General features: G+C 36.2%; 45 protein-coding genes, 4 tRNA genes and 2 pseudogenes. 29 read left to right on the top strand and 22 right to left on the bottom strand.

What is annotated here, in order from left to right; all coding sequences use genetic code 11:
- From D1003_RS09655 to lpdA, 4 genes are all read left to right on the top strand, one after another.
- A tRNA-Asp gene (locus D1003_RS09655) sits at window positions 1–74 on the top strand.
- A 148-nt stretch (window positions 75–222) separates the two neighbouring features.
- On the top strand, window positions 223–1,077 hold the full coding sequence (ppk2, locus tag D1003_RS09650) for a polyphosphate kinase 2 (protein WP_014938445.1): 855 nt from the start codon (window positions 223–225) through the stop codon (window positions 1,075–1,077).
- 18 nt (window positions 1,078–1,095) lie between these two features.
- Window positions 1,096–1,902 carry a polyphosphate kinase 2 gene (gene ppk2 / locus D1003_RS09645; protein ID WP_153936770.1) on the top strand — a complete coding sequence of 269 codons (807 nt, stop codon included), beginning with the start codon at window positions 1,096–1,098 and terminating at the stop codon, window positions 1,900–1,902.
- Between the two features lie 127 nt (window positions 1,903–2,029).
- A complete protein-coding gene (lpdA, locus tag D1003_RS09640) occupies window positions 2,030–3,433 on the top strand; it encodes a dihydrolipoyl dehydrogenase (RefSeq protein WP_153936768.1) in 1,404 nt (467 codons plus the stop codon).
- A 39-nt stretch (window positions 3,434–3,472) separates the two neighbouring features.
- On the opposite strand, the gene recG is transcribed toward lpdA, so the two are convergent.
- Window positions 3,473–5,563 (bottom strand): ATP-dependent DNA helicase RecG, encoded by a 2,091-nt coding sequence (recG, locus tag D1003_RS09635; RefSeq protein WP_153936766.1) that lies wholly within the window; start codon window positions 5,561–5,563, stop codon window positions 3,473–3,475.
- 117 nt (window positions 5,564–5,680) lie between these two features.
- Here recG and D1003_RS09630 point away from each other — a divergent pair, with 117 nt between their 5' ends.
- Window positions 5,681–6,622, top strand: coding sequence for a sulfate/molybdate ABC transporter ATP-binding protein (locus tag D1003_RS09630; protein WP_153936764.1), 942 nt, complete (start codon window positions 5,681–5,683; stop codon window positions 6,620–6,622).
- Window positions 6,623–6,665: 43 nt separating this feature from the next.
- On the opposite strand, the gene D1003_RS09625 is transcribed toward D1003_RS09630, so the two are convergent.
- The 7 genes from D1003_RS09625 to D1003_RS09605 all read right to left on the bottom strand — a co-directional run bounded on the left by D1003_RS09625 (window position 6,666) and on the right by D1003_RS09605 (window position 12,016).
- Window positions 6,666–7,007: a zinc ribbon domain-containing protein YjdM gene (locus D1003_RS09625; RefSeq protein ID WP_052910487.1), complete on the bottom strand. Its 342-nt coding sequence runs from the start codon at window positions 7,005–7,007 to the stop codon at window positions 6,666–6,668.
- A gap of 129 nt (window positions 7,008–7,136) precedes the next feature.
- Window positions 7,137–8,408, bottom strand: a complete 1,272-nt coding sequence (locus D1003_RS09620; protein ID WP_014938427.1) for an aminotransferase class I/II-fold pyridoxal phosphate-dependent enzyme — start codon at window positions 8,406–8,408, stop codon at window positions 7,137–7,139.
- Window positions 8,409–8,550: 142 nt separating this feature from the next.
- Window positions 8,551–8,796 (bottom strand): hypothetical protein, encoded by a 246-nt coding sequence (locus D1003_RS11315; RefSeq protein WP_260393392.1) that lies wholly within the window; start codon window positions 8,794–8,796, stop codon window positions 8,551–8,553.
- Between the two features lie 124 nt (window positions 8,797–8,920).
- Window positions 8,921–9,673, bottom strand: a complete 753-nt coding sequence (locus tag D1003_RS11310) for a hypothetical protein (RefSeq protein WP_260393391.1) — start codon at window positions 9,671–9,673, stop codon at window positions 8,921–8,923.
- Window positions 9,674–9,737: 64 nt separating this feature from the next.
- Window positions 9,738–10,049: a hypothetical protein gene (locus D1003_RS11305; RefSeq protein WP_260393390.1), complete on the bottom strand. Its 312-nt coding sequence runs from the start codon at window positions 10,047–10,049 to the stop codon at window positions 9,738–9,740.
- 67 nt (window positions 10,050–10,116) lie between these two features.
- Window positions 10,117–11,094, bottom strand: coding sequence for a polyprenyl synthetase family protein (locus tag D1003_RS09610; protein ID WP_264314348.1), 978 nt, complete (start codon window positions 11,092–11,094; stop codon window positions 10,117–10,119).
- 40 nt (window positions 11,095–11,134) lie between these two features.
- On the bottom strand, window positions 11,135–12,016 hold the full coding sequence (locus D1003_RS09605; RefSeq protein WP_153936762.1) for a hypothetical protein: 882 nt from the start codon (window positions 12,014–12,016) through the stop codon (window positions 11,135–11,137).
- A 47-nt stretch (window positions 12,017–12,063) separates the two neighbouring features.
- Between D1003_RS09605 and D1003_RS09600 the strand changes: the two genes are divergently transcribed.
- The 3 genes from D1003_RS09600 (at window position 12,064) to D1003_RS09590 (ending at window position 15,213) form a co-directional block, all read left to right on the top strand.
- Window positions 12,064–12,489: an NUDIX hydrolase gene (locus tag D1003_RS09600; RefSeq protein WP_153936760.1), complete on the top strand. Its 426-nt coding sequence runs from the start codon at window positions 12,064–12,066 to the stop codon at window positions 12,487–12,489.
- A gap of 62 nt (window positions 12,490–12,551) precedes the next feature.
- Window positions 12,552–12,929 (top strand): BlaI/MecI/CopY family transcriptional regulator, encoded by a 378-nt coding sequence (locus tag D1003_RS09595; protein ID WP_153936758.1) that lies wholly within the window; start codon window positions 12,552–12,554, stop codon window positions 12,927–12,929.
- A gap of 22 nt (window positions 12,930–12,951) precedes the next feature.
- Window positions 12,952–15,213, top strand: a complete 2,262-nt coding sequence (locus D1003_RS09590) for an FUSC family membrane protein (protein ID WP_153936756.1) — start codon at window positions 12,952–12,954, stop codon at window positions 15,211–15,213.
- On the opposite strand, the gene D1003_RS09585 is transcribed toward D1003_RS09590, so the two are convergent.
- Together D1003_RS09585 and D1003_RS09580 are read right to left on the bottom strand one after the other, a co-directional pair.
- Window positions 15,186–15,797: a 4'-phosphopantetheinyl transferase family protein gene (locus D1003_RS09585; RefSeq protein ID WP_153936755.1), complete on the bottom strand. Its 612-nt coding sequence runs from the start codon at window positions 15,795–15,797 to the stop codon at window positions 15,186–15,188. The genes D1003_RS09590 and D1003_RS09585 overlap by 28 nt on opposite strands.
- A 19-nt stretch (window positions 15,798–15,816) precedes the next feature.
- Entirely contained in the window at window positions 15,817–16,536 is a 720-nt protein-coding gene (locus D1003_RS09580; RefSeq protein ID WP_153936753.1) for a hypothetical protein, read from the bottom strand.
- A 79-nt stretch (window positions 16,537–16,615) separates the two neighbouring features.
- On the opposite strand from D1003_RS09580, the gene D1003_RS09575 reads away from it, so the two are divergent.
- Entirely contained in the window at window positions 16,616–17,050 is a 435-nt protein-coding gene (locus D1003_RS09575) for an RNA-binding S4 domain-containing protein (RefSeq protein ID WP_153936751.1), read from the top strand.
- On the opposite strand, the gene D1003_RS09570 is transcribed toward D1003_RS09575, so the two are convergent.
- A complete protein-coding gene (locus D1003_RS09570; protein WP_153936749.1) occupies window positions 17,031–17,549 on the bottom strand; it encodes a shikimate kinase in 519 nt (172 codons plus the stop codon). The genes D1003_RS09575 and D1003_RS09570 overlap by 20 nt on opposite strands.
- Window positions 17,550–17,646: 97 nt before the next feature.
- On the opposite strand from D1003_RS09570, the gene D1003_RS09565 reads away from it, so the two are divergent.
- The 6 genes from D1003_RS09565 (at window position 17,647) to D1003_RS09540 (ending at window position 21,442) form a co-directional block, all read left to right on the top strand.
- Window positions 17,647–17,719, top strand: a tRNA-Lys gene (locus tag D1003_RS09565).
- A 27-nt stretch (window positions 17,720–17,746) separates the two neighbouring features.
- Window positions 17,747–17,830, top strand: a tRNA-Leu gene (locus tag D1003_RS09560).
- A 17-nt stretch (window positions 17,831–17,847) separates the two neighbouring features.
- A tRNA-Lys gene (locus tag D1003_RS09555) sits at window positions 17,848–17,920 on the top strand.
- Window positions 17,921–18,084: 164 nt separating this feature from the next.
- Window positions 18,085–19,236, top strand: coding sequence for a class I SAM-dependent methyltransferase (locus tag D1003_RS09550; RefSeq protein ID WP_153936747.1), 1,152 nt, complete (start codon window positions 18,085–18,087; stop codon window positions 19,234–19,236).
- 66 nt (window positions 19,237–19,302) lie between these two features.
- Window positions 19,303–19,947 (top strand): OmpA family protein, encoded by a 645-nt coding sequence (locus tag D1003_RS09545; RefSeq protein WP_153936745.1) that lies wholly within the window; start codon window positions 19,303–19,305, stop codon window positions 19,945–19,947.
- Window positions 19,948–20,047: 100 nt separating this feature from the next.
- Window positions 20,048–21,442, top strand: coding sequence for a dipeptidase (locus D1003_RS09540; RefSeq protein ID WP_153936743.1), 1,395 nt, complete (start codon window positions 20,048–20,050; stop codon window positions 21,440–21,442).
- A gap of 80 nt (window positions 21,443–21,522) precedes the next feature.
- Here the strand turns inward: D1003_RS09540 and D1003_RS09535 are convergent, their stop codons facing one another.
- Window positions 21,523–22,287 carry a GIN domain-containing protein gene (locus D1003_RS09535; RefSeq protein WP_153936741.1) on the bottom strand — a complete coding sequence of 255 codons (765 nt, stop codon included), beginning with the start codon at window positions 22,285–22,287 and terminating at the stop codon, window positions 21,523–21,525.
- Window positions 22,288–22,997: 710 nt separating this feature from the next.
- On the opposite strand from D1003_RS09535, the gene D1003_RS09530 reads away from it, so the two are divergent.
- From D1003_RS09530 to metE, 3 genes are all read left to right on the top strand, one after another.
- Complete coding sequence (locus D1003_RS09530; protein WP_153936739.1) at window positions 22,998–24,887, top strand: FISUMP domain-containing protein; 1,890 nt, start codon at window positions 22,998–23,000, stop codon at window positions 24,885–24,887.
- 59 nt (window positions 24,888–24,946) lie between these two features.
- A complete protein-coding gene (locus D1003_RS09525; RefSeq protein ID WP_153936737.1) occupies window positions 24,947–25,666 on the top strand; it encodes a DNA-binding domain-containing protein in 720 nt (239 codons plus the stop codon).
- A 340-nt stretch (window positions 25,667–26,006) separates the two neighbouring features.
- Window positions 26,007–28,319 (top strand): 5-methyltetrahydropteroyltriglutamate--homocysteine S-methyltransferase, encoded by a 2,313-nt coding sequence (gene metE, locus D1003_RS09520; RefSeq protein WP_153936735.1) that lies wholly within the window; start codon window positions 26,007–26,009, stop codon window positions 28,317–28,319.
- Between the two features lie 101 nt (window positions 28,320–28,420).
- Here metE and D1003_RS09515 read toward each other — a convergent pair whose 3' ends face one another.
- Entirely contained in the window at window positions 28,421–28,954 is a 534-nt protein-coding gene (locus D1003_RS09515) for a hypothetical protein (RefSeq protein WP_153936733.1), read from the bottom strand.
- Window positions 28,955–29,246: 292 nt separating this feature from the next.
- On the opposite strand from D1003_RS09515, the gene D1003_RS09510 reads away from it, so the two are divergent.
- The 4 genes from D1003_RS09510 to D1003_RS09495 all read left to right on the top strand — a co-directional run bounded on the left by D1003_RS09510 (window position 29,247) and on the right by D1003_RS09495 (window position 32,528).
- A complete protein-coding gene (locus D1003_RS09510; protein WP_052910473.1) occupies window positions 29,247–29,885 on the top strand; it encodes a DUF47 domain-containing protein in 639 nt (212 codons plus the stop codon).
- A gap of 34 nt (window positions 29,886–29,919) precedes the next feature.
- On the top strand, window positions 29,920–31,062 hold the full coding sequence (locus tag D1003_RS09505) for an inorganic phosphate transporter (protein ID WP_064969941.1): 1,143 nt from the start codon (window positions 29,920–29,922) through the stop codon (window positions 31,060–31,062).
- A gap of 10 nt (window positions 31,063–31,072) precedes the next feature.
- Window positions 31,073–31,759, top strand: a complete 687-nt coding sequence (locus D1003_RS09500; protein ID WP_153936731.1) for a 5'-methylthioadenosine/adenosylhomocysteine nucleosidase — start codon at window positions 31,073–31,075, stop codon at window positions 31,757–31,759.
- A gap of 154 nt (window positions 31,760–31,913) precedes the next feature.
- Window positions 31,914–32,528, top strand: a complete 615-nt coding sequence (locus D1003_RS09495) for a YigZ family protein (RefSeq protein WP_153936729.1) — start codon at window positions 31,914–31,916, stop codon at window positions 32,526–32,528.
- A 1-nt stretch (window position 32,529) separates the two neighbouring features.
- Here the strand turns inward: D1003_RS09495 and D1003_RS09490 are convergent, their stop codons facing one another.
- The 6 genes from D1003_RS09490 to D1003_RS09465 all read right to left on the bottom strand — a co-directional run bounded on the left by D1003_RS09490 (window position 32,530) and on the right by D1003_RS09465 (window position 41,328).
- Window positions 32,530–33,507: an FAD:protein FMN transferase gene (locus D1003_RS09490; protein ID WP_153936727.1), complete on the bottom strand. Its 978-nt coding sequence runs from the start codon at window positions 33,505–33,507 to the stop codon at window positions 32,530–32,532.
- Window positions 33,497–35,680 carry a PepSY domain-containing protein gene (locus D1003_RS09485; protein WP_153936725.1) on the bottom strand — a complete coding sequence of 728 codons (2,184 nt, stop codon included), beginning with the start codon at window positions 35,678–35,680 and terminating at the stop codon, window positions 33,497–33,499. Before D1003_RS09485 ends, D1003_RS09490 begins: the two co-directional genes overlap by 11 nt.
- Window positions 35,681–35,685: 5 nt before the next feature.
- Window positions 35,686–36,165 carry a DUF2271 domain-containing protein gene (locus D1003_RS09480; protein WP_153936723.1) on the bottom strand — a complete coding sequence of 160 codons (480 nt, stop codon included), beginning with the start codon at window positions 36,163–36,165 and terminating at the stop codon, window positions 35,686–35,688.
- Window positions 36,166–36,173: 8 nt separating this feature from the next.
- Entirely contained in the window at window positions 36,174–37,664 is a 1,491-nt protein-coding gene (locus D1003_RS09475; protein ID WP_153936721.1) for an ankyrin repeat domain-containing protein, read from the bottom strand.
- A gap of 90 nt (window positions 37,665–37,754) precedes the next feature.
- Window positions 37,755–39,098 (bottom strand): hypothetical protein, encoded by a 1,344-nt coding sequence (locus tag D1003_RS09470; protein ID WP_153936719.1) that lies wholly within the window; start codon window positions 39,096–39,098, stop codon window positions 37,755–37,757.
- Window positions 39,099–39,108: 10 nt separating this feature from the next.
- On the bottom strand, window positions 39,109–41,328 hold the full coding sequence (locus D1003_RS09465) for a TonB-dependent receptor (protein WP_153936717.1): 2,220 nt from the start codon (window positions 41,326–41,328) through the stop codon (window positions 39,109–39,111).
- Window positions 41,329–41,532: 204 nt separating this feature from the next.
- Between D1003_RS09465 and D1003_RS09460 the strand changes: the two genes are divergently transcribed.
- The 7 genes from D1003_RS09460 to D1003_RS09430 all read left to right on the top strand — a co-directional run bounded on the left by D1003_RS09460 (window position 41,533) and on the right by D1003_RS09430 (window position 48,046).
- Complete coding sequence (locus tag D1003_RS09460) at window positions 41,533–42,174, top strand: alpha/beta hydrolase (protein WP_014937253.1); 642 nt, start codon at window positions 41,533–41,535, stop codon at window positions 42,172–42,174.
- 47 nt (window positions 42,175–42,221) lie between these two features.
- The gene (locus D1003_RS09455; RefSeq protein WP_153936715.1) at window positions 42,222–43,643 is read left to right on the top strand and encodes an L-serine ammonia-lyase; all 1,422 of its coding nucleotides are present in this window, start codon (window positions 42,222–42,224) and stop codon (window positions 43,641–43,643) included.
- A gap of 166 nt (window positions 43,644–43,809) precedes the next feature.
- Window positions 43,810–44,139 (top strand): PadR family transcriptional regulator, encoded by a 330-nt coding sequence (locus tag D1003_RS09450; RefSeq protein WP_014937251.1) that lies wholly within the window; start codon window positions 43,810–43,812, stop codon window positions 44,137–44,139.
- Window positions 44,140–44,157: 18 nt separating this feature from the next.
- Entirely contained in the window at window positions 44,158–45,831 is a 1,674-nt protein-coding gene (locus tag D1003_RS09445; protein WP_153936713.1) for a PspC domain-containing protein, read from the top strand.
- Window positions 45,832–46,043: 212 nt separating this feature from the next.
- Window positions 46,044–46,616: a 1-acyl-sn-glycerol-3-phosphate acyltransferase gene (locus D1003_RS09440; protein ID WP_014937249.1), complete on the top strand. Its 573-nt coding sequence runs from the start codon at window positions 46,044–46,046 to the stop codon at window positions 46,614–46,616.
- Between the two features lie 14 nt (window positions 46,617–46,630).
- Window positions 46,631–47,053: a PaaI family thioesterase gene (locus tag D1003_RS09435; RefSeq protein WP_041321238.1), complete on the top strand. Its 423-nt coding sequence runs from the start codon at window positions 46,631–46,633 to the stop codon at window positions 47,051–47,053.
- The gene (locus tag D1003_RS09430) at window positions 47,054–48,046 is read left to right on the top strand and encodes a chorismate-binding protein (protein ID WP_153936711.1); all 993 of its coding nucleotides are present in this window, start codon (window positions 47,054–47,056) and stop codon (window positions 48,044–48,046) included.
- A gap of 198 nt (window positions 48,047–48,244) precedes the next feature.
- Here the strand turns inward: D1003_RS09430 and D1003_RS09425 are convergent.
- From D1003_RS09425 to D1003_RS11115, 3 genes and pseudogenes are all read right to left on the bottom strand, one after another.
- Window positions 48,245–48,340 (bottom strand): annotated as a pseudogene (locus D1003_RS09425) (hypothetical protein); the annotation flags it as partial.
- Window positions 48,341–48,375: 35 nt separating this feature from the next.
- Entirely contained in the window at window positions 48,376–49,839 is a 1,464-nt protein-coding gene (locus D1003_RS09420) for an FISUMP domain-containing protein (protein ID WP_153936709.1), read from the bottom strand.
- Window positions 49,840–49,871: 32 nt separating this feature from the next.
- A pseudogene (locus D1003_RS11115) lies at window positions 49,872–50,140 on the bottom strand (hypothetical protein); the annotation flags it as partial.

Here is a 50,140-nt window from a genome sequence, read left to right as displayed (position 1 = left end):
GATCCGGTAGTTCAGCTGGTTAGAATACCTGCCTGTCACGCAGGTGGTCGCGGGTTCGAGCCCCGTCCGGATCGCAGTATTTATGGTTAGAACCTCTAGTAGTAACTAGAGGTTTTTTTTGTTTTTAATCCTTTTCTTACTGTTAAAAATCATCTTATAAACTTTTTATGTTTAACCAAATAATCTTAACTTTATAGAGAAAAATAAAAGTAGGATTATTATATGATACCAAAGACCGATTTAGAGAAAATGAAGACCAAAGGGGATTTGATGAAATACCTCTACAAGCATCAAGATGAAGATTCCAAATATGCTGCCCTTATAGAAAAAATAGAATATGAAGATGAATTAAAATTGTTACAAGCAGAACTTGTAAATCTTCAGAATTGGATTAAAAATACGGGTAAAAAAGTCGCTATTATTTTTGAGGGTAGAGATGCTTCTGGTAAAGGAGGAACTATTAAGCGTTTTGCGGAACATCTTAACCCTCGTGCTATGCGTATTGTAGCTCTTAATAAACCTACAGATGTGGAGCGAGGACAATGGTATTTCCGTAGATATATTAAAGAACTTCCTAATTCTGGTGAGATTGTTTTCTTTGATAGAAGTTGGTATAATAGAGCGGTGGTAGAGCCTGTGATGGGATTCTGTACACCAGAGCAATATGAGGAATATATGGTGCAGGTGCCAGAGTTTGAGCATATGCTTTACGAATCGGGGACACATATTATCAAATTTTGGTTTTCTGTAAGCAAAGATGAACAGTTATTCCGTTTTAATAGTAGGCTTCAAAATCCGCTGAAAAAATGGAAATACAGCCCCGTAGATGAAAAAGGGCAGGAATTATGGGACGAGTTTACGAAATATAAAAATCAGATGTTTTCTAGAACTCACAATGCTTTTTCGCCTTGGGTAGTGGTGAAGTCTGATAATAAAAAGAGGGCAAGACTAGAGGCGATAAGATATGTGCTTAGTCAGTTTAATTACGAAGGGAAAGGAGAGAATGAGGTTTCTCTTAACCCAGACCCTAGTGTGGTACAAAGGTACTTTAGAATGATTAAGCAAATAGACTTTTAATTATAAATAAACATCAATATGGAACTTACAGATACACAATATAAAAAACTAGATACTAAAAAGGGGCTTTACGCTCTATTGCAGTCAGATACGCTTAATCCAGACAAAGCATTGCGTACGATAAAGTACGAGAAAAGATTGGCTAAATTACAAGAAGAGCTTATCAAAATGCAAAATTGGGTGGTAGAAAATAAACAGAAGGTAATCATTATTTTTGAAGGTAGAGATGCGGCTGGTAAAGGTGGAGCGATAAGAAGAATTACCGAACATCTTAACCCTAGAGAGCATCGTGTGGTTGCTCTTCCAAAGCCTAATGAGGTGGAGCAAGGTCAATGGTATTTTCAGCGATACATTAGTCAGTTGCCAAAAGCAGGGGAGATTGTATTTTTTGATAGAAGTTGGTACAACCGTGCAGTAGTAGAACCCGTTAATGATTTTTGTACAAAAGAAGAGTATGATATTTTTATGTCGCAAGTCAATGAGTTTGAAAAAATGTTGGTAAACTCGGGTATTTATTTGCTTAAATTGTATTTCTCAATTTCAAAAGAAGAACAAGCAAAGAGATTTGCTGATATTATAGAAAACCCTCTTAAAAAATGGAAGTATAGCCCTGTAGATGCTAAGGCTTTAGATTTATGGGAGGTTTATACAGAATATAAGGAAAAAATGTTTGAGGTTTCGGATACAGAAATTGCACCGTGGAAGGTACTAAAAGCCAATAAAAAATCTAAGGCGAGGGTAGAGGCATTAGAATATATATTGGATAAAATTCCGTATGAATCGAAAAACTTGGAAATAATAACTCACGAAGAGTTAGAAGATTAAGGTGTTTTGTAAAAGGTGGCTTATTAGTCGCCTTTTTTGTTTTAGGCTTACGGAATATCTGGGTTGGTGGTTCATATAAAAATTAGTACATTTGTCAGGATAAAAACAAAAATAAATTTGAATTATAATGAGTCAATTTGATGTTACTGTTATCGGTTCTGGACCTGGAGGTTATGTGGCAGCTATTCGTTGTGCACAATTAGGTTTTAAAACAGCTATTATAGAGAAATACCCTACCTTAGGAGGGACGTGTCTTAATGTAGGGTGTATTCCATCTAAGGCACTTTTGGATAGTTCGGAGCATTTTGAAAATGCTAAACATAACTTTGCAAACCACGGAATTGTTATCAATGAGCCTAAAGCAGATTTGGCTAGAATGGTAGAAAGAAAAAACGAAGTGGTAGAACAAACAACTAAAGGGATTAATTTCCTAATGGACAAAAACAAAATTACGGTTTTTGAAGGAGTAGGAAGTTTTGAAACAGCAACTAAAATTAAAGTAACAAAAAATGATGGCTCTACAGAGTCTATTGAGTCTAAATATACCATTATAGCTACGGGGTCTAAGCCGTTTTCTTTGCCTTTCATTAGTTTAGATAAAGAAAGAGTAATAACTTCTACGGAGGCTCTTAATTTGAAAGAAATACCTAAGCACCTTATCGTAATCGGTGGTGGTGTTATAGGGCTAGAGCTTGGTTCTGTTTACAAAAGACTAGGTTCTGAGGTAACAGTGGTAGAGTATTTAGATAAAATTATCCCAGGAATGGACGGTTCTTTATCTAAAGAATTGCAAAAAGTTCTTAAAAAACAAGGAATGAAATTTATGCTTTCTACAGCAGTTTCAGCAGTGGAAAGAAAAGGCGATACAGTAGTAGTAACGGCTAAAGATAAAAAAGGAGAAGAAGTAAATGTAGAGGGAGATTATTGCTTAGTATCAGTAGGAAGAAGACCTTATACGGAAGGTTTAGGCTTAGAAAATGCAGGTGTAGACTTAGACGAACGAGGAAGAGTAAAAGTAAACGACCATCTTCAGACTAATGTGTCTAATATCTATGCGATTGGTGATGTGGTTAAGGGAGCTATGTTGGCTCACAAGGCGGAAGAAGAGGGTGTTTTTGTGGCAGAAACTTTAGCAGGGCAAAAACCTCATATCAACTATAATCTAATACCAGGAGTGGTTTACACTTGGCCAGAAGTAGCTGGAGTTGGAAAGACAGAAGAACAGCTTAAAGAAGAAGGCGTTTCTTATAAAGTGGGAAGTTTCCCAATGAGAGCTTTGGGTAGAAGCCGTGCGAGTGGAGATATCGATGGGTTAATTAAGGTACTGGCTGATGAAAAAACAGACGAAATTTTAGGAGTTCATATGATAGGAGCTCGTGCTGCGGATATGATTGCAGAAGCTGTGGTAGCTATGGAGTTCCGTGCGAGTGCCGAAGATATTTCAAGAATTTCTCACGCTCACCCAACATTTACAGAGGCTATTAAAGAAGCAGCTTTAGATGCTACAGGGAAAAGAGCATTGCATATGTAATTATTTATATAGAATAAAATACCTGTTAATGGGGAAAAATCAACTGATTTTTCCCCATTTGTTTTTACCTTTATATTGCTTTATGTAGTAATTTCTTAATTGAGTGTGTGCAGGATGAGTCAAATTAGGATCGCTTTGCACCAATAGGGTTACTATTTTCTGTGCTACCTTAATTACCGAAGCATCTTTAGTTAAATCCAACTTTTTAAAATCTACAATACCACTTTGTTGAGTTCCCAATATATCCCCAGGACCTCTAAGCTGCATATCTACCTCCGAGATTTTAAAACCGTCATTGGTTTCGCACATCGTTTTAATTCGTTTCCGCCCTTCCGTGGATAGTTTGTCCGAGGACATCAAAATACAATAGCTCTGCTCTGCCCCTCGTCCCACTCTGCCTCTAAGCTGGTGCAACTGTGAAAGCCCAAACCTTTCGGCACTTTCTATTACCATTACCGAAGCATTTGGTACATTTACACCAACCTCTATAACCGTAGTAGCCACCATAATTTGAGCCTTATCTGAAGCAAAATAATTCATCGCTTCATCTTTTTCGTGAGGTTTCATTTTGCCGTGTAGCATGGTCACTTCGTATTCCTTAAAATAGTCTAGTACTATTTCAAAGCCTTCCATCAAGTTTTTATAGTCTAAAGTCTCAGATTCTTCTATTAGCGGATACACAAAATAAATTTGTCTTCCCTTTTGGATTTCTTCCTTTGCGAACTGATAAACCGAGAGCCTGTCTTTTTCTCTCCTATGAGCCGTAATAATGGGCTTTCTTCCCATCGGCAACTCATCTATTACCGAGACATCTAAATCCGAATAAAAACTCATTGCTAAAGTTCTAGGGATAGGCGTTGCCGTCATAATTAAAATATGCGGTGGAATTTTATTTTTAGACCAAAGTTTCGCTCTTTGTGCCACCCCAAAACGATGTTGCTCGTCTATAATGCCCAAGCCCAAATTTTTAAACTTAACCGCATCTTCCAATATAGCGTGAGTTCCTACCAAGATAGACAACCTCCCAGATTCTAATCCCTCGTGAATGTCTTTTCGTTCCGATTTTTTTGTAGAACCTGTTAAGAGCCTTACTTCAATGTTCGTTCCTTCTAAAAGTTCAACTATGCTGTTATAATGTTGCTGAGCCAAAATTTCCGTAGGAGCCATAAGGCACGCTTGTGTCCCATTATCCAACGCCAATAGCATTGAAAGCAACGCCACCATAGTTTTACCTGAGCCTACATCGCCTTGCAAAAGCCTGTTCATTTGGATAGGCTTTTTCATATCATTTCTAATCTCTTTCAGAACTCGCTTTTGGGCATTAGTGAGTTCAAAGGGTAATTTATTTTGATAAAAATTATTAAAATAATCTCCCACTAACGGAAAAGGAATCCCTACATTGGATACTTTTTGATATTGCTTTTTAAGACCATACCCCAGCTGAAAGAAAAAGGCTTCCTCAAATTTCAGGCGTTTATTAGCCTCATCTATCCATTTTATATTTTGAGGAAAATGGATATTTTGATAAGCCTCTCTTCTACCAATCAGTTTAAGCGAGCTAAGGATATTACTCGGCAAATTTTCTTCTAAAAAGAAAGAAGTCTGTTTAATAACTTCCCTGATGATGGTTTGGAAAAATTTATTATTAACCCCTCTTTTGGTAAGTTTTTCACTCCCTGAATAGATAGGCAATAAAGTTTCAGATAAAGCCTTTTTCTCGTCCAGCTCTATCTCTGGATGAGGCATAGAGAAAACTCCATTAAACCAATTGACCTTACCAAAAATAAATACTTCTTTATTGATAGGCATCTGCTCCACCATCCATTTGGTATATCTAAACCAAACCAGTTCTATCACGCCTGTTTCATCGTAGAATTTTGCAGACAATCGCTTTTGTCCCTTACCATAAACCACTTCTTGCAATTCTCTTATCTTGCCCTTTAATTGCACCTCTACATCTGCATTTTTCTGCAAATCTGCTACTTTATACAATCTGCTTTTATCTAAATATCTTATTGGGTAGAATGTAAGCAAATCTTCCACCGTACTTATTCCCAGCAGATTTTTGATGAGTTTTGCCCGCTCTGGACCTACTCCTTTAAGGTATTCTATGGAAGTTTCTAAAGTCAATTACAAGAAAACTATTAGACCGCTAAAATAGGAGTTTTGAAACTAATATAAAATTTCAACACTCAAAAACCTACAATAACCTCATCTCCGAAGGTAAAAATCCTTACTTTTGCCCTTATGTTTTTAGAAATAAAGAATCTATCTTTTTCGTACCATTCGGAACGCTCTATTTTCACTAATTTCAATTGGAGTTTTGAGAAAGGGAAAATCATTGCCATAGCTGGAGAAAGCGGGTGCGGAAAATCCACTCTTCTAAGTCTTATCTACGGTCTTATGGACTGGCAAGAAGGACACATCTATTTTGAAGGCAACCCCTTATTTGGTCCAAAAGCCAACATTGTCCCTGGTGAAAAAGAAATGAAATTGGTGGCTCAAAACTACGATTTGATGCCTTACGGAACGGTGTATGATAATGTAGGTAAATTTATTTCTAACATCAATCTTGAGGAGAAAAAGAACAAAGTCAATCAGCTATTAGACATTGTGGGTCTTAGTAATGAAATAGATAAAAAGCCCAAATTCCTAAGCGGTGGACAGCAACAGAGAGTTGCCATTGCAAGAGCCCTTTCTCTATTACCAAAACTCTTACTACTAGACGAACCTTTCAGTAATTTAGATGTTTCCAGAACGATAGATATTAGAAAAAAACTGTTTGATTATGTTAAAGAACAAAACATCACGCTTCTAATCTCTACCCACGATTTACAGGAAGTGATGCCTTGGTTAGATGAAATTTTAATTTTAAAAGATGGGCAAATTGTTCAAAATGGCACACCACAAGAGCTATATAAAAAGCCTAGCAACAGCTATGTTGCCAAATTATTTGGAGAGGTAAATATCCTAACCGAACAACAGAAAGAAATTCTACAATGTTCCAAAAACTTCTATTATCCTAACGAAATCAAAGAATCCCTAAATGGAGCATACACTGCAACGGTACTAGAAAGTAGATTTTCTGGAGGATTCTATTGGAATAAAATTGATATTATGAATGTAGAACTCATTATGTACTCCGAAGCAGAATTAACTGCAAAAAAAATCAGTGTAAGTCTAGATTAATTTTATCCTTCCTTACACTGTATTTTTTTAATTATTTCTGACTTTAAGCCTTTCTCACAAACTCTGATTTCAAGCCCATAGCTCCAAACCCGTCTATTTTGCAACTGATATTGTGGTCACTATCATAATTTAGTCTGATATTCTTTACTTTAGTCCCTGCCTTTACTGGTTTTGGCGCTCCTTTTACTGGCAAATCTTTTATTACTACTACAGTATCACCATCTTGTAATTCATTACCATTAGAATCTAATATTTTCTCTCCATCGGAAGAAGCTGAAACTTCTGCTGGATTCCACTCATGAAAACATTGTGAACACACCATTAAATCATCTTGTGGATAAGTAAACTCTGAACTACATTTAGGACATAAAACTACTTCACTCATAATTCTTTATTTAATTTTACTGCAAAGATAATCATTTTTATCTGTTAGAAAGATTTAATTCCATTTACAAAAAACAAAGAGAGACTTTTAATTAAGCCCCTCTTATTAAATATCTATTTTCAATAAGTCTTATATAGGTTTAAATGAAAAACCTTTTTCTTCCAAAAGTTGTTTTTCTTGCTCCTTGTAGTAACCTTTTACCAACTTATCGTGTATCGCTTCAAACGCTGCAATAGTTTCGTTAATTTCAGCATCTGTATGAGAAGCCGTAGGGATAAGTCTTAGTAAAATCATTCCTTTAGGAATCACAGGATAAACTACTACGGAAGTAAAGATACCATAATTCTCTCTTAAATCTTTTACCAATAGGGTAGCCTCCACAGGGCTTCCCTCTATAAATACAGGCGTTACACAAGTATTGGTATCTCCTAGATTAAAGCCTCTTTCTTTAAGACCGTTTTGTAATTTATTTACATTTTCCCAAAGTTTAGCTTTAATCTCTGGACGACTTCTAAGTAGCTCCAATCTTTTCAAACCTCCTATAACCATAGGCATAGTAAGGGATTTTGCAAAAATTTGAGAACGCATATTGTACTTTAAATAACGGATAATCTCCTTATCTCCTGCTACAAACGCTCCAAAACCTGCCATAGATTTTGCAAAAGTAGAGAAATAAACATCTATCTCATCTTGACACCCTTGCTCTTCTCCAGCTCCAGCTCCTGTTTTACCTAATGTACCAAAACCGTGAGCATCGTCCACCAACATTCTAAATTTATATTTCTTTTTAAGAGCGGCTATTTCTTTCAGTTTACCTTGCTGTCCTCTCATACCGAAAACACCTTCTGTAATCAGCAAAATACCGCCACCTGTTTCTTCTGCTACTTTTGTAGCTCTTTGTAGGTTTTTCTCTACACTTTCTATATCATTGTGGCGATAAGTAAATCTCTTACCCATATGAAGGCGAACTCCATCTATAATACAAGCGTGAGAGTCTACATCGTAAACAATAACATCATTTTTTGATACCAAAGCATCTATAATGGATACCATACCTTGATAGCCAAAGTTTAGCAAATAAGAAGCCTCTTTACCTACAAACTCTGCCAACTCTTGCTCCAACTGCTGATGATAAGGTGTTTCGCCAGACATTGCTCTAGCTCCCATAGGGTAAAACATACCGTATTCCTCTGCTGCTTTGGCATCAGCTTCTTTTACTTCTGGATGATTGCAAAGCCCTAAATAGTCGTTTGCACTCCAAAAAATAACTTCTTTACCTTGAAATTTCATTCTAGGACCTATAGGACCTTCTAATTTTGGGAACACAAAATAGCCTTCTCCATAATCAGCAAACTGACCAAGTGGACCAGGATTTTGTTTTATTCTATCAAAAATATCCATTGATTTGTTTTTATTAAAAAAATTAAGGTACAAATTTAGCTAAAAAATAAAAACTTCCATAGGATATAGAAGGTTTTATTAGTATTTTAACACTTTGATTTTTATTACTAAAGGAGAAAGTAACTTAAATAACAGCTGTTTTTTATTTCAATATATATTTCTTCAACACTTCTTTTTCAGCTACTATTTTGGGAACTTTCTCAACATATTCAATTTGAAATCCGTCTATCAAGTCTTCATTTTTTAACTCAAAATCTAATCCATTGATGATATGCTTCTGAAAAAAGTATGCTATATCTTTATCAAGGTATTTTTGTGCAATTTCTAAAAACAGTTCATCGGTAAACTTTCTGTTTTCAGTTGTGCAAATTTTTAAAATATCCCTCATTAAATCGTCTAAAGATTTTGTGTAATTACTTTTCTTTAAAATTTGATTGTCTAACCAAAAAGCAAAAATAGCTCCTCTTCTGTAAGGTATTTTTTCTACATTTTCGCTCTTCCAAAAGTCATCTTTAATTACATAGTTTGGTTTGTTTCTTTCTTTCTAGATTCTCCCAATGCGCTTTTATAACTTCTGTGTTAAAACTATCAAGCCACTCCTTCAAAGTTAGGTCGTTATTTCGCAGTCTATTTTTGTAAGTATAATAATCTGTAAACCCTTCACTGAACCAATAATTTAGTTCTTCGTGTTTTATTGAAATTTTACCACCAATCCAATCGTGCATCATTTCGTGATTGAAAATATGATTCATTGTAGAAAAATCATTAAAAGGATTGTTTGATGACCGAATGATAAACCCATTTTTAATCCCTGTCCCTGTAATGCTTTGTCCGCTGTAAGCACTATCGGTTTGAGTGATAGTTGGTGTTATGATAACCGTGTAATAATCAAAATCATTGTCCTTCCAAAATTCTCTTTGAGTCGGAATTGTCTTTTTTAATGCTTCAAAAAGGTTGTCATCAGTATATTCTCCTAACCATTTTCCTCTAATTGCAAAATATACTGGCTTTTCCAAATAGTTGAATGATTTAATTCTATAATCACCGCCGACAAATAGTGAATGATAAAATTCGCTCCAAAGTTTTACTTTTAGGTTTTGTTTTAATTGTTGTGAACCAAATGTGTTATGAATGATAAAGTTTTTAGGAAAATTGAGCCATTCAATATTTGCAGTAATTTTGGGGTCGTCAATTTTTCCATCAAATATTTCTTCAGGTACTATGAAAAGACTTTGCCCTAAAATATGGAAATATTCCTTCTGCAATAAAGGTCTGTTTTTTGATTTTAGGTTTTCCTGTTTTACGTCTTGGATAATGTGATATGAAAAACTAATACTTTTTTTCTTTTGGATGATAAACAACTATACTACTACTACTATCCGCTACAATTTTAAATTTGTATTTAGGGTTTTCTTTTTCTATAAATTTCAAACAATTTGTAAGGTTGGTTTCTCCCCAAACTTCATTTGAATATTGAAAATATGTAGAGTCAGATGCTTTTTTTGAATAAAATGAAACTTGTATTTTTAAACCTTCATTTTGAAGATTTTCTGAATAAAATACTTTGTAATTTACTTTGGTCTGTCCAAATGACAACGATATTGTTAAAATTAGGATTAAAAATATAAGACTTTTTTTCATTTCTTTATTCGGTTTTTATTTGTCGTAAAATAAGTATAATGGCTAATCCTAAACCTCTTTTTTCAACCTAAAACTTCCGTTCTATAACATAATCTAGCATCAAATTGAGCGAAGTCTTGGCTTCAGAATCTGGAAATTCCTCTAGTATATCTTTTGCCTTTTGCTGAAAATCTTTCATAACACCCATAGCATAATCTAACCCACCCGACTGTTTCACAAAATCAATCAGTTCTTTAACTCTCTTTGGATTATGATTGTGGCGTTTTATGGTATCAAAGTAGTATTTACGGTCTTTTTCGTTGGCACTTTTTAAAGTATAGATAAGTGGAAGCGTCATTTTCTGTTCCTTTATATCTATCCCTACAGGTTTTCCTATGATATTTTTAGATAAATAATCAAACAAGTCATCTTTTATCTGAAATGCCATTCCGGTGTAAGTTCCGAAATCTCGCATCTTTTTAGCCATAGTGTCATCTACACCATTGGACAAGACTCCTATTTCACAACAAGCCGCTATCAGAGTAGCCGTTTTCTGCCTGATGATTTCATAATAAACTTCCTCCGTAATATCTAGCTTTCTAGCTTTTTCTAACTGAAGTAACTCTCCTTCGGACATTTCCCTAATGGTGGTAGATATTACGGATAGTAAATCAAAGTCTTTATTATCAGTAGATAACAACACCGATTTAGATAAAAGGTAATCTCCCACCAAAACGGCTATTTTATTCTTCCACAAAGCATTGATTGAAAAGAAGTTTCGTCTTTTAAAACTTTCGTCCACCACATCATCGTGCACCAGTGTTGCGGTATGGATAAGCTCTATCATAGAAGCTCCTCGGTAAGTTTTCTCATTAACATCGCCTACGAGCTTGGCACACAGAAACACAAACATCGGACGCATTTGCTTCCCTTTAGTAGTTACAATAAAGCGAGTTACCTTATCCAATAAAGGTACTTTACTCTGCATAGACTCATAAAACTTCTGTTCAAAAAGTTTCATTTCCGCACCAATTGGTCGCTTTATCTCCTCTACAATATTTGCCACAGATTACTTAAATATTATTAAATTATGCTACAAATATAAGCTATTTCAGTTTATTGTATGGCACAAAATACAGCGGTTGTTTTACATCTCTTATTTTGGTTTTAAAACGCTCTCCAGAAATGTAAAGCCCTTCTTCTGTGGCGGTAACCCCCTCTATCTGACCGATACTAAAGCTCATACCTAAATAGTATTTCTGTGGTTTTGCTTCAAAAAATCTGTTTGGAGCCGTTTCTTGAAATACCGTAAGATAAACTTCCGCCTTTTTGGTATAACCTATAATGTAAAGTTTACCTTCTTTGTAGGTAGCATCAGTCGCCAAATAACCCAATGGATACTCCTCTAAAAGAACCGCAGGTTGTCTTTCTTCGGTATCGGTTTTTATTTCGTAATGTCTTGTATTATAGCTAGCCCACTCTTTAGAAAAGATTTGGATATTGCCTTGATGGTAAATCATAGATTCAGCATCAAAGTTATTTTTCCTATTAAGTGGAACGAATTCTTCTTGATTAGGATAATAGAACCTCAATATTTTCTCGTACTTGAGAGATGACTCTCCATCGTGAAACGGAATTTTGTACACCATTAGATTGCTTCTTGTCCCCATATTGTTCCCAAAATCGCCGATGTAAAGGTTTTTACCATCGGTGCTAATGGCTTCCCAATCAAAGTTAGTGGCATTGGTAGCTATTTTTTTAACATCGCCATTCTCTCTGTCAATTTCGTAAATATCTGCCGAGTTCCCACTATCATTAAAGGATAATAATTTCTCTCCTATTTCTGTAAGCCCCGAAGTTTCGTTAAGTTTCTTGTCTAGAGTGGCTATTTTGTACTTTTTAAGTTTTAGAAATTTAAGGTCTTGTGCATTGGCATTATAAACCCCCAAAAATACTAGAGCAATAAGAACGATTTGTTTTTTGAACATCGGTAAATAATTTAACTTTGTGGCACAAAATTAAGAAAAAAGAACCTATGAAAATAGATAAGATTAACATTCGTGTTTACGGCATTTGCTTGAATAGTAAATCCGAAATTTTAGCATTGGAAGAAAAATATATAGGTGAAGACCTCACTAAACTTCCTGGCGGCGGACTAGAATACGGAGAAGGGCTGCTAGACTGCCTCCAAAGAGAGTTTAGGGAAGAGCTAAATCTAACTGTAAAATCTGCCCAACATTTCTACACACAGGAAGATTTTTTAGTTTCTAAATTTAGAGATAACGAGCAACTACTTACAGTCTATTATTTAGTAGAGATAGAAAATTTAGCATCATTAAAAATAAAAGAGCCTAGCATAGAAAACATCAAATGGGTAACTCTAAAAGACCAATGCCCTTTTAAGCTACCCATAGACCAAAGGGTTTTTGAACAACTAAAGCATACATTAACTTGTAATTAAAACTACTTTCAGCTATGGTAATTTAATATCATTTCTTTACTTTTGTAGCAAACTATTCATCAATGATAACACCACTCACTATTGCTGAAGAACAACTTATGCAAGTTGTATGGGAATTACAAGGGGCTTTCCTTAAAGATATTGTAGAAGCCTATCCGGAACCCAAACCTCATCAAAATACTATTTCCACCTTCCTTAAAATATTAGTAGAAAAGAACTTTATAAGCACTGAAAAAGAAGGCCGGATTTTTTTCTACAAAATAGAAATTTCCAAAGAAGAATATGAGCTTTTCTTACTCAAAAATTTTATAGAAACTTATTACCCTACCAATAAAAAACTATTGATAGAAAGACTTTTAAACGAAGAACTCATCACTACTAAAGACCTTTCTAAATTCTGTAAAAAAGAAAAGAAGAAGAAAAAGAAGAAGAAAAAATAAAACTTACCTCGATACTAGCTATATGAAATACACCACAGAACTCAAAAACTTCTTTTCTAGTCAATATTTGTACGCTGGGGTAAGGATTTCTCTGGCTATTATTATACCTTCTATCATCTTTAGCTATTTAGATATTTTCAAAGATTTCTTTTTATTTCCTTTAGGTACTAGCTTTGTTGCCTTGGTGGATTTACCGGGTTCATTCGTTAGAAGAAGAAACACTTTAATTGCTGCTATTATCTCCTTTTTAGTGGTATCTGTTACGGCTAGTTTTCTCAAAGAATACAGTCTATTGGTGTTTTTGGAGATTATCGTTTTTGGAATGTTTTTCAATATGATAGGGGTCTATGGTGCGAGATTGGCTTCCGTTGGTGGACTTTCATTGGTGGTGTTAGCTATTTTTATTGACGGGCATCTCACAGGCAACCACGTCATTAAAAGTTTATTTTCTTTTACTCTAGGAACACTTTGGTATTTGCTTTTATTACTATTGCTATCTAGGCTACAACCCTACAAACTCGCTAAGCAACTCGTAGGCGAAAATTATTTAGAACTCGCCAAGTTTCTAGAACAAAAATCTAAATTCTATTCCAAAGATTCAGATTTAGACCAACTGGTAACACAACTTACCACACAACAAATTTTCATTAAAAACATTCAAGAGGAAACGAGAGAATTACTTTTTAAAACCAGAAAATTCGTTAATGAATCTACCACCACAAGCCGACTTCTAATGATGAATTTTATCAGTAGTATTGATTTGTACGAAAAGCTCCTCACCTCTGATAATGATTACTCTAAAATAAGACAATTTTTCGGCAACGAAGAAGTATTTGGCAAGATACAAAGAATGCTGCTTATACTCTCTATTGAACTGAAAAACATCGGCATTAGCATACAAACGAGCAGCACTCCAAAGCCTAAATATCCTCTTACACTAGAATTAGAAGATTGCTTTAACACCTATTTTGATTTAAGAAACCAAGAGCTATCGGCAGAAACTTTAGATTATTTCTTACTCCTAAGACAAAGTATGATGAGACTAGCAGAACTTACCGAAAGTATCAATCATATTTACAAAGTTTCATCTCAAGATATAAAACTCGCTAAAAGCCTATCTTCTGGACTGGATTTATCTAAATTTTTACCAAAGGAAAATCCTATCAATTTCAAGGTATTTAAAAATAATCTCTCCTTAGATTCTGCACAATTTAGGTACGCTATTAGGGTAACTGTAGCTATGCTGATAGGCTATATCGTTCCTAAAATAGAAATCCTAAATATTGGGCATTCTTACTGGATTCTCATTACCATTGTCGCCATTATGCGTCCTGCATACAGCATTACTAAAAGTAGAAACCTCCTTAGACTCTATGGTACTTTGGTGGGTGCTTTTTTGGGAACAGCAGCTATCTATTGGATTACTCACCCCATTGCCCAAGTTTCCATACTATTCGTTTCTATGGTCTTCTGCTTTGCAACTTTTAGAACGCGCTATTTTTGGGCAGTCCTTTTTATGACGGTTTACATATTTTTGGCATTCAACTTTTTAAATCCAGGCAACTTTGAAACCATCTTAAAAGATAGAATTATAGATACTATCATTGCTGGAATTATCGCTCTTGTCACTTCGTATTTTATCTTTCCTGTTTGGGAGCATACCCAAAACCAAACCCTTATGCTCAATGCCATCAATCATAACAAAGCCTATTTTGAAGAGATTATAAAAACCCTACAACATAAAAACATCACTGACGAAAAATACCGTTTGCTAAGAAAAAATGCGACCATTGCTTTGGCCAATTTATCCGACAATTTCCAAAGAATGTTATCTGACCCCAAAAACCAGCGAAAAAAGCTAGAGCATATCCATCAATTCGTTAATACCTCACATCTATTAACGGCTTATATCGCTTCTTTATCACAATACGCTAAGACCACAAAAGATTACCCTGAAATAGATTTTGAAGCGTGGGATACCAAGATAAACGCCGAACTAAGCAAAATAAAAATTGCTCTAAATAATGAGTTCTATGATGAAACATTAGACGAACAAAGCCAACTAACTCCCGAAGACTATGTGTACCAACTGCTAAACAAAAGGAAAACAGAAATATCCGAAAACGAGTTTTATAATATACGAGATTCTAAAAAGGTAACTTACCTCACCGAACTTAAAAGCATACAAGAACTCCTAGAACTGATTTTCAGTACCGCCAAAAAACAAAGAAAAGTAAGTCTAGAACTAAGAAAATACTACGCTTCTTCCGCTACGGCTAAGTAATAATCTTCGCCTATAATCTCCAACTTTGCTCTGTATATATCTGCGTTACCAGTTAGGCTATTAAGCACCTTACATTCCACCGAAGATAGGTTATCCAGAGAAAAAGGCAACACTTCGTAATGTTCTCTAAAAGACCAATATTTAGCCGAATGGATTTTATATAAACTCTCCTTAATCGTCCATAATGCCGTCAGATAAGATTCTTCATCTTGAGAAGAAACCCAAAGTTTTTCGGAAGGATAGAGTATTTTCTCCTTTAAGCGAACTAATTTATCAGACTTCTTTTCTATATCCACACCTATTTTTCTAGGAGCGATTGCCAAAACTGCATAAGGATATGAATGACTGATTGAAATAAACGCAGAAGAAGGCTCCAAGTAGGGTGTTCCGTCTTCCAAATAAAACAACTGATGGAGAGGCAATGCCGAATTGAGCATTCTCCTTACCATCAGTCGTTCGTATTGTTTTTTTATTGAAATTTTAGATTGAGTATCTATTTCCTCATGCCATACCTCCTTTTGTTCATCGTGTTTCCAAACCAGAATAGCTATTTCTTTCGTAGAAAACTCTTTGTAAAGAGGCATTTATCCGTTTTTTATAAAATTAGTCGCTAGTTCTAGCAGAAGTTTTGTAAACTTGAAAGTTAAATACAAAAGTTCTGTCGTTTAAAGAGTAACCAGCATAATTAAAATGAGCATCTCTAGCAAAAGCTGCTTTTGATGGCACTATAATTACACCTTGTAAGTTATAATCTGCTTCAGCTCCTTGATTAAAACTTTTGAAATATTTTAAAGCCTCTTGGAAACCTTCTATTTCGTAGTAGCTTCTAGTTTTTCCGCTACTTGTTAGTACCGAGTTTTTAACATAATAGAAAGAGGGATCTTCTTGTGGTATTCCTGTACCACTAATGGCATTATAGAAAGTATAAGGACTTCTAAGTTTTACACTCTCGCCTTCTTTAGTGGCAACATAAGTCATTGTTTTATGCATTAGGCTTATACTATCTGTAGCGCCTATAGTAGTACCATTATCAGGCTGTGCATTTGGTCTTACAATGTATACTACTCCAGATTCTAAAGTTTGAGGGTTGTAATCGGATAAAGGTTTCTCGTTATCATCAGCCGTATTATTAGAATCAAAGGCTACAATATTCCCTTTAGAATCAAAATAGTTGTCTTTTAAAAATTGCTGAATGGCTTGTACATCATAATCGTTTTGTACACTAATATCTACTATTGTAGTGGTAGTAGTGTTATCATCTCTTTTGCAAGAGGTAGCGGTAAGTCCTATAGCCAAAAGGCTGAGTGCAATACTTTTTTTCATAGAATATCTTTTTGCTTAATAAGCAATTTTGTTAAATTGCGATTTTATTTTTTAGTAACGACAAAAATATAAATAAAATATGAGAATAGATAAATTTTTGTGGAGTGTGAGGTTTTTTAAGACAAGAAGCATAGCGGCAGAAGAAATAAAAAAGAATAGAGTTTCAGTAGGCGAGCAAGTTGTAAAGCCTTCTAGAGAAGTGATGGAGGGCGATACAATTAAAATTAGAAAAAACCAGATTGATTATAAAATAAAGGTAATTCAAATCCCTAAAAGTAGGATAGGAGCTAAGTTAGTTCCGCTTCACATTAAGGATATGACGGAGAAAGAGCAATACGAAATCCTAAGAATGCGAAAATTATCACAAGATTATTATCGTCAAAAAGGCGAAGGAAGACCTACTAAAAAAGACCGTAGAGATATGACCGAATTTATCAATACAGACGATGAGACTTTCTTCGATGAAGACGATTGGGACTCGTTTTTTAATGATGCTAAAGACTTAGAAGACTAATAATTTCATTAACGATTTCGTCGGGAGATTTGTCATCAGTATCTACGATATATTTTGCTTTTGAGTAGTAGGCTTGCCTTTCAAACAAGTGTTTTGCAACAAATTCTAGCAGTTGGTCACTGTCTTCTATATGAGCTATAAGTGGTCGGCTGCTTTTTTCTTTTATTAATCTTTTATGAAGATTTTTTACAGAAGTTCTTAGATAAATACTTTCGGAAAAAGTATTTATGGTATCTATGTTATTATAATAAACAGGTGTACCGCCTCCCAAACTAAGGATTGTAGATTTTTGAGTATTGAGTAGGTGTTCTAGGGTTTCTTTTTCTCTTTTTCTGAAATAAATTTCCCCCTTTTCTTTAAAAATTTGAGGTATTTCTCTCATTTCTTGCTCAGAAATTACCTTATCTAGGTCTAATAAATTAAAATTTATTTTTTCTGATAATTTTTTGGAAATTAGTGATTTACCGCTTCCCATATAGCCTGTTAGAGTAATAATCATGATTTATTTTTAAACAAAATTGCAGAAAAATTTTGAGAAAACAAAAAAAGCCGTATCTTTGCACCACTTTTGAGAACGGAATTATCCTAACTCAAATGACTCGGTAGCTCAGCTGGTAGAGCAATACACTTTTAATGTATGGGTCCTGGGTTCGAATCCCAGCCGAGTCACAAGAAAAAATCTTGAAGAAGATTTTTGCCTGTGTGGTGAAATTGGTAGACACGCCATCTTGAGGGGGTGGTATCCTTAAGGATGTGCTGGTTCGAGTCCAGTCGCAGGCACACAGAAAAAAAACTTAGACTCGGTAGCTCAGCTGGTAGAGCAATACACTTTTAATGTATGGGTCCTGGGTTCGAATCCCAGCCGAGTCACAATTTGCTGAAAAGTAAATTTTTTTCATATTAATATTTTGTGATTTGGTGTTCAGAAGTCTCCTTTGTTTATGAGGAGACTTTTGGTTTTTTATGAGGTTTATCCAATTTCTAGCTTTTGTTACTAGCGATAAAATTCTACCTTTGTACAGCAAAAAAACAGAATGGAGTATCTACAGAGAAATGAAGTGAAAGATTTTATAGAGGCACATCTCGAAGAAGATGTGATGAAAATTCTTTTGAAAAAAACAATTTTTGAAGGAATTAGCAATCAAGACTTAGTTCAGCAAATAGAAGGGCGTAGGGTAGCTCGTAAAAAATTTCCTTTTTTAGATAGAAGAGGTATTTTATTTCCTCCTCATCTTAATTTAGAACAATCTTCCTCACAATCTACGGCTTCTTTTAAAGGGGAATGGTTTAGAGGAAATCACTTTTTAGATTTAACTAGTGGTTTCGGAATAGATGCTTTTTTTCTGTCTCAAAAATTTAAAAAAGTAACTCTAGTGGAGCAAAATAGCTCTCTTTTATCAATAGTTAAATATAATTGGACGGAACTTGGGAGAGAGGCTAATTTTATCAATACAAATCTAGAAACTTTTTTAAAAAATAACCAAGAGGTATATGATTTGGTCTATTTAGACCCTGCTAGAAGAGATAATAATAAAAATAAAAAATTTCTTTTAGAGGATTTATCGCCTAATATCTTAGAGATTAAAAATCAACTTTTAGGGATTTCTCCAAAGGTGTTGGTTAAACTTTCTCCTCTTATTGATATTAAATACTTGATTTCCATTTTGTCTCATATCGTTTCCATAGATGTTATAGCGGTAAAAAATGAAGTGAAGGAAGTTTTAGTTTTGATGGACAGAAGTGCAGAGGAAAACAACTTTCCGCTTTGCAGATGTTTTAATTTAGAAACAAACGAGCCCGATTTTTCGTTTGTTATAAAAGATGAGGAGGATACTCAAGTCTCTTTTTCTGAAGCGAAGAAATATCTGTATATTCCTAATGGGGCTATACTTAAATCGGGGGCATTCAAGAGTGTTGCAAAAAAATATCAACTGAATAAGCTACATATTAACACACACCTCTATACTTCGGAAGAAAAAATATTAGATTTTCCAGGGCGAGTTTTGGAGGTAGAAGAGGTTTCATCTAAGGAAATAAAAAAAGGAGAGCAGTATAACCTTGTTTCAAAAAATTATCCGCTAAATCCAGTGGAAATTAAGAAAAAATATAAACTTAAAGATGGGGGACAGAACTATCTTATTTTTACTCAAACCATAAAAGGTAAAGTGATTTTGAGGTCTAAATAAAAATTAAAAATAAATATTTAGGCTATTAAAAAGAGATTTATTAACTTTGGGACAAAATTTAAAAGAATGAAAAAATATATTTTTGCAGTAGCTGTTGTTTCGCTTATGGTATCTTGTAAGAAGATTCAGCCAGGGGGTAATAAGAATATTATTAAACTAGAAGAAGGGGTAGAAAGATATACAGACGACGCTCAAGGTAATGGGCATTCTGCTCATGCTGGAGGTCATCAATCGGGAGTTAAAGAAGAGGTAACTATAGACTTAGAGGGGGTTGCTCTAAAAGGATATAAAGGTGGAATGGAAGACACTATGTTATCTTTCCTTAAATCTGGGAAGTATGCATCTTCTTCAGACGATGTTCTTAAGAATGTTTGGTATGATTTTGACCATGTTAACTTTAAAATGGGTTCTACCAATCAGTTAGAGTCTGGTGCAGAGCAAATAGATAACTTAGCAAAAATATTAAAGGCGTACCCAGACGCTAAAATTAAAATTGGAGGTTATACAGATAAAACAGGTAGTGAGGAAACTAATGTTAAAATATCTCAAGCTAGAGCAGAGTTTATTAAGGCACAGTTAGAAAAAGCAGGAGTGGGAGCTCAAGTAGTATCAGCAGAAGGGTACGGAAGTAAATTTGCTAAAGTAGCAGCAGATGCTTCTGATGAAGAAAGAGCTTCGGATAGAAAAATGTCTGTAAGATTCACAAAATAAGAAAAGTATAAATGCATAATCTGCGTCTCTCCTAGCTTTTGGAGGGGCGTTTTTTTATTTCATTAAAAATAATTACTTTTACTACATCAAAAATAAACTGATGCAAGAAACACAAAATTACATTCAAGACCACAAGAAAAGATTTTTAGACGAACTTATAGAATTGCTTAAAATAGCTTCTATTAGTGCAGACCCAGCCTATAATCAAGATGTGCTCAACTGTGCCGAAGAGGTAGCGAAACACCTTACTAATGCAGGAGCAGACGCGGTGGAGGTATGCGAAACCAAAGGTTATCCTATTGTATTTGGTGAGAAAATGATAGACCCATCACTTCCTACGGTATTGGTTTATGGGCATTACGATGTGCAGCCACCTGACCCTTTGGAATTGTGGGAAAGTGGTCCTTTTGAGCCTGTAGTTAAAGAAACTCCTTTGCACCCAGAAGGAGCAATTTTTGCAAGAGGAGCGGCAGACGATAAAGGTCAGTTTTTTATGCATTTAAAGGCGTTTGAAGCGATGATGAAGACCAATGTTCTCCCTTGTAATGTTAAATTTATCATAGAAGGAGAAGAGGAAGTTGGTTCGGCTAGCTTGGCGGATTTCCTTAAAGAAAACCAATCTAAACTGTCTTGTGATGTTATTCTGATTTCGGATACGGGGCTTTACTCTATGGAGCAACCTACGGTAACTACAGGGCTTAGAGGTCTTAGCTATGTGGAAGTAGAGGTAGAGGGTCCTAACCGAGATTTACATTCTGGGCTTTATGGAGGAGCTGTTCCTAACCCTATCAATGTGTTGTCTAAGATGATAGGTAGCCTTATAGATGATAAAGGGAGAATAACAGTGGAAGGTTTCTATGACAATGTAGAAGTTGTTTCCCTTGAGGAAAGAGCAGAAATGAATAAGTTGAAAGATGATGTAGAGTCTTTTAAAAAGTCAATTGGGCTTAATGGTATACAAGGAGAAGAGGGCTATACCACTTTGGAGAGAACTTCTATTAGACCTACCTTAGATGTTAATGGAATGTGGGGAGGTTATATTGGAGAAGGTGCCAAAACGGTAATACCATCTAAGGCATTTGCTAAAATTTCAATGAGGTTAGTACCTAACCAAACACCAGAAGAAATTACGGAAAAATTTGTAAATCACTTTAAGAAAATAGCACCAGATAGCGTTAAAGTAAAAGTAACGCCACACCACGGGGGAATGCCTTATGTTTTAAAGAGCGATACCAATGAGTTTTTAGCCGCTAAAAAAGCAATGGAAAAGGCTTTTGGAAAAGAAGTTTTACCATTTAGAAGTGGTGGTAGTATCCCAATTACGGCGTTGTTTGAGGAGGTTTTAGGAGCTAAATGTGTTTTAATGGGCTTTGGTTTAGATACAGATGCAATACATTCTCCTAACGAACATTATGGCTTGTATAACTTCTATAAGGGGATAGAAAGTATTCCGTATTTCTTCCAATACTATACAGAGATGAAAAAAACTAAGTAAATACAATTATACTTGGTAACATTATAAAAAATAAGGCTGCTCTTTTAGGAGTAGCCTTATTTAGTTTGTATTCAGAGAAATTATTTAGAGATTATTTTGCTCATAGAGTGGCTTTCTTTTTCTATGCTGCTGTAAGACAAGTCAGATAAATCTATTTTAGAAGCACCACTAGCACTAGCTATTATTTTGTTAGAACTTCCTTTTAGAACGGCTTTAGAAGCACCAGAAACTTCCAAAGTAGTTACATTGGTAGCGTTTATTTGACTATTGATGTTAGATGCTCCGCTCGCTTCAATTTTAGCACTCTTAGCGGTAATAGTTCCAGAAGTGTTACTTGCACCACTGATTTCAATGGTAGTGCTATCGGCATTTAGGTTGCCTTTAAAGTTACTTGCACCACTGCAACTAAGGTTGATGTTTTTAGCATTAAAGTTTCCAGAAACATTAGAGGCTCCGCTCAAACGAATATCACTAGTATTGAATGTATCTTGGCTTTCTACCGAAGAAGCACCGCTCAATTCCATTTTGTTGATGTTTTTGGTATAGACGATGGCTTTGGTTTTAGCATTTTTTAGAGAGGTGTTAGGCTTGTATTTTAATGTAAGCACACCATTGCTAGAAACAACGGTAAGGTAATCTAAAGCGTTAGAAGTTACCTCTACTTTCTCCTGATTAGACTTTACTAATTTAACTCCTATATTGGACTGAACTTTAAGCTGGTTAAAACTAGCCACATCAAATGTTTGGGTTTTGGTAGGTACATTGGTAAGGTTTACTTTTTGCGAATACACACTAGCCACAAACAAGGTAAGGAACAATAAGGTCCAATTTTTTAAATTTTTCATAATACACTTTTTTTAGATTATTAAGCCCCAAATATAACAAATTATTTAAAACACAAGGACTGTTTTTAGGGTGAAAAAAGTAGAATAATTTCTTGTACTACCAAGATTATTTTTTTTAAAACTTGCATATTTCAAAAATAGCTTATACATTTGTCCCAGTTTATGCTACACGATACCAACCACATACAAAAAAGTGAAAAAAACTTACACAAAAATTTGGTAGTTCCAAATAATTGTGTAAACACACACACACACACACACACACACACACAGAATAGTTGCGTGCGTACGCGTAGTATACTACTTTTTATCTAGATTTTTATCATCAATTATAAATAATGTGCCTCTAGCTTCCGTTAGGGGCATTTGGCGTTTAGCATACGCTAAGTTTTGTTTTCATAAATACCTGCTAGAAGCCCATCTTTTTCATAAGTTAAATTGGTTGTTTGGGTTTAGAGCTTCTAGCCTACAGGAGGAGCGTTCTGTTCTTTCTGTTTTAGCCTTTCCTCTCGTTTTGTGTGTGTTTAGAGGGGGGAGGCATTTTCTCATTAGTTCAAGGTTTAAAGTTCAAAGTTTAAGGTTGAATAAGCGTACATATCCCTTAAACCTTAAACATAGAACCTTGAACAGCTTCAGCTCCTTGAACTTTGAACCGCTGAACCTCCAACCTCTAAAATCCAATATCTAACCTCTATAAACTATAACATTTTATGAAAAAGATTTTATTCTGTGCGATATTTCTGCCGATGGCATTACAGGCACAAGTAGGCATCAATACCAACGACCCCAAAGCCACCTTAGAGGTGAAGAAAAACACCCATATCCCTAACACCCAGTCACAAGGGGTGCTATTCCCTCAATTTACCTCGGAGGAGCGTTTGAAATTTTCGGGGACTGCCGAAGTAGGCACGATGATTTACAATACCGACAAAAGCTGTATAGAAATTTACCAAGGCGTGGTTTCGGGGGTTCACCAGTGGACTTGTATGCCGGGGAGCAACCAAACCCAGTCGGTAGCGGTAAAGGCAGCAGGCTTTGAAGGTGCTTATGTGGGTGGTGTGGCATTTACCGGTGCCAATAAAGCCAAATTTAAACTAGAAAACAACTCGTTTTCTAATGTTAGCTCGTCTTTTGCCGATGCGGTAAGTTTTCAGAATGGTGGCGCAACGATTACGATGGCAAACTGCCAGTGGCAGAAACTTAATGGGGCTACGCCGACGGGAAGCGTGAATCCTTGCACTTCGGGAAGTCTTATTAACTTAAACTCTGGAGAATCGGCGATGTTATGGTACACGATGGAGGGCACACCGTCTGCAGGTACTTTAACAGCTAATTTTAATAAACTCGGCGCCCAAGCCGACCAACAAACCCAAGTGGGCTTAGGTTCAGCCACTATTACCTCACCTAAAACAGAGTATGTAGTGTCTTTAGAATATAATGGTATTACTCATCAAGGTAAAATAAACAATACAGCCAATAAACTCATCGTAAAAATCCCTTATACCAATGGAAGAGGTTCTTATAATGCAGTTACCTCCGCACCAGTTACCACCGCCTCTGGACAAGGTGGTGATACCAATACTCTTACGCTTAATATCCCAACGGGTAATTTCGGAGTAACAGGCTATTTAGAAGCTATTATTACTGTAGGTGGAGGCGACCAAGAATATTTAGTAAAAATGTTAGCTCCAGAGCAGGAGTACACTATTGCTACAATTCCTTACACGCTTAATGGGCAACCGTATAGTTTAGTGCTTAAAGGTATTGGTGGTGTTCCTGACCGTTGTTTTAGTAAGACCACTTTAGACTGTGTGGGGTATGGGGCAAATGTGAAAGAGCACGAGTTTATTTATATTCCAATCACGGGACCAGATGGTAGAACTTGGCTTAATAATAACCTCGGAGCGGAATACGCTCGTGTAGATTCCCAATGGTTTAGCCCAACCTATCAAGCAGGGGCTTTAAACCCTATAAATATCGCTTCCGCAGAACCGCTTTCTAACCCAACAGCCAACCAAATCAAAAAGGATTGGCGAGCGTACGGTTCTCTTTTCCAATGGCAGCGTAACCCAGACGGGCACGAGCTGATTACTTGGACCTCTTCCACAAATGGTACGTCTAAATATGGTACTACAACTACTTTGTCTAATTCTTGGACTAACCCTAATCATAACCAATTTATCATAGGTAACAATTCAACTTATTGGAGTTGGGTTAATAATACCTTAAATAGTTCATCTACCAATAAGAATTTGTGGCAGACTAATGGTTCTAATAACCCTTGTCCTGTAGGTTATCATGTGCCTACTCACGCAGAGCAAGTGGCTTTGCACAATGCGATTTTAGGTTATAATGCAGTTAATAATTACACTAATTCGTCAGCTATGTGGAACGAGTCGGTGCTCCGCCTTTCTGCAAGCGGTAGCCACAATAGCGACGGCGGTTCATTTAGTGACCGAGGCTACCGCAATTACTTGTGGAGTAGTGAGCAGAGCAATAACAACTACTCTAGGTTCCTATGGTTCTATAACGGCTATAGCATTGTAGGCGACATCTACAATCGTGCGTATGGCTTCAGCATCCGCTGCATCAAAGATTAACCAACTTTATAAATTAGACTTTATTGTAAAAAATATTTAACCTTTAAATACTATATATTATGAATACTTTAAAAGCGTGGTTGCGTCCCAACCTATTAACGAAAGATGATCCTAACGATTTTGTAGCCGTGCCTCTTTTAGGTGGTAGCCTTGGCATTACAGAAATTGTAGAAGCCCTTAAAAAAGAGGGTATGGAGATAAAAACCGAAACTGCGGTAGATATTATCACCCGTTTTAACCGTAAAGCCTCGGAGTTGGTACTCAACGGGTATAGTGTAAATACTGGACTGGTGTATATGCGTCCTGCCATTAAGGGTGTGTTTTACGACAAAACTTGGGATAAGGAGAAACATTCGGTTTATGTAAATGTAAACCAAGGCACCGACCTAAGAAAAGCTGCCAACGATACCAAAGTGGAAATCCTCGGCGAGCAGTCCAGCCCAATGAGCGTGTTCAGCATCACCGATAAAGCTACTGGTAAAGCAGATGGCACACTTACCAAAGGTAAAAATGCGGAAATCAAAGGTACATTCATTAAAATAGACGGCGACAATCCTAAAAACGGCATCGTCTTTAAAAACCTAGATACTCAAAACGAGGTAAAGCTAACCAAAGACAGTATTGTGCTTAACGAGCCATCAAGGGTGCTTATCCTTGTGCCTTCAGATTTAGAAGCAGGGAACTATGAGCTAAGCATCACTACGCAAAGCAGTAAAGGTTCTATTTTATTAAAAGAGCCAAGAACCGAAACTCTAAACACGCCTATTACTATTGTGTAGTGTATTTTTGGCACTTCTAATAACGAATGCCCTTCCTTAATATTAAGGAAGGGCATTCCCCTTATAAGGGGAAGACACCTCACTGCCTAAGGCGAAGCCTCTTCCCTCGGTAAGGGGAAGATGCTTCACTCGTACGAGTGAACTACCTTCAGATTTACTAAATAAATAAGGTTAGATATTTTACTCTTATTTTGGGTATATGTATGTATTTTTATCTGTGTATTAGAGTAAATGTTGTATTAAAATAGTGTAATTTTAAAATTTTACAGTAAAAAATTTTTTTTATTCTATTTTTTTACAGAACTTTGTTCGCATATAAATAATATAAAGGCTAGTAAGCATGGTAAAGTCAAACATTTTAGGGTATCCTCGTATTGGGGAGAAAAGAGAACTCAAAAAGGCTAATGAGCAATTTTGGGCAGGTAAGATAACCGAAGACGAGCTACAGAAGGTAGCGAAAGAAATTCGTACTCACAACTGGAAACTGCAACAAGAGGCAGGAGTAGATTTGGTTCCGTCTAACGATTTTTCGTTGTACGACCAAGTGTTAGATGCTACTTTTAGCTTTAATGCTATCCCTACGCGTTATTTGGAGTTAGAAAAAGCTAAAAAAACAGATTTGGAGCTGTATTTTGCTTTGGCTAGGGGGTATCAGAAGGAGGGGATAGATATTACTGCAATGGAAATGACCAAGTGGCTTGATACTAACTACCACTATATTGTTCCTGAATTTACTAAAGACCAATCGTTCTCGTTGCGTAAGAACTTTGCACTAGAGTATTACAAAGAGGCAAAAGATTTAGGGATTGAAACTAAACCAGTTTTGATAGGGGCTGTAACTTATCTTTTATTAGGTAAAGAGAAGGAGGAAGGTTTCCACCGTCTAGAGTTGTTACCTTCTCTACTGGAGGTTTATCGTAAGATTTTAGCCGAGCTGCAAGAGGCAGGGGTAGAGTGGGTGCAGATAGATGAGCCTCTATTGGTATTAGATTTAGATGAGAAGGCACAGAAAGCCTATAGAGAAGTTTATCAGAAGTTTCAAGAAGAGTTTCCTAAGCTCAAGATTATTTTAACTACTTATTTTGAAGCCTTGGGAGATAATTTAGAGTTAGCACTTTCTCTTCCTACAAAGGCACTCCATATCGACTTGGTGAGAGCACCGCAGCAATTAGAGCTTGTTTTAGACAAGTTTCCAGAGGATAAGATTTTATCGGTAGGGGTGGTAAACGGACGAAATGTATGGAAAAATGATTTTGAAGATTCGCTTACGCTTATCAATAAAGCTAAAGAAAAGTTAGGAGCAGAGCGTGTATTTGTGGCAAGTTCGTCGTCATTATTACATTCGCCTTGTAATTTGGAGCTGGAGGATAACGAAGCTGTCTTGACCCCAGAAATTAAACAGTGGCTAGCGTTTGCAAAGCAGAAAGTTACCGAGGTGGCTACACTTACTTCTATCGTTAATGGGGTAGTTTCAGAATCGGCACAAAAACTTATAGCAGAAAATAAAAAAGCCGCAGAAAGTAGAAAGGTATCAGAGCTTATTCATAACAAAGGGGTTAAGGAGCGTCTTTCTAAGATTACAGATAAAGAGGCACAGCGTAATAGTGCTTTTGCTCATCGTAGAGAGCTACAACATCAGTCATTAAATTTACCATTGTTCCCTACAACTACTATAGGCTCGTTCCCGCAGACTCCAGAAGTTCGTAGCTGGAGAGCACAGTTTAAAAAAGGACAGCTAACCCAAGCAGAGTATGATGGGCTTTTGGAGAAGGAGATAGAAGAGTCTATCCGTTTTCAAGAGGACGCAGGTATAGATGTGCTAGTTCACGGGGAGTTTGAGCGTAATGATATGGTGGAATACTTTGGAGAGCAGCTAGAAGGCTTTGTATTTACTAAGTTTGGTTGGGTGCAGAGTTATGGGTCTCGTTGTGTAAAGCCACCTATTATCTTTGGAGATGTATCTCGCCCAGTACCAATGACGGTGCGTTGGTCTAAGTTTGCCCAGTCTTTAACGGAAGTTCCTGTAAAGGGTATGCTTACGGGTCCTGTTACTATTTTGCAATGGTCTTTTGTAAGGGACGACCAGCCTCGTTCTGCTACTTGTACCCAAATTGCTTTAGCAATTAGAGACGAAGTGGTAGATTTAGAAAAGGCGGGTATTAAAGTGATTCAGATAGATGAGCCTGCAATTAGAGAAGGTTTGCCGTTAAGAAAAAAGGATTGGCAAGATTATCTACAGTGGGCAATTAGAGCTTTTCGTATTTCTGCTTCGGGAGTTCAAGATGCTACCCAGATACATACGCATATGTGCTACTCGGAGTTCAACGATATTATTTCTAATATCGCTGATATGGACGCCGATGTGATTACGATAGAGTGTTCTCGTTCGCAAATGGAGCTTTTAGATGTATTTGCAGATTTTAAGTATCCTAACGAGATAGGTCCTGGTGTGTACGATATCCATTCGCCTCGTGTACCTTCGGTTGAGGAGATGTCTGGACTGATGGATAAAGCAGTAGCGGTAGTCCCTAAAGAACAACTTTGGGTAAACCCAGACTGTGGGCTTAAGACACGCCATTGGGAAGAAACCAAAGCCGCTCTTGTAGCGATGGTAGAAACAGCGAAAGAATTAAGAGCGAAGTATTCTAACTAATAGTACAGACAGAAGTATATCCGTCTAAAAAAGATATTGCCACCTTTCTAGGGATAATAAATAATAATTCCCTATTAGGTGGCAATATTTTGTTTTATACTCTATTTTTTATGCCCTATGTACTGGATTCCTACTATTACCTCTTTGGCATCTACCTTTATGCGATTTCTTCCTATATCCACACCTTTGGCACGTACGGTTCCATTACTTCCAATTTTTATTCCGCCTACACTCACGCCATCTTTTCCCACACTTACAGGTCCATAATCATCTAAACAATCCGCTTTATTGTTTAGAGATATGGTTAATCTTCCACCATCTTCGTCATCATTATTAAAAACGATGCACCCTAAGTTTATTCTATACGAACCTGCAGTTTGTTTTGGTACAGAGTAGCTCGAACCTCTCTCACCTTTTGTATCTAGTATGGCATAAAATCTACTATTGGGAATGAGGTTGGCTATCCATATTTTCTTTGATGCTTTGGCATCTCTAGTAATTACTACATCATCTTCACTGTGCTTATATTCATCAGGAGCATCTAATGCAGATTGTTCATATTTTCCCAAAATTGACTGGGCTTTACCCACTGTTACCGTTGCCATTAGAAATACGGCTAAAAGAATTTTTTTCATAATCTGTTAGTATTTAATGTTTCTTGCCAAAGTTAGCATTATATGGTTATAAGTAGGTTAAATTTTTATTAAGTATTTATGATAGCTTCCATTTATCAATTCAGAAGATACTTGTTAGCTAGAAAGTTATCGAAGTGATGTTTGTGGCGGATAGCCTTAGGAATTGGAAAAATAAGATGTATCTTAAAATGATTATGTAATGATTTTTATCAAATGTTAAGAAAAATTAACATTAGAATTTCTCTAGTTCCGAGTTTATACAGATATTTGCCACCTGTAAAATAAAAATAAAATGGGAATAGGTAACATATTCAAAGTTTTTCAGCCAAAAGATAAAGTATTTTTTGTGCTGTTTGAAAAAGTAGCTGATAATTTGGTGGAAATGTCTAGGATTTTCCACGAAGGGATTAAAGATTTTGATATAAATGATGACTCTCTATTGAAAAAAATAAGTGATTTTGAGCATCAGAATGATGATATTACTCACGAAATCTATGTGGAGTTGGGTAAAAACTTTATTACCCCTTTTGATAGAGAAGATATCCATTATCTAGCGAGTGCTTTAGATGATATAGCTGATTATATCTACGCCTCTACTAAGTATATATTCTTATATAAAAGTCCTGAAACTAATGCATTCCAAGAGCTTTCGCTACTCATCCATAAATCTTGCTTACAAATAAAAGTAGCGATAGAAAATCTTAAAGAATTTAAAAATCCTGCGGCGGTTAAAGAGGCTACCATCAAAATCAATAGCATTGAAAACATTGCTGATGATGTGCATAGCCAAGCGATGATAAAACTATTTGAGTCTGGAGACCCTATCAATGTTATTAAGGTAAGCCAAGTGCTTAATTACCTAGAGGAGGTAACAGATAAGGCAGAAGATGTAGCTAATATCTTGGATAATATTATCATCAAATACGCTTAGAGGTTTTTTAAATTTAACTTAAAACAAAAAAAGTATGGAATTTCCTATACTGCTCATTGTCATTATTGCGTTAGCACTTATTTTTGACTATATCAATGGCTTTCACGATGCCGCTAACTCTATAGCGACTATTGTTTCTACTAAAGTTTTAACCCCTTTTCAAGCAGTACTTTGGGCTGCTGTGTGGAATTTCGCCGCTTTCTTTATAGCCTTCTACATTGTAGGAGAGTTTAAGATAGGTAATACTATTGCCAAGACGGTGAACGAAGACTTCATCAATCTAGAAGTTATTTTTTCAGGATTGATGGCGGCTATCGCTTGGAATCTTCTAACTTGGTGGTTTGGGATACCATCATCTTCTTCACATACGCTTATAGGTGGGTTTTTAGGTGCTGCTCTTATGCACGCTTTGGTTTTGGATTATCACGAGATTGTATCGGCACAACCAGAGTTGTCTACCTTCGAAACAATGAAACTGGCTTTTAAACAGTTGTTTTCTCAAGATGTAGTAAAGTACAGTAAGGTAATACCAATATTCTTATTCATTTTTATGGCTCCTTTTATTGGTATGGTAGTATCTATTATTATTACACTTATCATCATCAATATTTGTAAAAAGTCTAATCCTCACAAGGCGGAAAAAGCATTTAAACAACTTCAGTTGGTTTCTTCAGCTTTGTTCAGTTTAGGGCATGGGCTTAATGATGCTCAAAAGGTGATGGGGATTATCGGAGCAGCAGTGATTTTCTACCATGTAGATATGGTAGGTGGTACAGATATATACGCACAAATGCTTCCTACTGATAGGTTCAACTATTTTGCGAAAGATTATGTATGGGTTCCGTTAGCATCGTTTGTGGCTATTGCGTTAGGAACTATGAGTGGTGGTTGGAAAATCGTGAAAACAATGGGAACTCGTATCACCAAAGTAACACCATTAGAAGGGGTAAGTGCAGAGACAGCGGGTGCGGTTACTCTATTTTTAACCGACCACTTTGGTATTCCTGTATCTACTACCCATACGATTACGGGTTCTATTATCGGAGTTGGGCTTACAAAGAGGGTTTCTGCAGTGCGTTGGGGTATTACAGTGAGTTTGCTTTGGGCATGGATACTTACAATCCCAATTAGTGCGATAGTGGCAGGGATTACGTACCTTATTGTGATAATGTTTTAAACTATAAACTATGAAAATAGCCGTTATTGGAGCGATGGAAGTTGAAATAAGGCACTTATGTGATGCTCTAGAAAATCCTATAAAAAAGGAAATTCACTCATTTCAGTTTCACATTGGGACTATTGCCAACCACGAAGTTATTATTTTACTTTCTGGAGTTGGTAAAGTAAGTTCGGCTATAGGGACTTGTTTACTTATTAATCATTTTGCTCCTGATTTAATTATCAATACAGGAACGGCAGGTGGACTGAAAGAGGTTCAAATCAAAGATATTATCCTCGCTACAGAAGTACGCCACCACGATGTGGATTTAACGGCTTTTGGTTACGAGCTCGGGCAACAATCTAAAATGCCTCCAGCTTTCATACCTGATTCCTTTTATGTAGAAAAAGCTGAGGTTGTCATTAGAAAACACGGCATCAATGCTAATAAAGGTTTAGTCGTTAGTGGTGATGCTTTTATCAACTGTCCTGAAAAATTTCAATGGATTAAAGACAACTTCCGTACTGCAAAAGCTGTGGAGATGGAAGCTGCTTCTATTGCACAGGTGTGCCATCAAATGAAAACCCCTTTTATTGTTCTAAGAGCCATTTCGGATATTGCAGGAGAAGGTACTACGGTTTCCTTTGATACATTTGTTACCGAAGCTGGAAAAATTTCCGCTCAAATCAATATTGATTTAATTAAGAATTTGTAGCTGAATTTTTCTTCATATCTTACTCAATGAAATACTAAAATAAATTGCCGTATATTCTAATATTTTGCTAGGTTAATAAAAAAACGGACATTAAAACTTAAAATAAACTCCTAAAATTTATTCTTATTTTTGTGTTCGTATAAAACTAAAGCCATTGTCGTCAGCTATTTTTGAATATAAAACCATTAGTGAGCCTGTAGAAAATATCCTTTTGAAAGAAAAAGGAAGTAAATTCTTGGGCTATGCTTATCCTATAAATAATGAGGAGGAGCTAAAAGCGTGTTTGGATAAAATAAAAGATGAACACCCTAAAGCAACACATCATTGCTACGCCTTTAGGTTAGGACTTAATGGAGAAAATTATAGAGCGAATGATGACGGAGAGCCTTCTGGTAGTGCAGGATTACCTATTTATAATCAGCTTTTAGCTAATGAGCTTACTCAAATTCTGCTGATTGTGGTAAGATATTATGGTGGTACTAAGTTAGGGGTAGGTGGCTTGGTAAAGACTTACAAAGAATCGGCTAAGATAACGCTAGACGAAGCAGAGATTGTTACCAAAGAGCTTGAAACACAGATAAGAATAGAATTTCCTTTCAATCTTCAAAATGTAATTTTTACTTTACTAAATAAAAATGAGGCTCAAATAAAAGAGTTTAATGCTGATGAGAAATGTAGTATCATTGCTTCAATAAAAAAGGCGAAAGAATCTTCTCTAATAGAGCAATTTTCCGAAATTCATCAAGCTAAAATAAAGGTATTAGATTAAGCTAGGGTTTTAGATGGTGTACTTTTCCTTGGTCTGTGATGAGATAGGCGGTATATTTTGGATATTGTTTGATGAGTTTTTTACCTTTCTCAACCCCTAGAATCATTAGAGAAGTGCTTAGCATATTACAGATTTCTGCATTTTCGCCTACTACTGTAACACTGGTGGTTCCTGTGGAAGGGTAGCCAGTAAGTGGGTTTATGATATGGCTGTATCTTTTATCATTAAATAAAACATATTTTTCATAATCTCCAGATGTGGTTACGGCTTTGTTATAGAGTTTTAAAACTTTTATAGGCAGGTGTTTTTGATAAGGGTTATGTATGCCGATACGCCAAGATTTAGAGTTTTTGTTTCCCCATGTGGTAATATCTCCAGAAGCATTGATGAGCCCTGATAAAGCTCCTTTTTCTATCATTTTTTCTTTGGCTTTATCTGCAGCATAAGCTTTTCCTATGGAGCCAAAGCTTATCTTCATGCCTTCTTTTTTTAGAAAAACACTCTGGTCTTTAGGATTGAGGATGAGGTGCTGATAACCTATATTTCTAGTGGCTTTTTGGATGTCTTCAGGCGAAGGTAAAGTGGTCATACTACCATCAAATCGCCAAATTTTATCCATAGAAGCATAGGTAATATCAAAAATACCACCCGTTATTTCGGCGTAATTTTTAGCTCTTTGAGTAATGTCAAAAACCTCCTTGGGGACGATGATAGGTTGTTTTCCTGCATTTTGGTTGATTTGGGATACGGGGGTACTGGGTAACCAATCGGAGAGGAGATGTTCTATTCTACTGATTTCTTCAGCGGCTTCGTGGGCTAAAGTGTGTGCGGTAATACTGTCTTTCCCCACTATTTTTATTTGGAAGCTACACCCCATTAGCACGGTGTCTTTAATGGCAAGGTGTTGCGCGAAAAGAGTTGAAAATAATAAACTGAATAGTATGGGGAAACTTTTATTAAGGATAGATTTAGTAAACATCAGTTAAGATTTGATGGTGATTTTTAAAATAGGTGTAATTAGGAGTATGGTGTTTTTCAGAATAGTTGTTGATAGCGGTTTCTATATCTGATAGAAGTTCTACAGAACCACATACCATCATAGTGCCACCATTTTCTAGCGAGGCTATTATCTGTGCCAAATCATCTATTATATATTTAGTAATTCTATTGCCATTAGTATCTCTAGAAAATGCTAACTGATAGCTAGTCAGTTGATTATTTTTGATGTAATGGTTTAAGTCTTTTTCTATTTCAGAAATAATGGAGGTACGATGTCTAAATCCACCGTAGAGATAGATTTTTGTTAAAGAAGTATTTTCGGCTATCATACCCAAAAATGGAGCAATACCAGTACCGTTGGATATTAGATGGACAGATTTTGCTTTTTTAGGAAAACGGAAATGTTTGTTTTGGATAGGTGTTGCTTTAAGTTTATCACCTATGGCTAAATTATAGAGAAAATTAGACCCCAATCCGTTAGGGATAAGTTTTACCCATAGAGTTATAGAATTATTTTGTTTAGCGACAGAGTAGAGTCTAGGTTGGTTTTCCATAGGTGTTATTTCTAGCAAATCCCCAGACCGAAGTGGTATTTTAACAAGAGGTTTAAGGTTTATTTTAAATAATTGGTTATGTGTACACACTTCGGTTTTGTCTAACACTTTAAGTTTTATCTTTTTTTTGAGTTTTAATCTGTAAAAAGATTCCGAAGTATTGAGCTGATATTCTGGGAAATATTCATTCCAATACTGTACCCATTCTAGAAATGCTGTTGGTGATTTTTGGTTTACTTTTACTATTGGTAAAGCATTTTCAAAAGTTTCTTTTTCTTCCAAAATAGAGGCGATATGCGTAGCGTAAGCATTGTATTTAGGATAATTTATAGAGCCAAATCCCACGATGCTGTATTTCATTTTGTGAGGTTGTACAATGGTATTTAGTTTTTTTTCAAAATATATAGCACTAGAAGGAGCTTCTCCATCACCATAGGTGGAGGCGAAACATAGTAAAAAACGCCCTTTAGGATAGGTGGTGTAGTGGTTCATTTCGGTAAGATAGGAGCGGAGACCTAAGTCTAAAAATTGCTGATGAATTTTATTGGCAAATTCTAGAGTAGTGCCACCATCAGTACCTGCTAGAATGATGTATTCTGCTTGATTGGCTTGGAACGGATTTTTAATTTTCTTCTTTTTTCTCCTCCACCAAAGTAAGATGCCAGAAAATATAAAGAGAGGGATGCTAAGGCTGCTGAAAAATAAAACTATTGCCCATATAAAATGGATTTCGCCTGTGTGGATAGTCTTATTAAGACCTTCAAAATTTTGTAGTGGTGTTTGGTTTTGTTTTGATATAATTTCTCCTGTAAATTGATTGATGGTGAAAGTTGCTTCTTTGGTAGTAAGTTTGTAATATTCTTCCTCATCTTCAAAAAGTGGGAAACTCAATTTTTTAACCTCTGTGAGAGGGGTATTTTTGAATATTTCAAACTCTGATGGAGAAGAGGTGTTCTTTGATTTGGTTTTGAAAGTTTCTACTGGAGCAGGCGTAGAGCGTAGTACCTCAAATCTAAAAAGGAACAGGATACTCCCCGTAAATGCGATGATGAATAGGGGAATACCTAGCCATTTTCCACCTATAAAGTGTATGAAATCTACTTTGGTATTTGTTTTAGCATTGTATAGTAAGCGGTTGCTTTGTCTTCTGTAAAGCAATATCCCACCAGACAAAATAGACAGTAAAAATAGGCAGGAGGTAGCTCCTATGATGCCTCTGCCTAGCTCGTGTAAGAATAAAGAACGGTGTAAGGTATTCGCCCAATTGACCCATTGGTGGCTTTTTCTAGGTGGTGCTATAAGTTTGCCATTAGATGGGTTGGTAATGCTTACAACGGTGTTGAGGTCTTGGTTAAATCCCTCTACGATAAGTACTTGTTGTTCTACTTTTAGTTCTTGTATTTCAGAAAAAGAAGGTTTGATGTTTTTAATGGCATCAGAAATGGAAATGTGAGCAGGAAATTGGTGTGCTTTATATTCAGATTTTTTTACCATTTCGTCTAATGCCAAAATGCCTCCTGTAACGGAGGCTATAATGAGTAAAGTAGAAATAGAACAAGCTAAACCCAAGTGTAAATAACGCCAAATAGCCGTCTTCATCTAAATTAAATTTTATTAAGTTTAATAAATCTTATGTAGCCCTTACCTTCATATTTTTGACTGATTTCTGCATCTGTAAGTGGAATTTCTACATCTTTTATATGGTAGTCTTGGTCTTCCACAGCAGATTCAAATCTTATTTTAAAGCCTTTGTTCATCCATTGGGAGTCTATTTCAAAAACTTTGGCAGCTCTGTTTCCAGGAGATACAGAGGCTCCTGTGATGGCATCTAGTTTTTCTTTTTTAACTTTTTGGAACTTATGCCACTCTTTAAGTGTATTGTACCATTCGGCATCATCGCCCATTACGGCTAGTGTCTTTATATAAGCTCCTTTAGCATTGACTAGAGATGCTACAATGTAGGCACCTTCTCCTTTGTAATTTTTGAGTTGGAGCATACATTTATAATTTGTTTTTTGAGCTAAAGCTAATGTGCTTACCAGTGTAAAAGCTAAGATTAAACTATTTTTTAATAATAATTTCATTCTTTAATTTATTTTAAAAATTCTAATTCTGATTTATTTTTCCCTAAGATTTCGTTCTCTATGGCTAGGTCGTAAGCGGTTTCGTCTAATGATGTTTTTAAGGATTTATCGCTTCCGTTTTCTAGCAATAGTTTTATCATTTCTAAATCTTTGCTTATCATTGCAGAGAGGTGTAATGCAGTTAAGCCTTCGTTGTTTTTAGCGTTGATGTCTTTAATGTAAGGTTTCATTACAGCTAATAATTTAGGCTCTTGTTTTTGGACTACCAAATGAGCCAATGTATTTCCGTCTTCTTGAGGCTTAGTTAAATCAACCCCTTTGTCTGTAAGTATTTTTATTTTTGAAATGATGCTTTCTAACGCATTTTTATCTCGTTTATTGTAAGATTCTACAAGATAAAGCCCCAGATGATTTCCTTTTTGGTCTGTTGTATTGATGTCTGCTCCCTTCTTGATAAGGGTTTCTACAAGTTCTGGACTGGCATATTGCACACCGAAACTTAGAGCAGATATACCTTTCTTGTTAGTAGCATTTATTTTATCCACTCCTTTGGAAAGCATAAGTTGAACTAAATTAGTTTTATTCCTTTGGATAGCCTTCATTAGAGGAGTTTCTCCTTCTTGGTTCGCTTGTTCGTAAGAAGTGCCTTGTTCTATAAGAAATTGTACCATATCGTCATTGATTCCTCTACCCGAAAGTGCGTGATGTAGGGCATTATTACCTTCGGCATCTGTCGTGTTGATAGATATTTTAAGGTCGTTGATGAGGAAATTGAAGAAAGGAGCAACTTCTTGCCATTTTTTACTTCCTCTTGCTGCGAATAATAAGGCTTCGGAGCTAGGTTTAATACCTTTTTCGATAAGTTTTTTTAGTAAGTTAAGATTTTGTCCTTTGGAAGCATAATCGGCAATGTTTCTACCAAGATTATCTTTAACCTCTAGAGGAACACCTTTGCTTAGAAAATAGTTTGTAATGGTTAAGTTTTCATCATCGTTAGAAATAGCATAATGGAAAATTTCGGCTCCGTCTTTATACTTTTGTCTGATGTTAACTCCGTGGTTTAAAAAGAGGTCGTAAATTTTGGTGTCTTTAAGTCCGCCCAATGTAGCATAGGCTAAAGGTGTATTACCTCTACTATCGGTATGCTGTACAGAAGCTCCTTTTTTCAAAAGCCATTCGGTAAGTTCTGCATTGCCTTTAAACGCTGCCCAATGAAGGTAAGTTCTACTGTCGTGAGTGCTTTTCGTGATGCCATTTCCTTCAAGGTCTATAAGGTATTTTATAACTTCTATAGGAGCATTTTGAAGAATGGCAAGAGTAGTAGCATCAAAGTTGGCAGGATTGGCTTCGGCAGGGTTATTTCCTTTTTTTATTTCGGCTTTTACGGTTTCTAGTTGAGGTTTGTTTTCCCAGAAATTTCTTTCTAGAAGAGTGTTTTGTGCGATAGCATGAGAGAAGATAAGCCCTAGTCCTAATGCTAAAAATTTTTTAATTTTCATTTTTTAATGATTTAATGATTGATAAGCGAAAAAATCAGGAGTAGAGAATAAATAGCTCTAACTCCCGATTTTATATTGAAAGCAAGTAAGTTAGAAAGCTCCTATGAAGTGATTTCCAGTTTTGTTAATCAATCTAGCTCCTTTGGTTACGCTTCCAGTTTTGCTGTTAAGTATGTAGATGTTACCATCTTTACCTACAGGTGCAAAGGTAATAAATACTTCGTCGCCATCTACTACCATACCTTGGTATTGGAAGAAGTATAAATCTGCATCGTAAGGTAAATCTACTTTAGAGGCAGTTTTAGCTTTTAAATCTACTCTAGCTAAGAAACTTTGTTTTAAATTGGTAGTGGCAGAGGTAGGTGCATCTGTATGAGTGTACATAACATAAGCAATGCCATTACCAGCATATCTCCAACATTCTATATAAGTGCCTTTAACGCCCAAAGCAGCATCTAGACTGAATACATAAGAATTATCGTATTCGTTGTCTGAATTAATTTTTAGGATATGAGAGCCTTTAGAATCTCTTTGTGTCGCTTGGTAGATGTTACCATCTTCTCCTAGGAAGCTATTGAAACTTCTGTAGCCACTAGTATCCCCAAAGCCTACTGTAGAGGTAATCACTTTAGGGTTTTTAAGTGAAGGGTAATCTACGATAACCGATTTAGAGCCTAATCTTTCAAAAGTTCTTTCGTTAGTTCCAGTAGAAGGGTTGGTTTTTCTTAACCAAGTACCTATAATAAGTTTGTTTTTAGCTTTGTTCAGAGTAGGAGCATCTAGTCTAAAGATGTGATGCCCTAGCTTTTCTTCTTCTGCACTAAGTGGTATCTCAAAAGAAGTATTATTAGTGATGAGAGATTCTTGTAGGTCTAGCGATACAATACTAGCGATGCCTCTAGTGTATTGGTACACATTGTTTTCTCCTGTTTTCACAACTGGAGCTTGTACATTTACGGCTACCCCTGTTTTGTCTCCATCAAATAGTTTTACCCATCTAGGGGCATTGGTAGCATATTGAGAGATATCAGCTTTAGCACCAAATTCCTCAAACACATTACCTCCTTTTACTTTGTATCTAGAGTATTCGCCGCCGTTAGCTCCAGCATAGGCGATATTAAACATAACTGTGCCGTCTTCGGAAGATTGTAATCTTGCGGTTCTTTCAGACCTTACTAAGAAACCATTTTCAAAAATGTTGAAACTCTTGTTGGGGTCTTTAGCATCTTGTTTAGAAATAGAGTAAAGAATAGTACCACCGTTACCATCTCCTGCATTTTGTCCCATAATGGCTCCTGCTATAGTAATCATTCTTTCAGAGGTAGGAGTTTCAGGGGTTGTTGTAGCAGGTTCGTCTCTATTACAACTAGTAAGTCCTAATGCTAATCCTAGAAATAATGCAGGCTTAGCTAAATTTAAAATTTGTCTTTTCATTTTTTTTAAATTATAGATTATTAAATTGATAATTGATTTTCATAAAAAATGCTCTTCCTGGCTTTTGTACTGCGAAATTGTCAAACGCTTGTCTGTTGAATAAATTTCTTACATCTAGGCTAACTACCCATTGTTTATTTGGAAAGAAATAGCTCATACCAATGTCGTGTAAGTATTGTCTTGGAGTTCTGAAATTTTCGTAGCCTACGATATTTTTACTAATAATCCAAACATTATAAAAGCTATCCACAAATTGGAAATTATAGTGCATTTTAAGTTGTGATTTTTTTTGGAGAAAATCATTTAGACTATAGTTAATAAAGGCATTAGCCGTCATATATGGTTCTCTAGGAAGTTGTTTCCCATAGAGGGCTAGTATATTACCATTATTATCGTATTTATTATTGTATCTCGCATCAAACTTAGAGAAATTACCGCCAATGTTGAGGTACTTTTTATAAAAATAGTTCAACTCTATATCTATGCCTTTGGAAATTGTTTTACCTAAGTTTTCAAAAGGCTCTATTTGTATAGCATCTGTAATATTAGTAGCCATTCGTCTTACGATTTTGTCCTTGGTATCTCTTATGAAAAAGTTAGAAGATAATGATAGACTATGATGATTGAGTTGATAAGGACCTATTTTGAAACCAATGTTATAGTTATGGCTCTTTTCGGGTCTAATATTAAAATTAGGGATAATATTTTCTCCAGCTTCACCAAATACTTCGTTTTCGTTAGGCAGTCTTACCGCTTTTTCTGCGGAGGCTAAAACAACGATGGCAGGTTTTATAAGATAAGAGAGGGCACCTCCAAAGCTATGCTCTCTAACGGTGCTATTATTGATTTCGGTGTATCTAATAGTTTGGTTACTAAGTGTATAGGCTCTATTGTCTATTCGCTCTATATTTTGTTGGAAAATCTTTCCGTAAATGTTAGTTTTTAATTTATTTCTGAAAGCGTTGGTTTCATACGATAACGAGCTGATGTTTTTTACTAAGTTTCTTTTAGGAGTAAACTCTCGCTCTAGGGGAGTTAGTATTTCATCATCTTCCTCTCTTTTTATAGACTGGAATAGATGGCTAAATACAAAACGGTGATGGCGATTAACACTATAACTAACATTAGCTCTGGAAGAATAGATGGCACTAGTGATGTTGAGCATCGTCCTTTTGCCTTGCTGTGCTCCTGTGGTAGAAAGTATAGGTTGGCCTTGGTTTCTATCTAACAGAACTTCTCCTAGCCAATTGTACCTATGTCTTACGGTGTCGTTAGTTAGCCGCTCTCTGTGGCTGTATATACCTTGTATATTAACATCAAGCCCTTTTAATAAGAAATTCTTTTTACGATAATCCAAAGTAAGTACATCAGCATCTGAAGTCACAGACCTACCTTTATAAGGCATCGTCATATAAACACCGTGTTGTATCTCTTTATAAGAGTTAGTTTTATTATAACTAAGCATAAGTTCATCAGCCCATTTTACGTTAGAGAATCCTATAGAAGCCAATATTCCTCCAGCAGAAAAAGCATCATTAAATCTTCTAGCTACAACAGGCTCCATTCTTCCGTTAGGGAGTGTAATTTTTATAAAATCTCCCCATACTTTATAATCGTTGTCAGAATAGTTGTAGAATCCATTGAATTTTGTAGTGAAGCCAGATTTAGAGGCTCTATAAGTACCATTCATCTGAGTTTGTATGGTATTGAATGACCCATAAGATACAGAAGCGTTGAACTGATTTTTAATGTCGTTTTTCAATATGATATTGATGACACCACCCAAGGCATCATCAGCGATACTTCCTGGCACAACGCCCTTATAGACCTCCACTCTTTCTATCATTGCAGTGGGGATACTGTTGAGGTCAAAAGATGCTCCGTAGGTAGATGCAGGTACTCCGTTAATCATTATTTTGATGGCGTTACCAGACATTCCGTTAATATTTAGGTTGATATCAGAGCCCAATCCACCGTTTTGCCTTACCCTTACTCCTACACTTTTATCCAGTAGTTCTACAGTTTGTACATTTCTTAGCGCTATCTCTTTGGTTTCTATCACGTTTACAGCAAACCCTTTCTTTTCTATTTCGGATTTTACAGATTTTAGTTTGGTAAATCTAACTTCTTTAATATCTCTATGTTGGGTACTATCTCTCAAATGTATTTTGTGGTTTTGAGAGATTCCTAAAAAGGGAATGAGTACTAGATATAATGCTAATTTCTTCATAGCTGAATAAATTCTTCGCAAAAGTAAATTTAATTTAGAATTAGTACAAATAAAATCTATGATTTATGTCATAAATTTTATATTAGTAGAGCTAAAGTGTTGATTTTTAATATTAGTAATGTTATACGGAGGCATTTTTTGAAGCTAAGATGGTTTAGCATAAATTTTGCTGAAGCTGGGAGATATACTACTTAAAAGAACAAAATGAAATTATACATTATCAGCGGATTGGGAGCCGATTTTAAAATTTTAGAAAATATTAAGTTTCCTGATACTGTAGAGCCTATTTTCATTCCGTGGCTTATCCCCGAAAATAATGAGAATTTTGAGCATTATGTCCGCAGAATGGCAGAGAAGATTGATTTTTCTGAACCATTTGCACTTTTGGGATATTCGTTTGGAGGATTTATAGTTCAAGAAATCAATAAAAAAATAAAACCTGCGGAAAAGGTGGTGTTGTTAGCCTCTATAAAATCGAACGCCGAAATGCCAAAAGTGGGTTCTTTTTTCAAGAAAATCAAATTATTGAAGTTTCTTCCTATTTCTTTTTTCTCGGAAAAATCCGTATTTGTGTATAGTTTTATAAGGAAATTTATAGAAGCCGATAGCCCAAGGGTAGATAAATATTTTAGGGTAAGAGATCCATATTATCTCAAATGGAGTTTGGATAAAATTGTAAATTGGGAGTTTGAAAAAACAGAAAATATTATCCAAATTATGGGTGATAAAGATATCGCGTTCCCAATACAAAATTCTCAGCCAGACTATGTTATAAAGAATGCTACGCACCTCTTTCCAGCCACTAAAGCGAAGGAAGTATCGGAAATTTTAAGAAAAATTTTTTAAGCCTACCTTAATACTTTATATTTGTTGCATTAAAATTTATAATGCCGATGCAATCAATAAGTGTTTTTGAAATAGTTAAGGTAGGGATAGGACCTTCTAGTTCCCATACGATGGGACCGTGGAATGCAGCAGAATTATTCTTAGATTTGATAAGAAGGCATCGTTCCATACAAGAGGTGGAAGAGGTTTTTGTGGAATTTTTTGGTTCTTTAGCTAAAACAGGGGTAGGACACGGGACTGATATCGCTGGAATGCTAGGGCTTTGCGGAGAAAATTTTAAAACCATAGACACTACCAAGATAGATGAAAAAATAGACGCTATTAAAACTTCTCAAAAATTAAACTTAGGAGGAGAGAAAGAATTACCTTTTGTATATGGTAAACATCTCGTTCTTAATATGAAAGAAAATTTGGACTTTCATCCTAACGGAATGATTTTTAAAGCTGTTTTTAACGATGGAGAAGAAATAAGTCAAGATTATTATTCGGTAGGTGGTGGTTTCGTGGCGACCAAAGAGGAAAATACTTTGGAGCAAAGCTGTATCAGAACTTTGTATCCTTGTCATAAAGCGAAAGACATTATCCATTATTGTGAAAAACTGAACCTAAAAAGAATTTCGGATTTAGTTAAAATCAATGAAGAGGCGTGGCGTACTCAAGAAGAAACGGCTGCGGAAGCCTTGTATATATGGCAACAGATTAGAGAATGTATTTATAAGGGGGTTAATAAAGAGGGTATTCTTCCAGGTGGACTTAATGTTTCCCGAAGAGCGGCTAAACTCAACCAGAAACTTTTAGGCGAAAACGCTCAATATCATAATATAGATGAATGGTTTAATCTCGTGGTAAATTCTGAGAGAAGTTTTAGTACTATCAATAAATGGGTGTCTTGCTTTGCTTTGGCGGTAAATGAAGAGAATGCTAGTTTTGGAAGAATTATCACGGCACCTACCAATGGAGCGAGTGGTGTTATTCCTGCGGTGCTTATGTATGCACAAACTTTTACGGAGTTCAATTCGGAGGAAGATGTGATTCGTTTCTTGTTGGTGGCAGGTGAGGTAGGTACTTTGTTTAAGAAAAATGCAACCATTTCGGCAGCGGCAGGTGGTTGTCAGGCAGAGATAGGCGTGTCGTCTGCGATGGCAGCGGCGGGGCTTACCGAAATATCAGGTGGAACGCCAGAACAAGTGCTGATGGCAGCGGAGATTGCTATGGAACATCACTTAGGTTTAACTTGCGACCCTATTAAAGGTTTGGTTCAAATTCCGTGTATTGAAAGAAATTCTATGGGGGCAATGAAGGCGATTACAGCAGCAAATCTTGCTTTGGAGAGCGACCCTAAAGCGGCAAAGGTAAGCCTAGACGATGTTATAAAATCTATGTGGGAAACGGCTCAAGATATGAATGCTAAATATAAAGAAACTTCGGAAGGTGGTCTTGCTATTGCAGTAAATGTAGCGGAATGTTAGTGAAAATACTTTTTGAAATTAAATTGAAACTCTGGCTTTTAGCTGGAGTTTTTTTGTGGGTTGAAAAATTTTTAATAAAAAAACACTACTTTGTATTGCATAATAGTAAATTTATTTTATATCTTTGTACTGTTGAAATAGTTTAATAAAATAAAGAACTAAACCTATGAATATAGAAAATGCTAAAGCTCAAATGAAAAAGGGTATTCTAGAATTCTGTATTTTAGACCTTCTTAGTAAAAAGGAAATGTATGTTTCCGATTTAATGGGAGTGCTAAAAGACGGAGACTTTGATGTGGTAGAAGGAACGCTCTATCCTCTACTTACCCGACTTAAAAACGGAGAGTTTCTCTCTTACCGATGGGAAGAATCTACGGGAGGACCTCCTAGAAAGTATTATCAAATTACGGATAAAGGCAAAGTTTTCTTAGAAGAGTTAAGAACTACTTGGCAAGAACTCACACAAGCTGTAAACAAAATCACTCAAAAACAATAACCTCTAAAAACTAAACAAATGAACAAAACATTATCAATAGGACTGGCTGGTTTTTCTTTTATGATAGAAGAACACGCTTATATCAAACTAAGTGATTACTTAAAGGCTCTCAGAAATTCTCTAGATGCAGAGGAGGCTGATGAGATTATGTATGATATAGAAATCAGAATCGTAGAAATATTTAAAGAGAGTTTGGGTAGAAGAGAAGTGGTAAACGATGCTGATGTAGAGAAAGTAATCGCTCAAATAGGAAGACCAGAACAAATAGAAGAACAAGAAGAAGGTTATCACAATACCCAAAAGACTACTCAACAAAGAACGAAAGTGTCAGAAAGACAACTTTTCAGAGACCCAGAAAGAAAAAAAATAGCAGGAGTATGTGCAGGTATGGCGGCTTATTTCGGAATGGATATGACTGCTATGAGGCTTATTTGGTTGGCATTATTTCTAATTTTGATTCCATTGCCAGGGTCTCCAATGCTTATGGTATTAGTCTATGTAGTTTTTTGGATTATTCTTCCCAAAGCAACTACGGCAGCAGATTTTCTGAAGATGAGAGGGGAGCCACTTAACTTTGATAATTTGAAAAATGAATCTAGCAAAATAGTAAAATTTGCTAACGATTCTACCCAACGTATCAATGAGGTGTATCAGGATACTAGACCAGTCATCAACGAAGCGGGGAATAGCATTCTAAATGCATTAAGGTATGTAATTGGCGGTTTTTTAGGACTGTTAGGGTTGGTGTTTTTAGCAGGAGCATTTATGGTGTTTGGAGTTAGTGTTACAGGCACGGGACTTACTTTGCCAGGGTTTGTAGGGTTTTATATAGATGATACTAATATAAAATTTGCGGGGCTTGCCTTAGCTTTTGTTACGATGCTTATACCTGCGCTGATATTTATCTTTTTATCTATCAAGTTATTTTCTCCTAAAACTAAGCTGAAGTATGTGGGGTATATTATAGGAGCCTTATGTTTTGTTTGGCTAGTATTACTAGGAATTACAGGGTTCTCTGCAATGAATTACCAAACTAATTTTAGAGGTTCTAACGAGGAAACAGATAATATAGCCATCAATACCACTTCTGATAGTTTGTGGGTAGGGACTAACAAAGTAAACATACCACCACAGTTCAAATCTTACTGGAATAGCGTGTACTCGGATAACAAAACTGTTTTTGAAGAAGACGGATATCCGTACATTGAAATTGTGAGAAAAGATACTGTAAAAACACCTTATCTTGTGGTTAAGAAAAGAGCTTCGGGGTATAATTTACCGTTGAGAGCGAATATTCCAGTAAAAGTGGAAGGTAATAAAATATTCATACCTAACTACTTTAGTTATCCGTACCAAGATAGAATGAGGAATTATAATGTAGATTACGAATTGGTAGTTCCTAGAACGATGAAGGTATTGGGAATGGAAAACTCAAAAGTTAACCTTAGTGAAGAGGATGAAGGTAATCAATCCAATAATTCTCATAGTTCAAACAGCAAAGTGTTTAATCAAGCCTCATTCTCTTTCAGTTCTGGTGGTAACCACATTAGCTTTAATACTGCGGATAGTGATTCTATCACCGTTAATGGTAAGAAATACGATGAGAAAGAAGCCGAAAAAGTGATTGAAGGACTTAACCTAGATAGTGATGATATTAGCGACATTATCATCAGTATAAAAAACAGAAAATAAGTTTTGAAGTTGATAATAAAAACTTATATTTGCTAAAAATAATCACCATTAAAAACAAGATATTATGATACAATTGGTCTTAGAACTCATCACTAAGTTTATAGATTTCGTTTTCGGGATATTCTTTTAAAATAGATTTAGTATAAAATAATTACCTTTGCAGATAGCCTAAAGTTTTTGGGCTATCTGTTTTGTTTAAAAATTAAAATACTATGAAAAAAATACTAGCGAAAATCATTCTTAAAATTATAGGTTGGAAGGTGGTTTTAGACGGAGATGTTAATAATCTAGACCGCTGTATTCTTGTGGTGGCTCCACATACACACAACTCGGAGTATATGCTGGGCAACTTGGCGTATTGGTCTTTAGGGAAGCCTCTTAAGGTAATTATTAAAGATGCTCATACTAAAGCGTGGTACGGGGGCTTGATAAAGGCAATAGGCGGTATTGGGATAGACCGTAGCCAAAGGAACAATTTGGTAAACTTTGTCGCAAAACAGTTTGAAAAAGAAGATTTTTCGCTGGTGATTACTCCAGAGGGAACTAGAAGCTATGTAGAAAAATGGAGAAAAGGGTTTTATCATATGGCTTTGGCGGCTAAAGTACCTATTGTAATGGCTTCGGGAGATTTTAGAACCAAAACCATCTATTTGGGTAGGAAGATAAGTCTAGAAGAAGTACAGACAAAACCTTACGAAGAAATACTTAAAATAATTGGCGATTATTTCGTGGAGCGAAACATCGTGCCTAAAGTACCAGAAAATTGGAATCCTAACATTCAATAATCATTTCTAGAACGATGGAAGAAGCAAAGAAAAAAGAAATATTAGAGTTCCTTAATCATTGGGGCGAGATGCATATGGGTAAGCTGCTAGACATCGTGTTTACCGATGTTACCGAAGACACCCTTACTGCCACGATGCCTGTAACCGAAAGGGTGCATCAGCCATTTGGGATTTTGCACGGTGGGGCAAGTTGTGTATTAGCGGAGACGCTAGGTTCTTGTCTGTCTGGCATCAATGTAGATGCATCAAAGTTTTATGCGGTGGGGACTAACATCAACTCTAACCACCTCAGAAGTAAAAAAGACGGAATGCTCACTGGTGTTGCCCGATTTATTAGAAAAGGCAGAACGGTACACGTTTCTGAAATAGAAATCAGAGATGAGAAAGGAGTGCTTATCAACCATACTACAATGACTAATAATATTATAGCGAAATAGATGCAGAGAGATTCTGTTTTTTATAGACTACCTAATACAACAACCATTTATACCTTATCCGAAGCCTCTACTGGAGCGGAAGATGAGGTTTCTTTTTTTGATTTTGATGGTTATCAAAGATATTCGTTTAAAGGAACCACTAAAGAAATTTCTGCCGAGGAGTTACAATCTTTAGACTATTCTTCTACCGAATTAAAGGCTTTATCAGATTTAGCCGAAGCTGATGAGGACGAAAATACCTACTTAGAAAAGATAGCCCAAGTGGTAGCGTTTATCAAGACGCACCGTTTACCCAAATTGGTAATTTCTAGACGAAAAATACTAGATTTTAACGGTAGAGAAGCATCGCTTACTGCTACTTTTTTAGCCTTATGCAAAGCCTATCCTTCGGCATTAGTTTATTTATTGGTTCGTGATGGCAAGTGCTGGGTAGGAGCTACACCCGAAACTCTAGGCGAGTACCACTTTAGCAGTCATCAGTTCAAGACGATGAGTTTGGCGGGAACACTCCCTCTAAACGAAGAATGGACCGACAAAGAGCTAGAGGAACAAAAACCCGTAACGGATTACATTAAAGCCACGCTTACCAAATACTCGGATAGGGTAGAAGTATCCGAAACTTATACCGTGCCAAGCGGTTCTATAAAGCACCTCAGAAACGATTTTGTACTAGAAGTTGCCGCAGACCAAGTGCCGTATATTATAGAAGAGCTGCACCCTACACCAGCCGTTTGTGGTATCCCAAAAGCATTTTGTAAGGAAAGCATCAAGGCGTTTGAAAGCCACTCTCGAGAGCTTTATTCGGGATATATTAAAATAACCCATCACAATGGTGTGTTTTATTTTGTAAATCTTAGGTGTGCAGAGGTATATCAAAACAAGGCTTTGGTATATGTAGGCGGTGGCATAAACGCTAAAAGCCTACCACCAAAAGAATGGCGAGAAACAGAGCTAAAGGCTTTGGTGATAGAAAATCATTTGGTATTGAAATAACCCCATTGTTCTATATCGTCTGGTGCAACTTTACCGTGTCGTACAGTACGACTTGCTAATGTCGGGGTGTCCTACCTTACCGTGTCGGAGGCTCCGACATTGGGCTGTCTGTTTTTATGGGATTGTGCTGTCAGAATAACAATGCCCACCACTATAGTATAGCGGTGGGCATCATTGGTTGGGTTTTGGTTAAGACCGTTATCCTATCACTACGGGTGTGGATAACGTCTCTGTTCTCGGGTCTTTGAGTAAGGCGTTGCCACTGCTCCTTTGCGTGGTGATGCTTAGCTCGTAGTTTCCCGTTTTATAGTTCTAATTGCTAAAGTTGACTATTCCTTGATGCAGCGGATACCATAGCCGTTGGTCCTATCTTCCGTAAGCACAGTTGATAAATCAAGTGTTCTGATAATAAACCTCTGTTCTGATGACCCTCCAGTCCATGCATCCCTAATCCACAAGTTAACTTTCACACCCGTATCAACAAATGTATTATAATCAGTCTTCCTAGCTCCATTATTAGGTAGGTGTATTGTTGATTGGTTCCAAGTCTGACTATCATAAATATAATTTTCACCATCATTCGTCAAAGCCTGATGAAGCTCTTTTAGTTGTGCTTGTGTCGGGGTACGCCATCCCAAAGGACAAGGGTCGTTGAATCGATATGATTGAGTATTGTTGTACCAACCTACATTGCGTTTAGGTGTCCCACTTGTAGGAGAAGACCAGCTGATAAGCTCGTGACCATCTTGAACTCTTCCCCACTGGAATAATGAGCCATAAGCCTTATAATCTGTAGGCGAAGTGGCTTGCTGGGTAGGGTTGAAATGCGGTGAGTTCACATTAGCATAATCTGCCCCTAAATTGAGGCTTAGCCATTCTTTAGAATAAGGTCTGCCATTTACATCGTAAGTTCCCATAACCGTAACAGGAAGATAAACAAAATTATGCTCTTTCACATTCTCTCCAGAGCCTACACAGTCTTTAGTCGTCTTATCAAAGCAACGGTCGGGAACGCCCGTAAGGGTTTGCACTTTGAGCGTGGTGGTACTGTTTCCATTTAAACTGATAGTATAAGCATTAGCACCGCTAATGGCATTATGATATATCCCGTCTAAGGGGTCTAAGGCAGGGTAATAAGCAGCTCCACTTACATTTTTCAACTTAGCTTGTATAGTGCCTGTTGCTGCTCCTGCAAAATTACCTGCTGGATAGTATAACTTAAAGTCTTGCATATAGCCACTTACATTTTTTAAAGATAAAGTTTGCTCATAAGCGCTATAATCTCCATTAGTAGGTTGTGCATTACTGTAAGGGATATTTACTGGGATTTCTGCTTCGTCGGCTATGCCTGTTGTTACAATATTGCCCCCTTGTACTAAGTAGTTTTTACCGTTATGTTTAAAGACCACTAGCCTAATATCTTGTACCGCTCCTAGAGTGGCTGTAGCTGTAGCGGAAGGATTACTAACCGTACGTGCATCGGTACTGGTACAAGCCCACTCGTGTACCCCATTTATGAAGCCTTGATATATCTCTATACAGCTTTTGTCTTTATTGTAAATTAGAGTACCCTTTTTGGTGTTAGGCGAAAAAGTAAGTCGTTCTGCCGTAGTAAATTCGGGAAATAGCACTCCTTGTGCCCTTTCTGCTGGCATTGTAGGACTTACTGCCACCTTAGAAATTTCCAAAGTAGCTTTGGGTTCAGTAGTATTGATGCCTACTCTGCTTCTGTAATCTTCTTGGGCGTTTAGCGCTAGGGGAAGAAACACCGCACATAATAAAATTTTATTCATAAAATAATAATTAAATATTTAAAGTTTAATATTCAAGGTTTAAAGTTTATAGATGTTGGATTAAGGATTGATGAGGCTGTAAAAAACGCCTTCTTCCTCTCTACACACAAAAAAATAAGGAGGAAGACTAAGGCAGAAAGAACAAAAAAGCTCCTTCTGTATGCTAAAAGTCCTCCCAATAAAAACAACAAATTAAACTTATGAGCTAATGGGATTTCTAGCGGGGTTTTATGAAAACAAAACTTAGAGTGTGCTAGAGCCCAAACGTCCCCAACTAATGTTAGCGAAATCATATTTATAA

It is taken from the genome of Riemerella anatipestifer (assembly GCF_009663465.1).
GTDB lineage: Bacteria > Bacteroidota > Bacteroidia > Flavobacteriales > Weeksellaceae > Riemerella > Riemerella anatipestifer_C.
Note: the sequence above shows the minus strand (reverse complement) of the source record. Positions and strands in the feature narration are given on the sequence as shown.

Coding starts and splice junctions, on each gene's coding strand:
- D1003_RS09540 (WP_153936743.1), top strand. CDS start 20,048: ATGCAAGAAACACAAAATTACATTCAAGACCACAAGAAAAGATTTTTA.
- D1003_RS09470 (WP_153936719.1), bottom strand. CDS start 39,098: ATGAAAAGACAAATTTTAAATTTAGCTAAGCCTGCATTATTTCTAGGA.
- D1003_RS09485 (WP_153936725.1), bottom strand. CDS start 35,680: ATGAAGACGGCTATTTGGCGTTATTTACACTTGGGTTTAGCTTGTTCT.
- D1003_RS09625 (WP_052910487.1), bottom strand. CDS start 7,007: ATGAGTGAAGTAGTTTTATGTCCTAAATGTAGTTCAGAGTTTACTTAT.
- D1003_RS09430 (WP_153936711.1), top strand. CDS start 47,054: ATGCAGAGAGATTCTGTTTTTTATAGACTACCTAATACAACAACCATT.
- D1003_RS09515 (WP_153936733.1), bottom strand. CDS start 28,954: ATGAAAAAAATTCTTTTAGCCGTATTTCTAATGGCAACGGTAACAGTG.
- D1003_RS09620 (WP_014938427.1), bottom strand. CDS start 8,408: ATGGATATTTTTGATAGAATAAAACAAAATCCTGGTCCACTTGGTCAG.
- D1003_RS09605 (WP_153936762.1), bottom strand. CDS start 12,016: ATGTTCAAAAAACAAATCGTTCTTATTGCTCTAGTATTTTTGGGGGTT.
- D1003_RS11305 (WP_260393390.1), bottom strand. CDS start 10,049: ATGAAAAAAAGTCTTATATTTTTAATCCTAATTTTAACAATATCGTTG.
- D1003_RS09585 (WP_153936755.1), bottom strand. CDS start 15,797: ATGCCTCTTTACAAAGAGTTTTCTACGAAAGAAATAGCTATTCTGGTT.
- D1003_RS09420 (WP_153936709.1), bottom strand. CDS start 49,839: ATGAATAAAATTTTATTATGTGCGGTGTTTCTTCCCCTAGCGCTAAAC.
- D1003_RS09590 (WP_153936756.1), top strand. CDS start 12,952: ATGAAATACACCACAGAACTCAAAAACTTCTTTTCTAGTCAATATTTG.
- lpdA (WP_153936768.1), top strand. CDS start 2,030: ATGAGTCAATTTGATGTTACTGTTATCGGTTCTGGACCTGGAGGTTAT.
- D1003_RS09580 (WP_153936753.1), bottom strand. CDS start 16,536: ATGAAAAAAAGTATTGCACTCAGCCTTTTGGCTATAGGACTTACCGCT.
- D1003_RS09440 (WP_014937249.1), top strand. CDS start 46,044: ATGAAAAAAATACTAGCGAAAATCATTCTTAAAATTATAGGTTGGAAG.
- D1003_RS09455 (WP_153936715.1), top strand. CDS start 42,222: ATGCAATCAATAAGTGTTTTTGAAATAGTTAAGGTAGGGATAGGACCT.
- D1003_RS09465 (WP_153936717.1), bottom strand. CDS start 41,328: ATGAAGAAATTAGCATTATATCTAGTACTCATTCCCTTTTTAGGAATC.
- D1003_RS09435 (WP_041321238.1), top strand. CDS start 46,631: ATGGAAGAAGCAAAGAAAAAAGAAATATTAGAGTTCCTTAATCATTGG.
- D1003_RS09500 (WP_153936731.1), top strand. CDS start 31,073: ATGAAAATAGCCGTTATTGGAGCGATGGAAGTTGAAATAAGGCACTTA.
- ppk2 (WP_014938445.1), top strand. CDS start 223: ATGATACCAAAGACCGATTTAGAGAAAATGAAGACCAAAGGGGATTTG.
- D1003_RS09535 (WP_153936741.1), bottom strand. CDS start 22,287: ATGAAAAATTTAAAAAATTGGACCTTATTGTTCCTTACCTTGTTTGTG.
- D1003_RS09550 (WP_153936747.1), top strand. CDS start 18,085: ATGGAGTATCTACAGAGAAATGAAGTGAAAGATTTTATAGAGGCACAT.
- D1003_RS09525 (WP_153936737.1), top strand. CDS start 24,947: ATGAATACTTTAAAAGCGTGGTTGCGTCCCAACCTATTAACGAAAGAT.
- D1003_RS09545 (WP_153936745.1), top strand. CDS start 19,303: ATGAAAAAATATATTTTTGCAGTAGCTGTTGTTTCGCTTATGGTATCT.
- ppk2 (WP_153936770.1), top strand. CDS start 1,096: ATGGAACTTACAGATACACAATATAAAAAACTAGATACTAAAAAGGGG.
- D1003_RS09600 (WP_153936760.1), top strand. CDS start 12,064: ATGAAAATAGATAAGATTAACATTCGTGTTTACGGCATTTGCTTGAAT.
- D1003_RS09510 (WP_052910473.1), top strand. CDS start 29,247: ATGGGAATAGGTAACATATTCAAAGTTTTTCAGCCAAAAGATAAAGTA.
- D1003_RS09490 (WP_153936727.1), bottom strand. CDS start 33,507: ATGTTTACTAAATCTATCCTTAATAAAAGTTTCCCCATACTATTCAGT.
- D1003_RS09630 (WP_153936764.1), top strand. CDS start 5,681: ATGTTTTTAGAAATAAAGAATCTATCTTTTTCGTACCATTCGGAACGC.
- D1003_RS09530 (WP_153936739.1), top strand. CDS start 22,998: ATGAAAAAGATTTTATTCTGTGCGATATTTCTGCCGATGGCATTACAG.
- D1003_RS09480 (WP_153936723.1), bottom strand. CDS start 36,165: ATGAAATTATTATTAAAAAATAGTTTAATCTTAGCTTTTACACTGGTA.
- D1003_RS09460 (WP_014937253.1), top strand. CDS start 41,533: ATGAAATTATACATTATCAGCGGATTGGGAGCCGATTTTAAAATTTTA.
- D1003_RS11315 (WP_260393392.1), bottom strand. CDS start 8,796: ATGAGGGATATTTTAAAAATTTGCACAACTGAAAACAGAAAGTTTACC.
- D1003_RS09575 (WP_153936751.1), top strand. CDS start 16,616: ATGAGAATAGATAAATTTTTGTGGAGTGTGAGGTTTTTTAAGACAAGA.
- D1003_RS09445 (WP_153936713.1), top strand. CDS start 44,158: ATGAACAAAACATTATCAATAGGACTGGCTGGTTTTTCTTTTATGATA.
- D1003_RS09505 (WP_064969941.1), top strand. CDS start 29,920: ATGGAATTTCCTATACTGCTCATTGTCATTATTGCGTTAGCACTTATT.
- metE (WP_153936735.1), top strand. CDS start 26,007: ATGGTAAAGTCAAACATTTTAGGGTATCCTCGTATTGGGGAGAAAAGA.
- D1003_RS09475 (WP_153936721.1), bottom strand. CDS start 37,664: ATGAAAATTAAAAAATTTTTAGCATTAGGACTAGGGCTTATCTTCTCT.
- D1003_RS09570 (WP_153936749.1), bottom strand. CDS start 17,549: ATGATTATTACTCTAACAGGCTATATGGGAAGCGGTAAATCACTAATT.
- D1003_RS09595 (WP_153936758.1), top strand. CDS start 12,552: ATGATAACACCACTCACTATTGCTGAAGAACAACTTATGCAAGTTGTA.
- D1003_RS09450 (WP_014937251.1), top strand. CDS start 43,810: ATGAATATAGAAAATGCTAAAGCTCAAATGAAAAAGGGTATTCTAGAA.